This window comes from Micromonospora hortensis (genome assembly GCF_022230935.1).
GTDB lineage: Bacteria > Actinomycetota > Actinomycetes > Mycobacteriales > Micromonosporaceae > Micromonospora > Micromonospora hortensis.
Window position 1 is genome coordinate 114430 of record NZ_JAKKFE010000017.1, and the last position, 55267, is coordinate 169696.

56 protein-coding genes (2 of these 56 running past the window's edge) are annotated in these 55267 nt (G+C 71.3%); 27 read left to right on the plus strand and 29 right to left on the minus strand.

Annotation, left to right across the window (positions count from 1 at the left end):
- Positions 1 to 380, plus strand: partial view of a metallophosphoesterase gene (locus tag NIE111_RS13265; RefSeq protein ID WP_238684683.1) — the 3' portion only. The gene continues 1225 nt to the left of window position 1, outside the view; the window shows 380 of its 1605 coding nt (coding positions 1226-1605); its start codon lies beyond the left edge, outside the window; its stop codon occupies positions 378 to 380.
- 44 nt (positions 381 to 424) lie between these two features.
- Here NIE111_RS13265 and NIE111_RS13270 read toward each other — a convergent pair whose 3' ends face one another.
- The gene (locus NIE111_RS13270; protein WP_238684684.1) at positions 425 to 2782 is read right to left on the minus strand and encodes a thiamine pyrophosphate-binding protein; all 2358 of its coding nucleotides are present in this window, start codon (positions 2780 to 2782) and stop codon (positions 425 to 427) included.
- Between the two features lie 126 nt (positions 2783 to 2908).
- The gene (gatB, locus tag NIE111_RS13275) at positions 2909 to 4408 is read right to left on the minus strand and encodes an Asp-tRNA(Asn)/Glu-tRNA(Gln) amidotransferase subunit GatB (protein ID WP_238684685.1); all 1500 of its coding nucleotides are present in this window, start codon (positions 4406 to 4408) and stop codon (positions 2909 to 2911) included.
- Between the two features lie 121 nt (positions 4409 to 4529).
- On the opposite strand from gatB, the gene NIE111_RS13280 reads away from it, so the two are divergent.
- Both NIE111_RS13280 and NIE111_RS13285 read left to right on the plus strand, forming a co-directional pair.
- Positions 4530 to 4775 carry a hypothetical protein gene (locus NIE111_RS13280; RefSeq protein WP_238684686.1) on the plus strand — a complete coding sequence of 82 codons (246 nt, stop codon included), beginning with the start codon at positions 4530 to 4532 and terminating at the stop codon, positions 4773 to 4775.
- Positions 4772 to 5368, plus strand: a complete 597-nt coding sequence (locus NIE111_RS13285; protein WP_238684687.1) for a hypothetical protein — start codon at positions 4772 to 4774, stop codon at positions 5366 to 5368. The genes NIE111_RS13280 and NIE111_RS13285 overlap by 4 nt, the downstream gene beginning before the upstream one ends.
- 75 nt (positions 5369 to 5443) lie before the next feature.
- Here the strand turns inward: NIE111_RS13285 and gatA are convergent, their stop codons facing one another.
- The 4 genes from gatA to ligA all read right to left on the minus strand — a co-directional run bounded on the left by gatA (position 5444) and on the right by ligA (position 12351).
- Positions 5444 to 6937: an Asp-tRNA(Asn)/Glu-tRNA(Gln) amidotransferase subunit GatA gene (gatA, locus tag NIE111_RS13290; protein WP_238684688.1), complete on the minus strand. Its 1494-nt coding sequence runs from the start codon at positions 6935 to 6937 to the stop codon at positions 5444 to 5446.
- The gene (gatC, locus tag NIE111_RS13295; protein ID WP_091393256.1) at positions 6934 to 7239 is read right to left on the minus strand and encodes an Asp-tRNA(Asn)/Glu-tRNA(Gln) amidotransferase subunit GatC; all 306 of its coding nucleotides are present in this window, start codon (positions 7237 to 7239) and stop codon (positions 6934 to 6936) included. Before gatC ends, gatA begins: the two co-directional genes overlap by 4 nt.
- 145 nt (positions 7240 to 7384) lie before the next feature.
- Positions 7385 to 10057 (minus strand): putative bifunctional diguanylate cyclase/phosphodiesterase, encoded by a 2673-nt coding sequence (locus NIE111_RS13300; RefSeq protein WP_238684689.1) that lies wholly within the window; start codon positions 10055 to 10057, stop codon positions 7385 to 7387.
- A 158-nt stretch (positions 10058 to 10215) separates the two neighbouring features.
- The gene (ligA, locus tag NIE111_RS13305) at positions 10216 to 12351 is read right to left on the minus strand and encodes an NAD-dependent DNA ligase LigA (RefSeq protein WP_238684690.1); all 2136 of its coding nucleotides are present in this window, start codon (positions 12349 to 12351) and stop codon (positions 10216 to 10218) included.
- Between the two features lie 368 nt (positions 12352 to 12719).
- Here ligA and NIE111_RS13310 point away from each other — a divergent pair, with 368 nt between their 5' ends.
- Positions 12720 to 13253, plus strand: coding sequence for a type II toxin-antitoxin system PemK/MazF family toxin (locus NIE111_RS13310; protein WP_238684691.1), 534 nt, complete (start codon positions 12720 to 12722; stop codon positions 13251 to 13253).
- 29 nt (positions 13254 to 13282) lie between these two features.
- Here NIE111_RS13310 and NIE111_RS13315 read toward each other — a convergent pair whose 3' ends face one another.
- From NIE111_RS13315 to NIE111_RS13345, 7 genes are all read right to left on the minus strand, one after another.
- Positions 13283 to 14293 carry an ADP-ribosylglycohydrolase family protein gene (locus tag NIE111_RS13315; protein WP_238684692.1) on the minus strand — a complete coding sequence of 337 codons (1011 nt, stop codon included), beginning with the start codon at positions 14291 to 14293 and terminating at the stop codon, positions 13283 to 13285.
- A gap of 30 nt (positions 14294 to 14323) precedes the next feature.
- A complete protein-coding gene (locus tag NIE111_RS13320; protein WP_238684693.1) occupies positions 14324 to 14689 on the minus strand; it encodes a VOC family protein in 366 nt (121 codons plus the stop codon).
- A 36-nt stretch (positions 14690 to 14725) separates the two neighbouring features.
- Positions 14726 to 15730, minus strand: coding sequence for a methionine synthase (locus tag NIE111_RS13325; RefSeq protein ID WP_238684694.1), 1005 nt, complete (start codon positions 15728 to 15730; stop codon positions 14726 to 14728).
- 37 nt (positions 15731 to 15767) lie between these two features.
- On the minus strand, positions 15768 to 16841 hold the full coding sequence (mnmA, locus tag NIE111_RS13330; RefSeq protein WP_238684695.1) for a tRNA 2-thiouridine(34) synthase MnmA: 1074 nt from the start codon (positions 16839 to 16841) through the stop codon (positions 15768 to 15770).
- A gap of 176 nt (positions 16842 to 17017) precedes the next feature.
- A complete protein-coding gene (locus NIE111_RS13335) occupies positions 17018 to 18193 on the minus strand; it encodes a cysteine desulfurase family protein (protein WP_238684696.1) in 1176 nt (391 codons plus the stop codon).
- Positions 18194 to 18297: 104 nt separating this feature from the next.
- Entirely contained in the window at positions 18298 to 18951 is a 654-nt protein-coding gene (locus NIE111_RS13340; protein WP_238684697.1) for a class F sortase, read from the minus strand.
- Positions 18948 to 19778, minus strand: coding sequence for a DUF4397 domain-containing protein (locus NIE111_RS13345; RefSeq protein WP_238684698.1), 831 nt, complete (start codon positions 19776 to 19778; stop codon positions 18948 to 18950). The genes NIE111_RS13340 and NIE111_RS13345 overlap by 4 nt, the downstream gene beginning before the upstream one ends.
- Positions 19779 to 20008: 230 nt before the next feature.
- Here NIE111_RS13345 and NIE111_RS13350 point away from each other — a divergent pair, with 230 nt between their 5' ends.
- Together NIE111_RS13350 and NIE111_RS13355 are read left to right on the plus strand one after the other, a co-directional pair.
- Positions 20009 to 20611: an RNA polymerase sigma factor gene (locus NIE111_RS13350; protein WP_238684699.1), complete on the plus strand. Its 603-nt coding sequence runs from the start codon at positions 20009 to 20011 to the stop codon at positions 20609 to 20611.
- Positions 20565 to 21398, plus strand: a complete 834-nt coding sequence (locus NIE111_RS13355; protein WP_238684700.1) for an anti-sigma factor — start codon at positions 20565 to 20567, stop codon at positions 21396 to 21398. Before NIE111_RS13350 ends, NIE111_RS13355 begins: the two co-directional genes overlap by 47 nt.
- Before the next feature lie 94 nt (positions 21399 to 21492).
- Here NIE111_RS13355 and NIE111_RS13360 read toward each other — a convergent pair whose 3' ends face one another.
- The 4 genes from NIE111_RS13360 to NIE111_RS13375 all read right to left on the minus strand — a co-directional run bounded on the left by NIE111_RS13360 (position 21493) and on the right by NIE111_RS13375 (position 24642).
- Positions 21493 to 22452 (minus strand): electron transfer flavoprotein subunit alpha/FixB family protein, encoded by a 960-nt coding sequence (locus tag NIE111_RS13360; protein WP_091393283.1) that lies wholly within the window; start codon positions 22450 to 22452, stop codon positions 21493 to 21495.
- Between the two features lie 15 nt (positions 22453 to 22467).
- Entirely contained in the window at positions 22468 to 23247 is a 780-nt protein-coding gene (locus NIE111_RS13365) for an electron transfer flavoprotein subunit beta/FixA family protein (protein WP_238684701.1), read from the minus strand.
- Positions 23248 to 23434: 187 nt separating this feature from the next.
- Positions 23435 to 23848 carry a hypothetical protein gene (locus NIE111_RS13370; RefSeq protein ID WP_210781064.1) on the minus strand — a complete coding sequence of 138 codons (414 nt, stop codon included), beginning with the start codon at positions 23846 to 23848 and terminating at the stop codon, positions 23435 to 23437.
- Entirely contained in the window at positions 23845 to 24642 is a 798-nt protein-coding gene (locus NIE111_RS13375; protein ID WP_238684702.1) for a GNAT family N-acetyltransferase, read from the minus strand. The genes NIE111_RS13370 and NIE111_RS13375 overlap by 4 nt, the downstream gene beginning before the upstream one ends.
- 42 nt (positions 24643 to 24684) lie before the next feature.
- Between NIE111_RS13375 and NIE111_RS13380 the strand changes: the two genes are divergently transcribed.
- Genes NIE111_RS13380 through NIE111_RS13390 form a run of 3 tightly spaced genes read left to right on the plus strand, consistent with a single transcriptional unit; the run spans position 24685 to position 25823 of the window.
- Positions 24685 to 25077, plus strand: coding sequence for a YidH family protein (locus NIE111_RS13380; RefSeq protein ID WP_238684703.1), 393 nt, complete (start codon positions 24685 to 24687; stop codon positions 25075 to 25077).
- A complete protein-coding gene (locus tag NIE111_RS13385; RefSeq protein ID WP_238684704.1) occupies positions 25074 to 25379 on the plus strand; it encodes a DUF202 domain-containing protein in 306 nt (101 codons plus the stop codon). Before NIE111_RS13380 ends, NIE111_RS13385 begins: the two co-directional genes overlap by 4 nt.
- Before the next feature lie 27 nt (positions 25380 to 25406).
- Positions 25407 to 25823: a PLD nuclease N-terminal domain-containing protein gene (locus NIE111_RS13390; RefSeq protein WP_238684705.1), complete on the plus strand. Its 417-nt coding sequence runs from the start codon at positions 25407 to 25409 to the stop codon at positions 25821 to 25823.
- A 48-nt stretch (positions 25824 to 25871) separates the two neighbouring features.
- Here the strand turns inward: NIE111_RS13390 and NIE111_RS13395 are convergent, their stop codons facing one another.
- On the minus strand, positions 25872 to 27494 hold the full coding sequence (locus NIE111_RS13395; protein ID WP_238684706.1) for an acetolactate synthase: 1623 nt from the start codon (positions 27492 to 27494) through the stop codon (positions 25872 to 25874).
- 121 nt (positions 27495 to 27615) lie between these two features.
- Positions 27616 to 28389, minus strand: coding sequence for an enoyl-CoA hydratase/isomerase family protein (locus NIE111_RS13400; RefSeq protein ID WP_210781058.1), 774 nt, complete (start codon positions 28387 to 28389; stop codon positions 27616 to 27618).
- A 98-nt stretch (positions 28390 to 28487) separates the two neighbouring features.
- On the opposite strand from NIE111_RS13400, the gene NIE111_RS13405 reads away from it, so the two are divergent.
- The 4 genes from NIE111_RS13405 (at position 28488) to NIE111_RS13420 (ending at position 30973) form a co-directional block, all read left to right on the plus strand.
- Positions 28488 to 28967, plus strand: a complete 480-nt coding sequence (locus NIE111_RS13405) for a DUF6232 family protein (RefSeq protein ID WP_238684707.1) — start codon at positions 28488 to 28490, stop codon at positions 28965 to 28967.
- Between the two features lie 361 nt (positions 28968 to 29328).
- Positions 29329 to 29811, plus strand: coding sequence for a DUF6232 family protein (locus NIE111_RS13410; protein WP_238684708.1), 483 nt, complete (start codon positions 29329 to 29331; stop codon positions 29809 to 29811).
- Positions 29808 to 30197 carry a DoxX-related protein gene (locus NIE111_RS13415; RefSeq protein ID WP_238684709.1) on the plus strand — a complete coding sequence of 130 codons (390 nt, stop codon included), beginning with the start codon at positions 29808 to 29810 and terminating at the stop codon, positions 30195 to 30197. Before NIE111_RS13410 ends, NIE111_RS13415 begins: the two co-directional genes overlap by 4 nt.
- A 47-nt stretch (positions 30198 to 30244) precedes the next feature.
- On the plus strand, positions 30245 to 30973 hold the full coding sequence (locus NIE111_RS13420) for a hypothetical protein (protein ID WP_238684710.1): 729 nt from the start codon (positions 30245 to 30247) through the stop codon (positions 30971 to 30973).
- A gap of 108 nt (positions 30974 to 31081) precedes the next feature.
- On the opposite strand, the gene NIE111_RS13425 is transcribed toward NIE111_RS13420, so the two are convergent.
- Positions 31082 to 31978, minus strand: coding sequence for a ribokinase (locus NIE111_RS13425; protein ID WP_238684711.1), 897 nt, complete (start codon positions 31976 to 31978; stop codon positions 31082 to 31084).
- 23 nt (positions 31979 to 32001) lie between these two features.
- Entirely contained in the window at positions 32002 to 32844 is an 843-nt protein-coding gene (locus NIE111_RS13430) for an ABC transporter ATP-binding protein (protein ID WP_238684712.1), read from the minus strand.
- 131 nt (positions 32845 to 32975) lie between these two features.
- Here NIE111_RS13430 and NIE111_RS13435 point away from each other — a divergent pair, with 131 nt between their 5' ends.
- Both NIE111_RS13435 and NIE111_RS13440 read left to right on the plus strand, forming a co-directional pair.
- A complete protein-coding gene (locus NIE111_RS13435) occupies positions 32976 to 33974 on the plus strand; it encodes an ABC transporter ATP-binding protein (protein ID WP_238684713.1) in 999 nt (332 codons plus the stop codon).
- Complete coding sequence (locus tag NIE111_RS13440; protein ID WP_238684714.1) at positions 33971 to 34984, plus strand: ABC transporter permease subunit; 1014 nt, start codon at positions 33971 to 33973, stop codon at positions 34982 to 34984. Before NIE111_RS13435 ends, NIE111_RS13440 begins: the two co-directional genes overlap by 4 nt.
- Before the next feature lie 124 nt (positions 34985 to 35108).
- Here the strand turns inward: NIE111_RS13440 and NIE111_RS13445 are convergent, their stop codons facing one another.
- Positions 35109 to 36284: an ROK family transcriptional regulator gene (locus NIE111_RS13445; protein ID WP_238678372.1), complete on the minus strand. Its 1176-nt coding sequence runs from the start codon at positions 36282 to 36284 to the stop codon at positions 35109 to 35111.
- Positions 36285 to 36451: 167 nt separating this feature from the next.
- On the opposite strand from NIE111_RS13445, the gene NIE111_RS13450 reads away from it, so the two are divergent.
- From NIE111_RS13450 to NIE111_RS13465, 4 genes are all read left to right on the plus strand, one after another.
- On the plus strand, positions 36452 to 37906 hold the full coding sequence (locus NIE111_RS13450; protein ID WP_238684715.1) for a glycoside hydrolase family 3 N-terminal domain-containing protein: 1455 nt from the start codon (positions 36452 to 36454) through the stop codon (positions 37904 to 37906).
- Between the two features lie 138 nt (positions 37907 to 38044).
- Entirely contained in the window at positions 38045 to 38668 is a 624-nt protein-coding gene (locus NIE111_RS13455; RefSeq protein ID WP_238684716.1) for a hypothetical protein, read from the plus strand.
- A 2-nt stretch (positions 38669 to 38670) separates the two neighbouring features.
- Complete coding sequence (locus NIE111_RS13460) at positions 38671 to 39159, plus strand: thiol-disulfide oxidoreductase DCC family protein (protein WP_238684717.1); 489 nt, start codon at positions 38671 to 38673, stop codon at positions 39157 to 39159.
- Complete coding sequence (locus NIE111_RS13465; RefSeq protein WP_238684718.1) at positions 39122 to 39820, plus strand: TetR/AcrR family transcriptional regulator; 699 nt, start codon at positions 39122 to 39124, stop codon at positions 39818 to 39820. The genes NIE111_RS13460 and NIE111_RS13465 overlap by 38 nt, the downstream gene beginning before the upstream one ends.
- Positions 39821 to 40206: 386 nt before the next feature.
- Here the strand turns inward: NIE111_RS13465 and NIE111_RS13470 are convergent, their stop codons facing one another.
- Complete coding sequence (locus NIE111_RS13470; protein ID WP_238684753.1) at positions 40207 to 40869, minus strand: GNAT family N-acetyltransferase; 663 nt, start codon at positions 40867 to 40869, stop codon at positions 40207 to 40209.
- A gap of 169 nt (positions 40870 to 41038) precedes the next feature.
- Between NIE111_RS13470 and NIE111_RS13475 the strand changes: the two genes are divergently transcribed.
- Positions 41039 to 41233 carry a DNA repair protein gene (locus tag NIE111_RS13475; protein ID WP_238684719.1) on the plus strand — a complete coding sequence of 65 codons (195 nt, stop codon included), beginning with the start codon at positions 41039 to 41041 and terminating at the stop codon, positions 41231 to 41233.
- 132 nt (positions 41234 to 41365) lie between these two features.
- The gene (locus tag NIE111_RS13480) at positions 41366 to 41884 is read left to right on the plus strand and encodes a hypothetical protein (protein ID WP_238684720.1); all 519 of its coding nucleotides are present in this window, start codon (positions 41366 to 41368) and stop codon (positions 41882 to 41884) included.
- Between the two features lie 10 nt (positions 41885 to 41894).
- Here the strand turns inward: NIE111_RS13480 and NIE111_RS13485 are convergent, their stop codons facing one another.
- Together NIE111_RS13485 and NIE111_RS13490 are read right to left on the minus strand one after the other, a co-directional pair.
- Complete coding sequence (locus NIE111_RS13485; RefSeq protein WP_238684721.1) at positions 41895 to 42623, minus strand: Clp protease N-terminal domain-containing protein; 729 nt, start codon at positions 42621 to 42623, stop codon at positions 41895 to 41897.
- A 61-nt stretch (positions 42624 to 42684) separates the two neighbouring features.
- Positions 42685 to 43695 carry a glycosyltransferase gene (locus tag NIE111_RS13490; RefSeq protein ID WP_238684722.1) on the minus strand — a complete coding sequence of 337 codons (1011 nt, stop codon included), beginning with the start codon at positions 43693 to 43695 and terminating at the stop codon, positions 42685 to 42687.
- 99 nt (positions 43696 to 43794) lie between these two features.
- On the opposite strand from NIE111_RS13490, the gene NIE111_RS13495 reads away from it, so the two are divergent.
- A complete protein-coding gene (locus tag NIE111_RS13495; RefSeq protein ID WP_504858877.1) occupies positions 43795 to 44634 on the plus strand; it encodes a DUF72 domain-containing protein in 840 nt (279 codons plus the stop codon).
- Between the two features lie 9 nt (positions 44635 to 44643).
- Here NIE111_RS13495 and NIE111_RS13500 read toward each other — a convergent pair whose 3' ends face one another.
- Positions 44644 to 46473, minus strand: coding sequence for a glycoside hydrolase family 15 protein (locus tag NIE111_RS13500; protein WP_238684723.1), 1830 nt, complete (start codon positions 46471 to 46473; stop codon positions 44644 to 44646).
- A 164-nt stretch (positions 46474 to 46637) separates the two neighbouring features.
- Between NIE111_RS13500 and NIE111_RS13505 the strand changes: the two genes are divergently transcribed.
- Positions 46638 to 47063, plus strand: coding sequence for a VOC family protein (locus tag NIE111_RS13505; RefSeq protein WP_238684724.1), 426 nt, complete (start codon positions 46638 to 46640; stop codon positions 47061 to 47063).
- Between the two features lie 16 nt (positions 47064 to 47079).
- Here the strand turns inward: NIE111_RS13505 and NIE111_RS13510 are convergent, their stop codons facing one another.
- Both NIE111_RS13510 and NIE111_RS13515 read right to left on the minus strand, forming a co-directional pair.
- Complete coding sequence (locus NIE111_RS13510) at positions 47080 to 48297, minus strand: FUSC family protein (RefSeq protein WP_238684725.1); 1218 nt, start codon at positions 48295 to 48297, stop codon at positions 47080 to 47082.
- A gap of 64 nt (positions 48298 to 48361) precedes the next feature.
- A complete protein-coding gene (locus tag NIE111_RS13515; RefSeq protein ID WP_210781038.1) occupies positions 48362 to 48658 on the minus strand; it encodes a DUF6582 domain-containing protein in 297 nt (98 codons plus the stop codon).
- 153 nt (positions 48659 to 48811) lie between these two features.
- Between NIE111_RS13515 and NIE111_RS13520 the strand changes: the two genes are divergently transcribed.
- Positions 48812 to 49114, plus strand: coding sequence for an amphi-Trp domain-containing protein (locus NIE111_RS13520; protein ID WP_238684726.1), 303 nt, complete (start codon positions 48812 to 48814; stop codon positions 49112 to 49114).
- A gap of 190 nt (positions 49115 to 49304) precedes the next feature.
- Entirely contained in the window at positions 49305 to 50495 is a 1191-nt protein-coding gene (locus tag NIE111_RS13525) for a DUF1996 domain-containing protein (RefSeq protein WP_238684727.1), read from the plus strand.
- Between the two features lie 43 nt (positions 50496 to 50538).
- Here the strand turns inward: NIE111_RS13525 and NIE111_RS13530 are convergent, their stop codons facing one another.
- The gene (locus NIE111_RS13530) at positions 50539 to 53214 is read right to left on the minus strand and encodes an RICIN domain-containing protein (protein ID WP_238684728.1); all 2676 of its coding nucleotides are present in this window, start codon (positions 53212 to 53214) and stop codon (positions 50539 to 50541) included.
- Between the two features lie 1063 nt (positions 53215 to 54277).
- On the opposite strand from NIE111_RS13530, the gene NIE111_RS13535 reads away from it, so the two are divergent.
- Both NIE111_RS13535 and NIE111_RS13540 read left to right on the plus strand, forming a co-directional pair.
- Positions 54278 to 54880, plus strand: coding sequence for a DUF4956 domain-containing protein (locus NIE111_RS13535; protein ID WP_091393400.1), 603 nt, complete (start codon positions 54278 to 54280; stop codon positions 54878 to 54880).
- Positions 54877 to 55267 carry the 5' end (the start) of a polyphosphate polymerase domain-containing protein gene (locus NIE111_RS13540; RefSeq protein WP_238684729.1) on the plus strand. 431 nt of this gene lie beyond the right edge of the window, so the window shows 391 of its 822 coding nt (coding positions 1-391); the start codon lies at positions 54877 to 54879; the stop codon falls past the right edge of the window. The genes NIE111_RS13535 and NIE111_RS13540 overlap by 4 nt, the downstream gene beginning before the upstream one ends.

Here is a 55267-nt window from a genome sequence, read left to right on the forward strand (position 1 = left end):
ACCCGGCGTCGGCCGGGCCGCTCGCCGGCACCTGCCCGCTGGTGCTGGCCGGGCACACCCACTCCCGGCAGGTCTCGGAGTTGCCGCAGGTGCCCGGGCAGCAGCGCACCACGCTGATGGTGGAGGGCTCCACCGGCGGCGCCGGGCTGCGCGGCCTGGAGGGCGAGAAGCCCACCCCGCTGTCGATGAGCGTGCTCTACTTCGACCAGCAGAAGCTGCTCCAGGCGTACGACACCATCACCGTCGGCGGCACCGGGCAGGCCCAGGTCAACCTGGAACGGCGCCTGGTGGAGAACCCGGCCGCCGGTGTCCCTGCCACGCCCACACCCACGCCGAGCGGCGGTGTCCCCGCCACACCCACGCCCACGCCGACCGGCTGAGCCGACGTCGACGCCCGCCAACGGATCGGCGGGCGGTCGACGGGTCAGCGCAGGGCGATGGCGGCCAGTGCGGCGTTGACGATGCTGCCGGGCAGCAGGTCGTGCAGTTCGTACAGCTCGGCGACGCTGCCGGACTGGCCGAACTCGTCCACGCCGAGCGGCACCGCCGGCGCGCCGACCGCCGAACCGAGCCAGGCCATCGCGTGCGACGCGGCGTCGTGCACTGTCACCACCGGCACCCGATCGGCGAACGCGGACCGCAGCGCGCCCGGCACGCTGGGCACAGTGGCCGTCCGTACGCCCTGGCGAAGGGTGCGCTGCCAGGCCCGGTAGAGCCGGTCCAGCGAGGTCACGTCCACCACGTGCGCGGCGATGCCCTCGTCGGCCAGTTCCGCCGCGGCGGCCAGCACCTCGGGCAGGACCGCGCCGGAGGCGGCCAGTTGCACCACCGGGGCGTCGACGAGGTGCGGGTACGCCTGGTGCGCGTCGACCAGCCGGTACGCCCCGGCGACGACCTGCCGGCGCAGCACCGCGTCGCCGAGCCGCGCCCGGGCCGCCTCGAACGGCGCCTGGTCCAGCGGTCGGGTGCTCAACCGGAAGTAGTACGCGCCGTCCTCGGCGGGTGCGGCGGTCGCGGTCGGGGCCGGCCCACCGGCGATCTGACCGAGCGCGTCGCAGAGCAGCCAGTCGAGGGTGGCCGCGTACGCCGGCTCGATGAAGGTCACCCCGGGCAGCTCCAGGCCGACCGACGCGGTGATGGTGGACTGGTGGGCGCCGCCCTCCGGGGCGAGGGTGATGCCGGACGGCGTGCCGGCCACCACGAACCGGGAGCCGGAGTAGGTGCCGTAGAGGAACGCGTCGAGGCCGCGCAGCACGAACGGGTCGTAGACAGTGCCCACCGGCAGCAGCGGCTGCCCGGACAGGTCCCAGGACAGCCCGAGCTGGCCGAGCAGCAGGAACAGGTTCATCTCCGAGATGCCCAGCTCGATGTGCTGCCCAGCGGGGCTCTCCGTCCAGCGCAGCATCCGGTCCTCGGTCCAGGAACGCTGCTCGGTGGGGGCGAACACACCGGTCTTGTTGATGAACCCGGCGAGGTTGGTGGAGGTGGCCACGTCCGGGGCGGTGGTGACCAGGTAGCGGCCCACCTCGCGGTCCCGCGCCAGGTCCACCAGCACCCGACCGAAGACCTCCTGCGTGGAGATCGGCTTGTTGGCGCGTACTCCGGTGCTCTCCGGAACGGTGACCCCCAGCGCGCGCTCGCGCGGCGCGCGGGACAGCGCCTCCCGGCGGGCGCCGGCCTGGATCCCGGCGGGTGACGCCGGGTCGAGGCGGTCCCACTCGGTCTCGGCGGTCAACCCCTGCGCGGCGCGCAGCGTGTCGACCTGCTCGGAGCTGAGCAGCGCGGAATGGTTGCGCGGGTTGCCGGCGATGGGCAACCCCCAACCCTTGACGGTGTACGCGAAGACGACGCTCGGCCGGTCGGTGACCGCGTCGCACTGGGCGTACGCGTCAAGCATCGCCTGAAGGTCGTGCCCGCCCAGGTCGGTGACGAGCGGGCCGAGCTCCTCGTCGGAGACGTCGGCGATCAGCTCGGCGATGCCGGCCGGAGCGCCGTCCAGGAACTGCTTGCGCAGCGCCGGCCCGGCCAGCCCGAACAGCGACTGGTACTGCTCGTTGGGCATCGCGTCGATCCAGTCGCGCAGCGCCTCGCCGCCCGGCCGGGCGTACGCCTCGGCGAGCCGGCGGCCGTACTTGACCTCCACGACGTGCCAGCCGGCCGCCTCGAACTGGCCCCGCCACTGGTTGATCCGGATGCCGGGGACCACCCGGTCCAGCGACTGGCGGTTGAAGTCGACGAGCCACATGACGTTGCCCAGCCCGGTGGTCGCCGGGTCTGCCACGGCCTCCCAGATGTTGCCCTCGTCCAGCTCGGCGTCGCCGATCAGCGCCACGAACCGGGAGTGCGGGCGGGCCCCGAAGTGCGCGTCGACGTACCGCCGGGTGGCGGCGGCGAAGAGCGGCGCCGCCGCGCCCAGGCCGACCGAACCGGTGGAGAAGTCCACAGCGTCCGGGTCCTTGGTGCGCGACGGGTACGACTGGAGGCCGCCACGGGCCCGCAGCCGGGGCAGGTAGGAGCGGTCCAGGTTGCCGAGCAGGTACTGGATGGCGTGGAACACCGGGGACGCGTGCGGCTTCACGGCGACCCGGTCCTCGGCGTCGAGGTGCGCGAACCAGAGCGCTGTCATCGCCGTGACCAGGGAGGCGCTGGACGCCTGGTGGCCGCCGACCTTCACACCGTCGCCGGTGACCCGGTCATGGTTGGCGGCGTCCACGATCCGGGTGGCGAGCCAGAGCACCCGCCGCTGGATCTCGTCGAGGACATCGAGGTCGTGCTCGGTCACTGTGGCTCCATCCAGGCGTCGCCGTTGACGCCCTCGCGAGGGGTGTGCGGGGTGGCCGCGTAGTCGACAGGGGGTTGCGGAAGGCCGCCGCCGGGTCACGGCGGCGGCCTGCTCCGGTCGGGTCTCTCAGCCCTCGACGCCGAGGCGCTCCAGGATCAGCTCACGCAGGGTCTTCGCGTCGGCCTGACCACGGGTGGTCTTCATGACCGCGCCGACCAGCGCGCCGACCGCGGCGACCTTGCCGCTGCGGATCTTGTCGGCGATGCCGGGGTTCGCGGCGATCGCCTCGTCCACGGCGGCGGTGAGCGCGCCGGTGTCCGATACGACCTCCAGGCCCCGGTTGGTCATGATCTCGGTGGGCGAGCCCTCACCGTCGACCACCCCCTCCAGCACCGTGCGGGCCATCTTGTCGTTGAGCTTGCCGGCGTCGACGAGCCCCTGAAGCTCGGCGACCTGGGCGGGGGTGGCACCGATCTCGGCCAGCTCCACGCCGCTCTCGTTGGCCCGGCGGGACAGCTCACCCAGCCACCACTTGCGGGCCGCGGCCGGGGTCGTGCCGGCGGCCACTGTCGCCTCGATCAGCTCGACCGCGCCGGCGTTCAGCACCGACTGCATGTCCAGGTCGGAGAGGCCCCACTGCTCCTGGAGCCGACGCCGGTGCACCCGCGGCAGCTCCGGCAGGGCGGCCTTCAGCTCGGCGACCCAGGCCGGGTCCGGGGCGATCGGCACCAGATCCGGCTCGGGGAAGTACCGGTAGTCGGTGGCCGTCTCCTTCGAGCGACCCGGGGTGGTGTCACCGGTGTCCTCGTGGAAGTGCCGCGTCTCCTGGGTGATCCGGCCGCCCGCGTCGAGCACCGACGCCTGCCGCAGCATCTCCGAGCGGACCGCCCGCTCCACCGACCGCAGCGAGTTGACGTTCTTCGTCTCGGTACGGGTGCCCCACTCCGCGCCCGGCAGGTTGAGCGAGGTGTTCACGTCGCAGCGCAGCGAACCCTCCTCCATCCGCACGTCGGAGACGCCGAGCGTGCGGATCACGTCGCGCAGTTCGGCGACGTACGCCTTGGCCACGTCGGGGGCGAGCGCACCGGTGCCCGTGATCGGCTTGGTGACGATCTCGACCAGCGGAATGCCGGCCCGGTTGTAGTCGACGAGTGACTCCGTCGCGCCGTGGATGCGGCCGGTGGCACCACCGACGTGCAGCGTCTTGCCGGTGTCCTCCTCGAGGTGCACCCGCTCGATCTCGATCCGTACCGTCTCGCCGTTGACCTCGACGTCCAGGTAACCGTCGACGCAGATCGGCTCGTCGTACTGGCTGATCTGGAAGTTCTTCGGCATGTCCGGGTAGAAGTAGTTCTTCCGGGCGAACCGGCACCACTCGGCGATCGAACAGTTCAACGCCAGGCCGATCCGGATGATCGCCTCGATGGCCGCCTTGTTGGCCACCGGCAGCGAACCGGGCAGGCCCAGGCACACCGGGCAGACCCGGGTGTTCGGCTCGCCACCGAAGTCGGTCGGGCAACCGCAGAACATCTTGGTGTTCGTGCCCAGCTCGACGTGGGTCTCCAGGCCGATCACCGGCTCGAAGCGTGCAACGACCTCGTCGTACGCGGGCAGTGTCGTGGTCATGAGACGCTCCAGGCGCGATCCGGGACAGAACCTGTCCAGCCTAATGGGGTTGCCCGATCAATCCTCGGCCGGGTTTCGTCCGGCACGCGTGGCGTCACCGACAGCGGGGTACGGAACGACAATGACGAATACGGGGAGAGAGTCAGGAGCCCAGGTCCGGCCGGTGCTCGTCGGGGTGGTCGCGGTGTGGGCGGTGGCCGTCGTGGTGACGCTGATCAGTTGGTTCGCCTCCGGGGAGGACCGGAACCCGGACACGGCCGCCGAGTTGGTGATCGGCATGGTGCTGCCCGGGGTGGCGGCGGTGGCGATCGCGTACGCCGGCGTGCACCTGGTGAACCGGCGGCGTCGGAATCAGGGGCGGCCGTGACCACCGAGGAGAGTGCCGCCGCTGAGAAGCAGGTGGCGAAGGAAGACAGGGCCGCGGCGCAGGTTCCGGAGAACCGGGGCCGGCAGCGCCCCCGGAGCACGTACGTTGTCGCCGCGTTGGTAGTGGTCCTCTTCGCCGCGCTGGGCACCGCCGCATTTGTCGGCCGAGGCACCGTGAAGTCCGATGACCTGCTCGTGACGTTCGCGTGGATGCTGATCCCGCCGCTGGTCGGCGCGGCCGTCGCCCTCGCCTTCGGCCGCCGACTGCTCAGGCGGCTGCCCCGGACGGCCGGTGCCGACCCGACGACGAGGCGGCGGATCGGGCAGGCGCTACGCGACGGGTCCACTGACGACCCTCGCCTGGACGCGCTGGCGCGCAAGGAGGCTCGAACCCGGGTCAGTCAACGCTGGCTGCTGCTGCTGTTCGTGGCAGGTCTCCTCACCCAGGTGGGGCCCCTGGTGAGCCCGGTCCGCCCCTTCGGCCGCCTGCTGGCCGCACTGCTGATCCTGCTCTGGGGAGGTGCCGCCTGGTGGCGCTGGCGTGGTCTGCGGGAGGCCCGCCGCTACCTCGCCGGGCCGCCGAGCCAGCCCTGATCCACGCCCAACCCGCCAGATGCGCGATCGGCGCCGAGGGACAGGTCCCTCGGCGCCGATGCGGTGACGTCCGTTCTAGAGCGCCGGCGGGGTGAACGTGCCGACTGCGGACTCCAACGCGGCGGCGACCCGGTACATCCGGTCGTCGGCCATCGTCGGGGCCATCACCTGCAGACCGACCGGCAGCCCCTCGGAGAGCCCACAGGGCACCGAGATGCCCGGCCCGCCGTACAGGTTCGTCGGAATCGTGTACAGGTCGGCCAGGTACATCTGGTACGGGTCGGCGGTCCGCGCGCCCATCGGGAACGCCACCGACGGGGTCGTCGGCGAGATCAGCGCGTCGACCCGCTCGAACGCGGCGGTGAAGTCCCGGGTGATCAGCGTCCGAACCTTCTGCGCCTGCCCGTAGTACGCGTCGTAGTAACCCGACGACAGCGCGTACGTGCCGATCATGATGCGGCGCTTGACCTCCGGGCCGAAGCCGGCCTCCCGGGTCAGCGACATGACCTCCTCCAACGACCGGTTGCCGTCGTCGCCGACCCGCAGGCCGAACCGGACACCGTCGAACCGGGCCAGGTTGGAGGAGCACTCGCTCGGGGCGATCAGGTAGTACGCCGGCAGGGCGTACGCGAACGTCGGGCAGGACACCTCGACGACCTCGGCGCCCATCTTGGTCAGCGCGTCCACCGACTCACGGAACGCGGCCATCACGCCCGGCTCGGCGCCCTCGCCCACGAACTCGCTCACGATGCCGAGCCGCACACCGGTCAGGTCACCGGTAGCGCCGAGCTTCGCCGCCGCCACCACGTCCGGCACCGGCTGCGGGATGGAGGTGGAGTCGCGCGGGTCGTGCCCGCCGATCACCTGGTGCAGCAGGGCCGCGTCGAGCACCGTACGGGCACACGGGCCGGGGGTGTCGAGCGACGAGGAGAAGGCCACCAGCCCGTAACGGGAGGTGCCGCCGTAGGTGGGCTTGGCGCCCACGGTGCCGGTGACCGCGCCGGGCTGGCGGATCGAGCCGCCGGTGTCCGAGCCGATCGCCAGCGGCGCCTCGTACGCGGCCAGCGCGGCGGCGCTGCCACCACCCGAACCACCGGGGATCCGGCTCAGGTCCCACGGGTTGTGCGTCGGGCCGTACGCCGAGTATTCGGTGGAGGAGCCCATGGCGAACTCGTCCATGTTGGTCTTGCCGAGCATCACCGTGCCGGCCTCCCGCAGCCGCTGCACGATCGTCGCGTCGTACGGCGGGCGCCAGCCCTCCAGGATCTTCGACCCCACGGTGGTCGGTACGCCCCGGGTGGCGAGCACGTCCTTGACCGCGACCGGCACACCCGCGAGCGGGCCCAGCTCCTCGCCGGCGGCCCGGCGCTCGTCCACCGCGCGAGCCGCGGCGAGCGCGCCCTCGGTGTCGACGTGCAGGAAGGCGTGCACCCGGTCGTCGACAGCGGCGATCCGGTCCAGGTGCGCCTGGGTCACCTCGACGGCCGAGGTCTCGCCCCCGGCGACCAGGCTCGCGATCTCCGTCGCGGTCATTCTGGTCAAATCGCTATTGCCGGTCAGCTCGCTCATGAGGCCACATCCTCGGTCAGGATCCGCGGTACGCGGAACCGCTGGTCCTCGGCGTCGGGCGCGCCCGACAGCGCTTCCTCCGGGGTCAGGCACGGCGTGACGACGTCCTCGCGGAAGATGTTCGTCAGCGGCACCGAGTGCGAGGTCGGCGGGATGTCCGCGGCGGCGACCTCGCCGACCTGGGCGACCGCCTGGAGGATCACGTCGAGCTGGCCGGCGAACGTGTCCAGCTCCTCCTCGGTGACGGCGAGCCGCGACAGGCGCGCCAGGTGCGCGACCTCCTCGCGGGAGATGGCGGCCATCCGTGCCCCCTTCTGAATTCCTGCTGGTCGGGCGGTGTGCCGGCCGCGCGACAGGTGGAGCGTGACACGCGGTGACCGGAGCGAGTCTATTGTTCCGCTCCGGTGCCGCGTCCCCGACTCCCCCTCCGGCGGCCCTCGTGCCGGGTCAGCGGGTGGGGCGGCGAGCGACATCCGGCTGTGGGAGCCCGCCGGTCGGGCGGACCGGCCGGTACCGGGCCAGCCAGGTGACCAACTCCTCGGCCGGCATCGGCCGGGCGTAGAACCAGCCCTGAGCCGCGTCGCAGCCGGCGGCGTGCAGCATCCGCCAGGTCCGCTCGTCCTCGACACCCTCGGCGACCACCCGCAGCCCCAGCGCGCCGGCCAGCTCGATCATCGACCGGACGATCGCCGCGTCGTCGGCGTCGTCGGCCATGCCGAGGACGAACGACCGGTCCACCTTCACCTCCGACAGCGGCAGGCGGCGCAGGTGCTGGAGCGAGGAGTAGCCGGTGCCGAAGTCGTCCAGCGCGATGGCCACCCCGATCCGGTGCAGTCGGGAGATGGTGGCCAGCACCCGACGCGGGTCGGCCATCAACGCGCCCTCGGTGATCTCGACCTGGAGCCGCTCGGCCGGCACCCCGTAGCGGGCCAACCGGTCGGCGATCTGGTCGGCGATCTCGCCGGTGTGCAGGTCGCGCACGCTCACGTTCAGCGCCGCGCGCAGGCCGATGCCGGCCGCCGACCACTTGGCGAGCTGCTCCACCACGTCGTCGACGACACGACGGGTGAGCAGTCGCATCACGGCGCTCTGCTCGGCGACCCGGATCAGTTCCTCCGGGTCGACCATGCCCCGCCGGGGGTGCCGCCACCGCAGCAGGGCCTCGACACCGACCACCTCGCCGGTAGCGATGGCGATCTGCGGCTGGTAGTACATGGTGATTTCCCCGGCGTCGTCGGCCGGCTCGTCGTCCGCGTGCGCCCACCCGGTCGATTCGAGTGGCTGCCCAGGCGTACCCGGCCCGACATCCCGACGAGCCCCGTTGCGCCCCTTGCCCACCGCGCTCCCGTTCGGGGACCGCCGACCGATCACGCCACCGGCGCGCCGCTCCCGGGCCGGGCCGGAGCGGGCGCCGGCGACAGTGGCACGGGCATTGCGGCCCCGGATCGGGTCGGCGCCGGTGGCGATCCGGTTGATCAGCTCATCGGAGTGCACCAGCTCGGCGTCGGTGCGCCTACGGCGTGCCCACCACCGGGCGGCAACCGGTCGTGCTGTGACAACCGCCGACGCCGGGTCCGCCGCCAGCCCGGCCCGGTCCGACGCCGCTGTGGGCAGCGCACCCTCGGCCGGGGCGCCGGTGGGCAGCGCCGCCCCGTCACCGCCGCGCACCTCCGCCGACGCGACAAGGGGTACGTCGGCAGTCCGCTCGGCGTCGCTCGGCACGCCGTGCCCGCCGGTCCCGTCCGGTTCCGTACCCTCGCCCTGGCCCTCAACCGCCGACTCGGCGTCGGCGTCGAACGGTCCCTCGGCCGACGGGCTGGTCTCCAGCACGCGGCGCAGGTCGGCGAGGAGGCCGAGTCGCTCGGCGGAATTGTGATCGGACTCCGGGGCGTACACGGCCACCGTGTCGTTGCGGTGTTTGGCGTCGTACATCGCCACGTCGGCGTGGCGCATCAGGGTGGCGAAGTCCTCGCCGTGCTCTGGGAAGAGGGCGATCCCGATCGACCCGCCCACGTCCAACGGCAACCCGTCGAGCGGCACCGGCTCGGCCAGCGCCTCGACGACCCGGTCGGCCAACTCCCGCGCCTGACCGACATCGGTCAGCCCGGTCATCACGATGGCGAACTCGTCACCACCCAGCCGGGCGATCATCTGTGGTCGGGGCTGCATGTCGGTGAGCCGGGCGCTGACCTCGACCAGCAGCCGGTCGCCCACGGCGTGCCCGAGGGCGTCGTTGACGTTCTTGAAACGGTCCAGGTCGATCAACAGGAGCGCGAGCTGCCCGTCGGGTTCACCACGGGCGGTCCGCTCGGCGTGCAGGTGCACCTGCTCGGCCACCTCGGCCAGCAGGGCCTTGCGGTTGGGCAGCCCGGTCAGCGGGTCGGCGGCGGCGAGGTGCTGCTGTTCGTTCGTCAGCCGCGCCATCCGATAGACGGCGAAGAGCGGCACCAGCACCAGCGGGATCAGCGCGGCGCTGACCCGCGCCGCCGCGACCAGCACCGGGGCGAGCAGCAGCAGCGAGCCGGTGGAGAGCAACTCGAAGCCGAGGCCCTGGCGGACGGTCGGCCACCAGCGATCCCCGAAACGCAGCCGCACCGCCCAGCTCACCAACCCGTAGTTGACGACGAACCAGGCCAGCGCGGCACCGCCGACAGCGGCCACGTCAGTCCAGTGCAACCGCCCACCGGAGAAGATGGTGCCCGAGCCGAGCTGGATCACCCCGTACGCGGCGGCGAGGGCGCACGCGTACTGGCCGACGTTGAACGCCGTGCGCCACGCGGCGTGCCGCATCCGCCAACCCGAGACGACGACACCGACCGCCTGCACCACCACCGCCGGGCCGAGGCCCCAGCCGAGCAGGATCGCGAAGGTGAAGCAGGTGGACGGGAACACCGCCGACGTCTGCCGGCGCCCCGGTGGCACGAACGGGCGCGCGTCGCAGATCACGGCGAGCGCGGCCATCGTCCAGAACGCCACCGGCAACTGGGACAACTCGCCGGGAAGCCTCGCGAGTGGAACGGCGGCGGTCAGCGCGGCGAACGCCAGGATGCCGGCGACGAAGGCGGCGAACGGTGCGACCCGTCCCGCAGGAAGCGAGTTGCGTGGGTCGGCGACCTCCACCACACCTCCCGACCGACCATCGGCGTGCCGGTGCGCGCGCCGTGACCCAATGAAACGCCCTCGGCCCCCAGTTTCCCGGTATGACAGTCACGAATCGGTCGTAGTCGTAATTAAGTTGGTATACGCGGCCACTCGCCGTGCCGTGCCGCCGGCGGGGGTCAGCCGCCCGGTTGAGCGACCTCCCGGGCGGCGTCCGGGCCGGCCTCCAGCAGGAGGCGGAACCCGTCCTCGTCGAGCACCGGCACCTTAAGACTGGCGGCCTTGTCGGCCTTCGACCCGGGGTTGTCCCCCACCACCACGAAGCTCGTCTTCTTGGAGACCGACCCGCTGACCTTGCCGCCCCGGCTCTGCACGGCCTCCGCGGCCTGGTCGCGCGAATAACTGGCGAGGGTGCCGGTCACCACCACCGTCAACCCCTCCAACGGGCGCGGCCCCTCGTCGACCGCCTCCTCGGCCATCCGTACGCCGGCCTCGGCCCACTTGCGGACCACCTCGCGGTGCCAGTCCACAGCGAACCACTCGCGGATGCTGGCAGCGATGGTCGGCCCGACCCCGTCGACGGAGGACAGTTCCTCCTCGGCGGCCGCGTCGATGGCGTCCATCGAGCGGAAGTGCCGGGCGAGCGCCTGGGCCGCGGTCGGGCCGACGTGCCGGATGGAGAGCGCCACCAGCACCCGCCACAGGTCCCGTTCCCGGGCGACCGCGAGATTGTCCAGCAACTTGGTGGCGTTGCTGCCCAGGGTGCCGTCCTTGTTGACGAAGAACGGCGACCGGGACAGCTGCTCGGCGTCGAGCTGGAACAGGTCGCCCTCGTCGCTGATGATCTCCGCGTCGAGCAGGGCGGCGGCACCCTTGTAGCCGAGCACCTCGATGTCGAAGCCACCCCGGCCGGCGAGGTGGAACACCCGCTCCCGCAACTGGGCCGGGCAACTGCGGGTGTTGGGGCAACGGATGTCCACGTCGCCCTCCTTGGACGGCGCGAGCGGGGTGCCGCAGGCCGGGCAACTGGTCGGCATGACGAACGGCCGGGCGTCGACGGGCCGCAGATCGACGACCGGGCCGAGCACCTCGGGGATCACGTCTCCGGCCTTGCGCAGCACCACCGTGTCGCCGATCAGCACCCCCTTGCGCTCCACCTCGCGGGCGTTGTGCAGGGTGGCGAGCGCGACTGTGGAACCGGCCACGCGCACCGGCTCGAGCACGGCGAACGGGGTGACCCGGCCGGTGCGCCCCACGTTGACGTCGATGTCGAGCAGCTTGGTGGTGACCTCCTCCGGCGGGTACTTGAACGCGATCGCCCAGCGGGGGGCACGACTGGTCGACCCGAGCCGGCCCTGGATGGAGACCGGATCGACCTTGACCACCACGCCGTCGATCTCGTGCTCGACGTCGTGCCGGTGCTCGGCGTAGTAGGCGATGAACTCCGCCACGCCGGCCAGGTCCGGGACGACCCGCCACCGGTCGCTGGTCGGCAACCCCCAGGACTTGAGTGCCGCGTACGACTCGGACTGCGCCGTGGGCTGGAACCCGCGGCGGGCGCCGATGCCATGCACCACCAGGCGCAGCGGCCGGGTGGCGGTGACCCGTGGATCCTTCTGTCGCAGGCTGCCGGCGGCGGCGTTGCGGGGGTTGGCGAAGGGCGCCTTGCCCTGCTCCACCAGACCCGCGTTGAGATCGGCGAACGCGGCGATCGGGAAGTAGATCTCGCCTCGGACCTCCACCAACTCGGGGACATCCGGGAATTCGGCGGACGCGACGAGCTGGCCGGGCACGTCCCGAATGCTGCGCACGTTTGCCGTGACGTCCTCACCGGTACGCCCGTCGCCTCGGGTGGCGGCCCGGACCAGCCGGCCGTTCTCGTAGGTCAGGTTGATCGCCAGCCCGTCGACCTTCAGCTCGCACAGGTAGGGCACCGGCCCGCCCGCGTCCCGTTCGACCCGCTCGGCCCAGGCCGCCAACTCCTCGTCGGCGAAGGCGTTGTCGAGCGACAGCATCCGTTCGGCGTGGGTGACCGGTGTGAAGTCGGTGGAGAAGGTGCCACCCACCCGCTGGGTCGGCGAGTCGGGAGTCCGCAGCGCCGGAAACTCCTCCTCCAGTGCCTCCAGCTCGCGCAACTGCCTGTCGAAGTCGGCATCGGGGATGGTCGGCGCGTCCAGCACGTAGTAGCGGTACTGGTGCTCGGTCAACTCCTGACTGAGCGCGGCATGCCGTTCCCTGGCCTGCGGCGTCGGCTCAGCCCCGGCCGCCGCCTCCTGCGCCGGGCTGACCTGCTGACCGATCTGTTCCTCGGACACACCGCCACCTTCGGACACGCCTGCGACCTCCCTGATCACGCTACTCCGGCACCGTATCGGGCCGGTGGGACAATCCGCCGCCCACCCGCACCCAAAGCGCCACCCCCCTCCCTCCCCTCCCCCCTCCCCTCCCCTCCTTCCCCCCTCCTTTCCCCCCAGCCCTATCCGGTGATTAGTTGATCCACCCTTCCCGCGATCTTGCATTTGCTGTCGCGGCATTTGGGGTGTTCCGCGCATCTCGGCGACCGAAACTGCAAGATCGGCGCGGGCGGGGCGGCTGCGGTGTGGTTGGCGAGCGGCACGGGCGGTGGCGTGCGAGGATCGCCGGACGATGGCGGCCCGTGGGCCGCCGGGACACGGAGGTACGGATGCCCGAGGCACTGCTCTGGGCGGCGGCGATCCTGCTGGCCGTGGCCGCCGGCTGGGCGTGGAACAGTTGGCGGCACCGGGTGGCCAACCGTCCGGGCACCCGGCCGGGTCGGGGCGGCAGCGGTGGCCGTCGTTCCACCCCACCACGGCCCCGTGGCGCCGGACGGCCGTCCACCAAGCCCCGCTCGCGCGACACCGACCGACACGGCGACGCCCCGGCGCCCGGTGAGATCTGGTGGGCCGACGTGCCGTACGCCGACGGCAGCGGGTCGAAGGTGCGCCCGTGCCTGGTGCTGCGCGCCGACTCCCGTGGCGCCGACGTCCTGAAGATCACCAGCCAGGACAAGAGCGACCGGGACGACCACGTGCGGATTCCCACCCGGGACTGGGACCCGGGCGCGGAGCACGACAGTTACCTCAGCCTCACCGAGCCGATCCGACTCAACTCGGCCGCCTTCGCCGACCACGCCGGCCGCTGCGACGCCGACCTGTGGCGAAAGGTCCGCAGCCTGCGCCACCTCCCCACCTCCTGACCACCCCACCATCCGCGTGGCCGCCCGGATCAGTCCCAGGTCGCGCCGAGCGTGGCCAACTGGTCCGCGTACTCGATGCGGTTGGCCCAGTCACGCGGCCAGGCGGTCATGCCGACGGCCGCGCCCACGAACGCGCCGGCCAGGACGGCGATCGAGTCGGAGTCACCGGCGGTGGTCGCGCCCCGGGCCAGCGCAGCGACCGGGTCGTCGGCGTGCCGTACGGCGCAGAGCAGCGCGGTGGCCAGCGCCTCCTCGGCCACCCAGCCCTCCCCGGTGTCCCGGCACGGGTCGCCGCCGTCGTCGGGCTTGCGCAGGGCGTCCGTCAGTCGGCCCAGCACCGCCAGGCACTCGTCCCAGCCCCGGGCGATGAACTCCTGGGGAGAACCGGAACCGGCGTGCTGCCAGAGGTCGCCCAGCCACCGCTCGGAGTAGACCAGGCGCTGGGACAGTGCCCGCTCGGTGAGCACCGCGGGAAGGTCGGGCAGCGAAACGCCCGCGCGCAGCGCGAAGACCGCGTACGCGGTGAGTTCGCTGGCGGCCAGCCCGGTCGGATGGCCGTGGGTCAGCCCGGCCTGCAACTGGGCCAACCCGGCGAGCGTGTCGAGGTCCACGTCGAGCAACCCGACCGGGGTGACCCTCATGTTGGCCCCGCAGCCCTTCGAGCCGACCACCGTCGCCTCCTGCCAGGGCAGCCCACGGCTCAACTCCGCGCAGGCACGCAGGCAGGTCATGCCCGGGGCTCGGTTGTTGTCCGGGCTGACCGCCCAGGCCAGGAAACGTTGACGCAGCAGCGGCTCCACCGCCTCCGGCGTGAACGACGGCGCCTCGTGCAGCGCCCAACCCACCGCGAGCGCCATCTGGGTGTCGTCGGTGACCAGTGCCGGCTCGCCGGACAGCTCCCGGGGGCCGGCCGGGCCGTACCGGCGCACGATCTCGGCGACGGTCAGGAACTCCGTCGGCTTGCCCAGCGCGTCACCGTAGGCGAGACCGAAGAGCGAACCGGAGGCGCGAAGCGCAGAGGTATGGATCACGGCGGCCATGATGCCGGGCCGCCGCAACCCACGGCAGGGTCAGTCCCAGCAGAGGCAGAACGGGTGGCCGGCCGGATCGGCGTAGACCCGGAAGCCCTCGCCCTCACCTGGCAGCCGCCGAGCACCCAGCGCGAGCGCGGCCTTCTCGGCGGCTTCGATGTCGTCGACCGTCACGTCGAGGTGGAACTGCTGTGGGCGCTCAGGATCCGGCCAGGCCGGTTGGCGCAGGTTGAGCGCCTGTTGAAAGGCGAGGCGCGGCTGGTGACCGGGTGGGCCGCCCAGCACCACCCAGTCGTCATCGGAGTCACCCTCGGCGAGCGGTACGCCGAGCAGCTCGGCGTAGAACGCCGCCAACGCCCGCGGATCCGGGCAGTCGATCACCACTGAACGCAGCTGTCCAATCATGACCGTCATCCTGCCCACCGGGTACGACAGGAAACCTCAGTCCTCGCCGAGGCGTCGGCCGGCGTCCCGGCACGCCGCGAGCACCGCCCGCGCGTACTCCGGTGTGGCGCCGGCGAGGCCGCAGGCCGGGGTGACCACCACCTGCTCGGCGAGTTGGCGACGAGGGAAGCCGAGGCGGTCCCACACCTGGCGTACCCGATCGGCGATCTGCGCGGAGGTCGGCGCGCCACCGGCCGACGGCGGCCGGGTCGGCGCGGCCCCGGCCAGCAACCCGAGGCCGGCGTCGATCGCCTCGCCCAGCGGGTCGAGCTTGGTGACCAGGTCCAGGTCGAGGGCGACCGCGACGGCGCCGGTAGAGCGGATCAGCTCCAGCGGCACGTCCGGGGCGCAGCAGTGCACCAGCGTCGGCACGCCGACCGCCTCGACTACAGTGCGCAGCAGGGCGGCGGCGTCCACCGAGTCGACCGCCCGGTACGCGCCCAGACCGCTTTCCGTCGGCACCCGCCCGGCCAGCACAGTCGGCAGTGACGGCTCGTCCAGTTGCAGCAGCACCGATGCCTGGGGCAGCCGGCGGGCGACCGCCGCGACGTGCGCGCGCAGCCCTTCGGCGAGGGAGCCGGTCAGGTCGCGGACCGCGCCGGGATCGCGCAGCATTCGGCCACCGATCGGCAACTCCAGGGAGGCGGCCAGCGTGAGCGGGCCGGCGGCCTGCACCTTGATCGGCCCGGCGTACCCCTCGGCCTGCTCGGCGAGCTGGTCCAGGTCGCGTTCCATCAGGTCACGGGCCCGGCGCAGGTCCCGGCCCGGGCGTGGGGCGACCCGCCACCGCCCCGCGTACACCTCGACGGGCACCTCGACGAGCAGCCCGGCGGACCGGCCGATCATGTCCGCTCCGGGGCCACGGGCCGGCAACTCGGGCAGGTGGGGCAGCTCGGGAAGCTCCCCGAGGACCACCCGCTGAGCCTCGCCGATGTCGGTGCCGGGCAGCGAACCAATTCCGGTTGCCGCGCCGGCCGGCCAGGGCCACGCCTGATCTGTCACGGGCGAAGGCTATCCCGCGAACACCCAGGCCGTGCGGTCAGCCGGTGATGGTCGCGGAGCCGAGGACCACGTCGCCGGCAGGGTCCGGCCGGTACGCGACCACGGCCTGACCGGCGGCGACACCGCGGACCGGTCGGCGCAGCTCGGCGTGCAGCCGGTCACCGTCGAGGGCGACGGTCGCCGGCACCGCGTCGCCGTGCGCGCGCAACTGCACCTCGCACTCGACCGGGGCGTCCGGACGGGCGCCGCCGGTCCAGACCGGACGTACGGCGTGCACGTCGGACACGTCCAGGGCCTCGGCCGGGCCCACAGTCACCGTGTTGGTCTTCGGCGTGATGGAGAGCACGTAGCGTGGCCGGCCGTCCGGGGCGGGCCGGTCCAGGTGCAGCCCGCGGCGCTGCCCCACCGTGTAGGCGTACGCGCCGCTGTGACTGCCGACGACGGCGCCGGTGGAGGCGTCCACCACGTCGCCGGGGGCCTCACCGAGCCGGCCGGCCAGGAAGCCGCGGGTGTCCCCGTCGGCGATGAAGCAGATGTCGTGCGAGTCCGGCTTGTCGGCCACGGCCAGGCCACGCTCGGCGGCCTCGGCGCGGACCTGCGCCTTCGTCGCGTCACCGAGCGGGAAGATCGATCGGTCGAGCTGCTCACGGGTGAGTACGGCGAGCACGTACGACTGGTCCTTGGCCAGGTCGACACTGCGCCGCAGGAGCCCGTCCGCGCCGAGGCGGGCGTGGTGCCCGGTCACCACCGCGTCGAAGCCCAGGGCCACCGCCCGGTCCAGCACCGCCGCGAACTTGATCTTCTCGTTGCAGCGCAGGCAGGGGTTCGGCGTACGACCGGCGGCGTACTCGGCGACGAAGTCGTCGACCACGTCCTCGTGGAAGCGGTCGGCCATGTCCCACACGTAGAACGGGATGCCGATCACGTCGGCCGCCCGCCGGGCGTCCCGGGAATCCTCCAGGGTGCAGCAGCCGCGCGCGCCCGTCCGATAGGTCTGTGGGTTGCGGGCCAGCGCCAGGTGCACGCCGGTCACGTCGTGCCCGGCCGCCACCGCCCGCGCCGCCGCCACGGCCGAGTCAACCCCACCCGACATCGCCGCCAGAACCCTCACTGACCCACTCCCTTTCCCGTCCCCACCACAACCCTATCCACCAGCCCCGAAAACCCACCGGACCCGTGCCCGCCCCGCCCGTCCACCTTCGCGATCTTGCAGTTTCTGCGGCGACATATGCCGCGCAAGGCGCGAACGGCCAACCAATAGCGCACGATCGCGGGGCTTGACCCGCGCTAGCGGGGGGTGCGGAGAGCGGCGGCTCGGCGGGCCCGGTCGACTGCTGCCGGGAGGGCCGCGATGAGGGCGTCGATGTCGGCCTGGGTGCTGGTGTGGCCCAGTGTGAAGCGCAGCGAGGAGCGGGCGCGGTCGTCGTCGGCACCCATCGCCAGCAGCACGTGCGAGGGCTGGGCCACGCCGGCCGAGCAGGCGGAGCCGGTCGAGCAGGCGATCCCCTGCGCGTCGAGCAGGAGCAGCAGCGCGTCGCCCTCGCAGCCGGGGAAGGAGAAGTGCGCGTTGCCGGGCAGCCGGTCGGTCGGGTCACCGTTGTAGATCACCTCGGGCACCGCCTGGCGGACCCGCTCGATCAGGTCGTCGCGGAGCGCGGCCACCCTGGCCGCGTACTCCTGCTGACCCTTCACTGCCGACTCCACAGCGACCGCGAAGGCGACGATGCCGGCGGTGTCCAGGGTGCCGGAGCGGATGTCGCGTTCCTGACCGCCGCCGTGCAGCAGCGGCGTGGCCGGCACGTCCCGGGCGAGCAGCAGCGCGCCCACCCCGGTCGGGCCGCCCAACTTGTGCCCGGTGACGGTCAGCGCGGCGACCCCGCTGGCGCCGAAGTCGACGGGCACCTGACCGACCGCCTGGATGGCGTCGGTGTGGAAGGGCACCCCGTGTTCGGCGGCGACGGCGGCCAGCTCGGCCACCGGCTGGACGGTGCCCACCTCGTTGTTCGCCCACATCGCGGTGACCACTGCCACCTGGTCGGCGTGCGCGGCCAACTCGGCGCGCAGGGTCTGCGGGTCGAGCCGACCGACGGCGTCCACCGGCAGCCAGCCGACCTCGGCGCCCTCGTGCTGGCCCAGCCAGTCGACAGCGTCCAGCACCGCGTGGTGCTCGACGGCGCTGGAGACCACCCGGCGACGGTCGGGCCGGGCTGCTCGGCGGGCCCAGAAGATGCCCTTGACCGCGAGGTTGTCGCTCTCCGTGCCACCACCGGTGAAGATCACCTCGGAGGGCCGGGCGCCCAGCACCGCTGCCACCTGTTCGCGTGACTCTTCGACCCGGCGGCGGGCACGGCGGCCCGCCGCGTGCAGCGAGGACGCGTTGCCGACCTCGCGGGCGGTAGCGACGTACGCCTCCAGTGCCTCATCGAGCATGGGAGTCGTCGCCGCGTGATCCAGGTAAGCCATCGCCGTTCAGCGTACGGCCGACACATTGGGGACCGGATGCCGGAGGGGACTGCACGCAACGGCCGGGGTGGAACTCCACCCCGGACCGATGCGCGCGGACCCGGTCAGGCGGGCACCGCGGTGACGACGATGTTGTCGCGGTACTTTCGGGCCTTGGCGTCGAACGGCCCACCACAGGTGATCAGGGTCAGCCGCGGCTTGCCGTCGCGGGCGAAGTACCGGTCCAGCGGGATCTTGGTCTTGGCGTACTCCTCCCGGGCGACGACCCGGTACCGCCGCGCCTCACCGTCGCTGCCCGTCGCTGTCAACGTGTCGCCCTGGTCCAGCTCACGCAGCCGGAAGAACGCCCCCTTGCCCTGCTTGGCGCTGTCCACGTGACCGGCGATGACCACCGAGCCGACCTCCGCCTCCAGGCCGGGGCCGTAGCGGTACCAGCCGATCTGGTCGACGCTCGGCGGCACCTCGAACTCGTTGGTCCGCTCGTTGATGCCGACCGCGTTGACGGTGGCGGTGACGCCGATCTCCGGGATCAGCAGCCGTACCGGCGGGATGATCTTCGGACCGGCGGGCAGTTCACCAGCGGTCACCGGCACCGACGGGGCACTGGCGGCGGTCGGTGCGGGGCTGGCCAGCGTGCTCGCCTCCTCGGCCCCCACCGTCCCGGCCGGCTGGTTGGCGCACGCCACCAGGGTGGCAGCGGTGAGCGCGGCAACGCCGGCGGCGAGGGCCGCCAGCGCGCCGCGGTTGCGCACCGTCACTTGCGGCCGGTCCGCGCGGTCGCCATCCGCACCCCACCACCAAGCAGCAGGAGTACGCCGGCACCGGTGAGCACGTACCACCAGGTGTCCACGCCCGTGCCGGCCTGGCCGCCGTCACCGCTGGGCACGCCGCCCGGGGCGGAGTGCAGGCCGGTGATGGTCTGGGCCACCACGTCGAGAGTCTTGCCCTCGGCGGAACCGATCGCGTAGACGATCGTGGCGGTGCCCTCCTTGAGGTTGAGGTCCGCCGGGCCGATGGCGACGGTGTCGGTGCCGGCCAGCACCACGTCGGCCTTCACCTCGCCCGCGTCGACGTCGCCCTTGGCCTCGTTCGGGTTGGTGAGGGCCTCGAAGACAGGGGTGCCACCGGCGCGGACGTCGACCGCCGGGGCGGCGGCGGTGTGCCGGACGATCAGCCGGGCCTTGCCGGCGTCGACCTTCGAGACGTCGTTCACGAACGGGGTGATCTTCGGCTGGCCGGCGGCGTCGAGGTGGGCCGCGATGCTGATGTTCGCACCGCCCGGCACCGCGGCGTTGTCGACTTTGAGGATCGCGCTGCCGATCGGCTCGCCCGGCTTGGTGAGCGCGATGTCGTAGTCGCCCTCCTCCAGGTTCAGCGGGCCGGCGACGTCGCCGGGCTTGAAGTTGTCAAGCGTCTTCTTGCCGTTGACGTAGACGTCGACAGGGGTGTCCGGGATGCCGTGCACGACGGAGACCTTCGACGTGGCGGCGTACGCGGGGCTGGCGGTGAGGGCACCGACGCCGGCGAAGGCCAGCGCGGCGACCGCGCCGCCCGCGGCGACCCGACGGAAGTACGAGAGCTGCATGTCTGCCTCCTGATATTTGGTGCTGATTCGTCAGGCCTGGCTTGCAGAACGGGTTACGCCGGCTCTCGGTCGGGCGGATGCGCCCCGGAGGCACTTTTCTTTTCCGGCCCCAACCGCATCCGGAACGGGGTCGGGAGACGAAGAGCTGGTGAGATGACATCGACCGGGGAAGTGGGGCGGGGACTGTGGCAGCTACAGTCGGGCATGCCCCATCGAAGGCGAGCCGCCCGATGACGGCGCTACGACAGGAACCGGACCCTCCGGTGGACGACCTCGACCGCAGGTTCCGCGACGGCGACGACGTGGCGCTGCGCGAGGCGTACGACCGCTACGGTCGTGCCGTGCTCCACCTGGCCACGTCCATGCTGGCGAACCGCAGCGACGCCGAGGACGTCACCCAGGCGACGTTCGTCGCCGCCTGGCTGGGACGCGACACGTTCGACCCGGCCAAGGGGTCGCTGATCGGTTGGTTGCTCGGCATCGGCCGGCGAAAGGTGATCGACCGGATGCGCGCCTCGGCCCGGGAGACCCGGGTGGTGGAGACGGTCCGACAACTGCCCGAGCCGGCACAGACCCAACCGGACCCGGACCGCGTGGTGGACCGGTTGGTGATCGCCGACGAACTGGCTCGTCTCCCGGACGACCAGCGACGGATGCTGGAGCTGGCCTTCTACGACGACCTGACACACCAGCAGATAGCCACTGTGACCGGCGTGCCGTTGGGCACCGTGAAGAGTCACATCCGACGCGGCATGGCGAGCTTGAAACGCAGATGGGAGGTGGACGGTGCAGCACCTGGACCACGACCGGCTGGTATTTCTGGCACTCGGTGAGAGCGAGGCGGACAACGGGGAGAGCACCCACCTCGGCACCTGCGCGCTCTGCCGGGCGGAGGTCGCGAGCCTTCAACAGGTGGCGGGGCTCGGCACCGAGACGCAGGGCCTGGCCGACCTGCCCGACCCGCCGGAGCACGTCTGGCAGGGCATCGAAGCCCAGGTCAGGGCGGCGGAGGCCGGGCCTTTGCTGACCGAGACCCGTCGACACCGGGTGCCCGAGCAGGCCGACACCACCACGGCCGAGCAGGCCGACACCACGACGGCCGAGCAGACCTTCGGCGCGGCGGCCGAGCCGACGGTGACCCGACTCGACCCGACGCGGCGATCCCGCCGGGGTCGCGGCTGGTCCGGTTGGGTGGCCACAGCGGTCACCGCGGCCGCCGCCGCGGCGGTCGGCGTCGTGGGCACCGTCTCGGTGCTCCGACCGGACGATCCGACGCCCACCCCGCCGCCGGTGGTGGTGGCGAGCGCGCCGCTGGCGGCGTACGGGGCGACACCGCCTGCGGCCAAGGGCGACGCCCGGGTTTTCCAGGACGGCCAACTACATCTGCATGTGGCGAATCTCCCGAGCGTCCCGGGGTACTACGAGGTCTGGCTCATCAATCCGACGACGATGGAGATGTTCTCGGTCGGCACCCTGGGTGGCGGTCCGGACGCCCTGCTACCCCTGCCCCCGAATGTCGACCTCAAGAGCTACTCGGTGGTCGACGTCTCCGCCGAGCAGTACGACAACAACACCCGCCACTCCGGCGACAGCCTGCTGAGGGGCTCCCTGACGGGCTGATCGGCGGGCCGGCTCAGCTCCCCGGCTCGCCGATCAGCTCCCCACACGTCAGTGGCCGCCCGTTCACACGGGCGGCCACTGACGTATCGCTTGCCTACTTGCGCTTGCGGATCTCCTCGGCGGCCTGCGGGACGATCTTGAACAGGTCGCCCACCACCCCGAAGTCGGCCAGCTCGAAGATCGGCGCCTCGCCGTCCTTGTTGACAGCGACGATGGTCTTCGAGGTCTGCATGCCGGCCCGGTGCTGGATGGCACCGGAGATGCCGAGGGCGACGTAGAGCTGCGGGGAAACCGTCTTACCGGTCTGGCCCACCTGGAACTGGTGCGGGTAGAAGCCGGAGTCGACGGCCGCGCGGGACGCGCCGACGGCGCCGCCGAGCAGGTCGGCCAGCTCCTCGACCAGCTTGAAGTTGTCGGCGTTGCCGACGCCCCGGCCGCCGGAGACGACGACGCCGGCCTCGGTCAGCTCGGGGCGGGAGCCCTTCTGCTCGGCGACCCGCTCGACGACAGTGGCCAGCTTGTCGGTGTCGGTGACCGAGACGCTGAGCTGCTCGATCGCCGGGGTGGCGGCCGCCGGGGCGGGGGTGACCGAGTTGGGCCGGACGGTGACCAGCGGCAGGCCCTTGGTGACCTTGGACTTGACGATGGTGGAGCCGGCGAAGGCGACCTGGGTCGCGGTGCCGTCGGCGTCCAGGCCGACCACGTCGGTCAGGATGCCGTTGTCGAGCTTGACGGCGAGCCGGGCGGCGATCTCCTTGCCCTCCTGGGCCGACGCCAGCAGCACGGCGGCCGGCTGCACCCGCTTGACCAACTCGGCCAGCACTGTCGCCTTGGGGGCCACCAGATAGCCGTCGATCTCGTCACCCTCGGCGGCGTAGATCTTCTCCGCGCCGTACTCGCCCAGCTTGCCGCTCAGCGCCTCGGCGGCGCCGGCGCCACCGAGCACCACAGCGCTCGGGGTGCCCAGCTCACGCGCGAGGGTGAGCATTTCCAGGGTGACCTTCTTGACGCCGAATTCCTTTGTGGCTTCGACGACGACGAGAACCTCGGACATGTCAGAACCCCCCTCTCACACGAACTTCTCGGTGGCGAGGAACTCGACCAGCTTGACGCCGCCCTCGCCCTCATCAGTGATCTTGGCGCCGCCGGAGCGCGGGGGGCGCTTGGTGTGCTCGACGACGGCGCTGGTGGCGCCGTCGAAGCCCACCTCGTCGGCAGCGACCCCGAGGTCGGCCAGCGAGAGCGTCTGCACCGGCTTCTTCTTGGCGGCCATGATGCCCTTGAAGGAGGGGTAGCGCGGCTCGTTGATGGTGTCCCAGACGGAGACGACGGCCGGGGTGGCGGCGGTGACCACCTCGTAGCCCTCCTCGGTCTGCCGCTCGACGGTCAGCGTCGCGCCGTCGACGGTGAGCTTGCGGGCACCGGTGAGCGCCGCGACGCCCAGCCGCTCGGCGATCATGTGCGGCATGACCTGGACCCGGCCGTCGGTGGACTCGGCACCGCAGATGACCAGGTCGGCACTGAGCTGACCGAGCGCGGCGGCGAGCACCTTCGAGGTGGCGACGGCGCACGAGCCGTGCAGGGCGTCGTCCAGCACGTGGACGGCCTTGTCCGGGCCCATGGAGAGCGCCTTGCGGATCGACTCGGTCGCCCGGTCCGGACCCATGGTCAGGATGGTGACCTCGCCGCCGTGCGCCTCCTTGATCTTCAGCGCCTCCTCGATGGCGTACTCGTCCATCTCGTTGATCACGTTGTTCGCCGAACCGCGGTCGACGGTGTTGTCGTCATTGCGCAGGTTGCGGTCCGCGCCCGAATCAGGCACCTGCTTGACGAGTACGACGATGTTCATCGCGCTTCGACGACCCTCCTGTGTGGTGTTGCGATTCGCTCGCCCGGTCTGGGGCGCAGCGTCGCGCGTCGGTCGACGCCAGGTCAACCGAGGGCGGTTGTGCAGTTGCCCACGGCGCAATGTTACCTGCCAGTAGGTTGCGCTCCCGCAGCACTCAGAGTGACACAGCTCACCGACGCGCAGCCGGTCAGGCCGGCTCGGCCAGGGCGACCCGGATCTGGTCGATGGCCGCCGCCTCGGCGGGCGCCACCCCGTCGTGCGCGCGGGCCACCTGGTCCGCCGCGGCCAACACCAGTTCGCGGTACGCGTCCACGTCCCGCGGGGACTTCTCGCGCAGGATCCGCACCGCCTGCCCCAGCGCCGGCAGCACCACCGACTCGATCTCCAACTGCGAGTCCCGGGGAAGTCGCGGCAGCGGGCCGGTGGTCAGCGCCTCCTTGACCGTGCCACTGGCGTCGGCCAGCGCGCCGGACGCGGCGATGCTCTCCCGGATCACCCCCAGGACACCGGGGTCGGCGTTGGAGACCAGGAAGACGGCGCCGAAGGCACCCGTCTTGAGGGTCAGCCGCTCCTCGTCCGTCAACCGCTGCTCCATGATCACGGAGTGTAGACGTACGGGGTGGTGGTGGTGACCGCGACGAGGCCGAGCCGCTGCAGGATGGGCCGGCTGTCCTCGGAACAGTCGACCTGCATGAGCGTGCGACCTCGCTGCTCGGCCAGCCGCGCCCGGTAGTTGACCAACGCCCGGTAGATGCCCCTGCGCCGCCACTGCGGCAGGGTCGAGCCGCCCCACAGGGAGGCGAAGCCGGTGTTCGCCGGGAACCGCACCCAGCCGGCACTCACCACAGTCCCGTCCGCCTCGGCCACCACGACGGTGATCGAGTTCGGGTCGGCGTCGATCTCCTTGCCCAGGCCCCACACGAGGTGCGAGCGGTCCTCCTGCCAGACCTCCTCCTCCATGGCGGCGATCCGCTCCAGGTCCTCCCGGGACGTCACCTCACGCAGACGTACCCCCTCGGGGACGACCGGTAGCGCGGCGGCGAGCGGCGCGACCGGGCCGACCACGACGGTCTCCCGGTCCGCCGGCACGAAGCCGGCCGCGCGCAGGCGGTCCGCCAGGTCCACCGGTTCGTCGTGCTCGTTGAGCTTCCACTCCGCCGACTCGCCCCGCTCACCGCACAACCGCGCCTGCCGGGCGATCAGCTCGTCCAGCGCGTCGCCGGTCAACCCGCCCAGGTCGCGGTAGGTGATGAACCCACCGGAGTCGAGCCCGGAGATCCGGACCAACGGCCCGTCCCGCTCCACCGTCACCCCGGCCGGAACCGGGTCGGGGATCTCCGGACGGAGTTGGTTGTCGTAGGCGGCCCGGAGCGTCTGTACGTCGAGATCAGTCACCGGCCCAGGCTAAGCGGGATGGGAAGCGGATAATCTCCCACTGTGTGGGAGGCGATCAGGCGGTGGTTCGACCCGGCGGAGCTGGGCTCGGTCGGTGAAACGCCGGACTACCGCTTCTCCCTGGCCAACGAACGGACCTTCCTCGCCTGGCTGCGCACCGGGTTGGCGCTGGTCGGGGGCGGTTTGGCCGCCGCGCAGTTCCTGCCGCCCCTGCCGATGAGCCACCTGCGGGAGGTGATCGCCGTGGCGTTGCTGCTGCTCGGCGCGGCGGTCGCGATCCGCGCTGTGGACCACTGGGCGCGTACCGAGCGGGCCATCCGGCTCGGTCAGGAACTGCCCGCGTCCCGGTTCCCCGCCATCCTGGCGCTCGCCGTCGGCGTCGGCGCGTTGCTGCTGGTGGCCGCCGTCCTGATGCGGGCGATCGGCGGGCGGTGAGCACCGGACGCGACCCGGGGCTGCAACCGGAGCGGACCAGGCTGGCCTGGCGGCGCACCCTGCTCACTGTGACAGTGGTGACAGTGCTCGCCGTCCGGCTGGCGTCGACCGGCGACCCGACTGGTGCGCTGATCGCCGGCGGCGCCGTTCTGGTGTGGGGCGCCGTGCTGGTGCTCTGCTGGCCACGGGGCACCGGCACCGGTCCGGCCCGCACCGGCGGCCGGACTCTGCCCCTGGTCACCGTGGGCACTGTGGTGCTGGCGTTACTCGGAGTGCTGCTGGTGCTGCGCGGACTGTGGTGACGCGCGCCGGTGCGTCATCATGGGTCCATGGCCCGGCTTGGCGTACTCCTCTTCCTGGTGCAGATTGTCCTCGCCGTCTGCGCGCTGATCAGCTGCCTCTCCGCCGAGGAGGGCAAGATCCGTGCCCTTCCCCGGATCGCCTGGGTGCTGATCATCCTGTTCTTCCCGCTGGTCGGCTCGATCGCCTGGTTCATCGTCGGCCGGGAGCCCAGCCCCGGCGCCCACAAGGGCTGGCCGGGCGGCACCGGCGGCGGCGAGCGGCAGCGCCCTCGGCCGGTGGCCCCCGACGACGACCCGGAGTTCCTGCGTTCCGTCGAGGAACGCGCCCAGCAGCAGGACCAGGAGCTGTTCCAACGCTGGGAGGAAGACCTGCGGCGACGCGAGGACGACCTGCGCCGCCGCGACGGTGAGCCGCCGCGTGAAGGCGACCGACCGGAGGTGTGAGCGCGCCGCCGCCGCCGGCGCAGGAGCGACGGCGGCGGCGGGTGCGACTCAGGCCAGGTTCGACGACCGGGGGTACGCGTCGGTCGGGTCGGTGAGCACGTTCACCAGGTACGGCACTCCGGAGTCGAACGCCCGCTGGAGCGCCGGGCCCAGGTCGGCCGCCTTGGCGACCGTCTCCCCCGCTCCGCCGAGCGCGCTGACCACCGTGTCGTACCGCAGCTCCGGCTGAAGGTCGGCGGCCACGTCGTAGCCGTACATGGCCCGCATCGGGTGCTTCTCCAGCCCCCAGATGCCGTTGTTGCCGACGACGATCACCACCGGCAGCTTCTGGCGGACCAGCGACTCGACGTCCATCAGCGAGAAGCCGGCCGCCCCGTCGCCCATCAGCACACAGATCTGCCGGTCCGGGTGACTGACCCGGGCGCCCATCGCGTAGCCCATGCCGGTGCCCAGGCAGCCGTACGGGCCCGGGTCAAGCCAGGTGCCGGGCTGGGCCGGCTCCAGGTACCGCCCGGCGTACGACACGAAGTCGCCGCCGTCGCCGATGGTGATCGCGTCCGGGGCGAGCGCCCGACGCAGCTCGCCGTAGATCCGGGCCGGGCGGATCGGGTCGGTCTCGGCGGCCATCTCCGCGGCGTCCCGAGCCTTCGCCGCGTCCTCGGCGACGCGCAGGTCGGCGATCCAGTCGGCGTGGTCGGCCCGGTCGCCGGAGTGGTCGGCCAGCGCGGAGAGGATCAGGCGCAGGTCACCGGCGGGGGCGACGGCCGGTTGCACGTGCGTCGCCCGCTGGCTGGGGGCGTCGACGATGTGCACCACCTTGGCGTCACCGAAGTCACCGAAGCTGAGCCGGAAGTCCAGCGGGGTGCCCACCACCACGACCACGTCGGCGCCGGAGAGCGCGGCCCGGCGGGCCTTGGCGAACGCCAGCGGGTGCTCCGGCGGGAGTGAGCCGCGACCCATGCCGTTGGTGAAGACCGGCACCTGCAACGCCTCGGCGGCCTCGCGCAGCGCGGCGACCGCGTCGCCCGCGTACACGTCGGAGCCGGCGATGATGACCGGCCGCTGCGCCCCGGCGATGAGCAGCGCGGCGCGGCCGACCTCCTCCGGGTCCGGGGCGATCGGGTCGACACCGGTCACGGTCGGCAGCTCGGCCTCCGCGACCGAGAAGACCGTCTCCAGCGGAAAGTCGAGGAAGGCCGGGCCGCGGTGCGGGGTGAGCGCGGCGTTGAGCGCCGCACCCACCGCACGCGGGATGTCGTCGGTGCTGAACACCGTCTCGGCGTGCTTGGTGACCGGGGCGACCAGCGGCAGGTGGTCCATCTCCTGGAGGCTGCCCGAGCCCCAGCGGAACGCGGGCGCGCGCCCGCCGAGCACCAGCACCGGCGAGGCGTTGAAGAACGCGCTGGTCATGCCGGAGATGCCGTTGGTGACACCGGGCCCGGCGGTGAGCACGGCGAGGCCGGGGCGGCGCTGGAGCTTGGCCACCGCCTCGGCGGCGAAGACCGCGGACTGCTCGTGCCGGACGTCGTAGATCGGGAAGTCGGTCTTGTACGCGGCGTCGTAGAGCGGGAAGACGTGCCCGCCGGACAGAGTGAACATCTCCCGTACGCCGTGCGCGCGTAGTGCCGCGAGCGCCAACTCGCCGCCGTGACCCTCGATCCGCTCCGTCATGTCGCTCCCATCGTCCGTGGCCGGGATCACAGGTTACCGGCCAGTCACTTGGCAGTGCGACCGTGGCCCCTGCCGGGGGACGTTGCCGAGGTCAGGGGCCGTTGGCGCGGGAGGCGACGGATCAGCGGCCGGTGAAGCCCGGCTTGCGCTTCTCGACGAAGGCCGCCATGCCCTCGCGCCGGTCGTCGGTGGCGAACAGCGCCGCGAAGAGCTGACTCTCCCAGGCCAGGCCCGAGTTGAGATCCATGTCCAGGCCGCCGTCGACCGCCAGCTTCGCGGCGCGCAGCGCCTGCACCGGCCCGGTCAGGTACGGAGTGATCAGCGCGACGGCCGTGTCGTACACCTCGGCGGCCGGGGCGACCCGGTCGGCCAGGCCGATGCGCAGCGCCTCCTGCGCGTCCACCATCCGCCCCGACATGATCAGGTCCTTGGCGCGGGCCGGGCCGACCAGGCGGGCCAGCCGCTGGGTGCCGCCCGCACCCGGGATGATGCCCAGCTTGATCTCCGGCTGGCCGAGCTTCGCGTCCTCGGCGACCACCCGCCAGTCACAGGCCAACGCCAGCTCACAGCCGCCACCCAGGGCGTACCCGGTGATAGCGGCGACCACCGGCTTGGGGATCCGGGCGATCGCGCCGAGCGCGCTGGACAGGTTCGCGGCCCGGTCGGCCATGTCCACGTAGGACATGTCGGCCATCTGCTTGATGTCGGCGCCGGCGGCGAAGACCTTCTCCCCGCCGTACACGATGACGGCGCGGACCTCGGGATCGGCGGTGGCCGCCGTGGCGGCGGCGCGCAACTCCTCCTGCACCTGGGTGTTGAGCGCGTTCATCGGCGGCCGCTCCAGCCGGATCGTGCCGATGCCGTCAGTGGTCTCCAGCCGAACGAACTCGCCCACGCTGCCCTCACTTCCTCGTCGAAGTCGCGTGCCAACCTTACGACCCGGCTCGTTTGGGTAAGTAGTGTGGTGTCAGCCCCGTGGGCGGGAGTCCAGCCATGATCACGTATTACGACGACAGGTCGGTGCAGGTCACCTCCACCACCCTCCGTGTCGACGGTCGCAGCTACAAGCTGGCCGACATCACCATGATCTGGCACCGCCGGGGCACCCGTTCCTGGCGCGTGCTGGTGGGACGAGGTGCGATCGGCGCAGCGCTCGCCGGCCCGCTGGTCGCGGCGGTGCTCGGCATTGGCGTGGCCGTCTGGCTGCACCGCTCACCCACAGTGACGATCGCGATCGTCGGCGCGTCGGTGCTGGTCGGGTTGGCCGTCGGGCCGGTCGCCGACTTCCTCTTCGAACACCTGGACCGCTCGTACGCCCGGGGCAGCCGCCAACTGGAGATCTGGGCCCGTTGGCGGGGTCAGCCGGTGCGTCTGCTGCGCACCGGTGACGCGCTGCGCTTCGGGCAGATCTACCGGGCGGTGCAGCGCGCGGTCGAGCACAGCCAGCCGGCCCACCCCGTCACGCGCCGCTAGCCAGCCCGGTACCGCTTCACGTCCCGACCTGACCGGACCTGTCGTCACGGGTGGGACCTGCGCAGCGACAGCTCTCGCCGAGCCAGGTGGGACGCAACGGACGCGAGCGCAACGGACGCGTGCGCAGCCTTCCTGCAGTGCCTTTGGAGCTGATATCACAAACGAATCGACCGTTGGCCTTGCGGCGCGACGCGTGATGTCGCAGACGATTCAGCTCCAAAGGACCACTGCAACATCACCTCTACCGCGTCGGACGGCCTCCGTCGAATCCTCTGCGCGGACTGGCCGATCCTCTGCGAAAGAAGCCATCTGCCAAGGTCCGAGCGAGGCGCGGTTTGCCTGGCGGTGGTTAGGCTTAGTGATGACCCTCTATTACCGGGACGACGCGGTGCAGGTGACCTCCGAGTCGATCCGGGCGGGCGGTCACGTGATCGCCCTGTCCGACGTGACGTTCGTCTGGCACGACCGGGGGCGGAAAACCCTCGCCGTACGCGGCCGTGTGCTGGGGCGCGGTGTCCTGGTCCTGCTGCTCTCGCTGCCGCCGCTGGTGGCCGTGGTCTGCGTGCTGTCGCTGGCCTGGTCGGCTCAGGACCGGGGCAACTGGCAGCTGGCGCTGATCATTCTCGCCGCCTGCGCGGCGGGGACGCTCGCCTTGGCGCCGTTCCTGGAGATCCCCCTTGGCTGGCTGGACCGCTCCTACGAGCGCGGCAGCCACGTGCACGAATTGTGGGTGCAGCACCACGGTCGGGAGGACCTGCTGGTGCGCACTCCGGACGCGCTACGGTTCGGGCAGATCTACCGGGCCGTGCAGCGCGCCGTCGAACAGCAGGGGGACCATCGATGACCACCCGCCGCGGCGAGGCCGTCGCGCTGGCCGGCCTGCTCGCGGCGGCCGGCGTCACCCACCTGCTGCGACCCGGCGTGTACGACCCGATCGTGCCAGGCGCGCTGCCCGGGCCGGCCCGCTTCTGGACGTACGCCAGCGGGGTGGCCGAGCTGGCGGTGGCGGCGGCCGTGGCGCACCCGACCACCCGGCGGGCCGGCGGTCGGGCAGCCGCCGCGCTCTTCGTCGCCGTCCTGCCGGCGAACGTGAAGATGGCAGTGGACTGGCGACACCGACGCCCGACGAAGCGGGCCATCGCGTACGGCCGGGTGCCGCTGCAGGTGCCGCTGATCTGGTGGGCGCTGCGGGTGGCCCGCGCCGACACCGCCTGTCGACAGGCCCGCTGACCGGCTCCGTCGGGCGGTTGTGGCACGGCCGACGCACACTTGATCCCATGGCGATTCCCCTCCCCACCCCGGCCGCCGTGGTCGGCCTGACCCGCTCCGCTCTCGACCAGGCGCTCGGCTCGGCCACCTCGATGGCCGCCGTGCCCGCCCGCGCGTTCGCGGTGCTGGACGGGGTGGAGGCGCTGCTGGCCCGGATCAACGGCGTGGTCGACCGGATCGAGACGACACTGGACCGGACCGACCAGGTGCTCACCGACGCCGAGGCGGCGGTCCGCGAGGTGGCCGTCATCAGCGCCGGCGCGACCACCGCCATCGACACGGCCACCGAGGTGGCCACCGCCGCCGCCGTGGTGGTGGCCGAGGCCGAACGGGTCTCCCGGGCGGCGGGCACCGTGGTCGCCGAAGCCGACCGGGTCGCGAGCCGCGCCGCCACCACAGTGGGCACCGCGACGGAGGCCGCCGCCACGGCGGCTGAGCTGCTGGCGGCGTACGAGCCGGCGCTGCGCCGGGCCGCGCCGATGGCCGGGCGGTTCGTCGAGGAGCTGAGCCACGAGGAGATCAGCGCGGCGATCCACCTGATCGACGAGTTGCCCAAGCTCAAGGAACACCTGACGGCGGACATCCTGCCGATCCTGGCCACGCTGGACCGGGTCGGGCCGGACCTGCACGACCTGCTGGACGTGACCCGCGACCTCAAGCTCGCGGTGGCCGGTATCCCCGGGCTGGGCATGCTGCGCCGACGCGGCGAGAAGCTCACCGACGAGCCGGTCAGCTGACGGCCGGCCGCGCGGGCGGGCGAGTCGGCCGGTGTGCGGCGGGTGCGGCCGGTGTGCGGCGGGTGCGGCCGGTGTGCGGCGGGTGCGGCCGGTGTGCGGCGGGTGCGGTCAGGCCGGTACGTACAGCTCGTCGATCTCGGCGCGTTGCGGTAGCGCCACCGAGGCGCCGAGCTTGCGGACGCAGGCAGCGCCGGCCGCCGACGCCCAGCGCACCGCGTCGACCAGGTCGCGTCCTTCGCCCCAGCCGACGGCCAGCGCGGCGGTGAACGCGTCACCGGCGGCGGTCGAGTCGACCACGTCGACAGGTACCGCCGGCACGTGCACCTCGGTGCCGTCCCGGTCGACGTACCAGGCGCCCTCACCGCCGAGAGTGAGCACGGCCCGGGGGGTCAGGTCGAGCAGCGCACGCGGCTCCTCCCGACCCCGGCCGGCGAGCGCCTGCGCCTCGCCCTCGTTGACGACCAGCAGGTCCACCGCGGCGAGCAACTCGGGTGGGAGGTCCCGCGCCGGGGCGGCGTTCAGGATGACCCTGGTGCCGGCCTCGCGGGCGGCCACCGCGGCGGCGGCCACGGTCTGCACCGGGATCTCCAGTTGGGCGACCAGGACGTCCGCCGCGCGCACCGTGGCCAGTTCCTCCTCGGTGAGGCCGACCAGGGCGTCGTTCGCGCCGGGGGTGACCACTATGGCGTTCTCCCCCTGGGCGTTGACCATCACCAGCGCCACCCCCGAGGCGCCGTAGACCACGCGAAGCTGACTGGTGTCCACGCCGGCAGCGGTGATGCGGGCCTTGAGGGTGACGCCGAAGGCGTCCGAGCCGATCGCGCCGAGGAAGGCGCAGGAGGCACCGGCCCGGACCGCGGCCACGGCCTGGTTGGCGCCCTTGCCGCCGGGCACCATCACGAAGTCGGTGCCGAGCATGGTCTCGCCCTGTCGGGGCAGCGCGGGTGCCATCGCGACGAGGTCCATGTTGGCGCTGCCCACCACGGCAACCCGGGTCTGCGGCACGGCCGTCTCCGCCTGTCCGACGCTCAGGCGGCGCGAGCCGTGAAGCGGTCGCCCGACCGCTCGACCACAAGTGGCAGCCCGAAGGTCTTGGAGAGGTTGTCACCGGTCAGCGTCTCGGCGAGCAGGCCCTGGGCGACCACCCCACCCTCGCGCAGGAGCATGGCGTGGGTGAACCCGGGCGGGATCTCTTCGACGTGGTGGGTGACCAGCACCATCGCCGGGGCGTCCGGGTCGTACGCCAGCTCGGCCAGCCGGGCGACCAGGTCTTCCCGACCACCCAGGTCGAGCCCGGCGGCGGGCTCGTCGAGCAGCAGCAGCTCCGGGTCGGTCATCAGGGCACGGGCGATCTGCACCCGCTTGCGCTCACCCTCGGAGAGGGTGCCGTAGCGGCGTTCGGCGAGGCCACCGACGCCGAGTTGACTCAGCAGCGCTCGCGCCCGCGCCTCGTCGCCACGGTCGTAGTTCTCCCGCCAGCGGCCGACCACCGACCAGGCGGCGGTCACCACCACGTCGCTGACCCGCTCGTCGGCGGGCAGCCGCTCGGCGATCGCCGCTGTGGTGAGCCCGATCCGGGTACGCAGCTCGTTGACGTCGGTGCGGCCGATCCGCTCGCCCAGCACGTGCGCGACGCCCGTGGTCGGGTGCAGCCGACCGGCGGCGAGGTTGAGCAGCGTGGTTTTGCCGGCACCGTTGGAGCCGAGCACCACCCACCGCTCGTCCAGTTCGACGCGCCAGGTCAGGTCCTGGAGGAGGGCGGTGCCAGAGCGGCGTACACCGACGCCGTCGAGGCTGACCACCAGATCCGGGTCCACGAAAGCGGCGGCAGGCGTGGCGCCGGCAGCGCCGGGGATCAGGTCACCAGTCACCACACCATCCAACCACGCAGCGCCGGGGTACCCCCCATGGGCGGCACCTCAGCCATAGGGTGAAGCGCCGTGTCATTGATCACCAAGCCCGAAGGACGACCCATGCCACGCCGACGTACGGAGCCGCGCAGATGAGCGCGGTCATCGAGATCGAGGGTCTGCGCAAGACCTTCCGCAGCCTGCACAGCGGTCGACGGGTGGCGGTGGACGGGTTCGACCTGTTGGTCGAGGCGGGCCAGGTCCACGGTTTTCTGGGCCCCAACGGCTCGGGCAAGACCACCACCCTGCGGGCCCTGCTCGGGCTGGTGAGCGCCGACAGCGGCCGGATGACGGTGCTCGGCGAGCCGTCACCGGAGCTACTGCCCCGGGTGGCGGGCCAGGTCGGCGCCATCGTGGAGAGCCCGCAGTTCTTCGGCAACTTCACCGGCTACCGAACGCTGCGGTTGTTGGCCCGCGCCGGGGGTGTGCCGGTCTCTCGGGTGGACGAGGTGCTGGATCTGGTGGGCCTGCACGACCGGGGCGATGAGCGGGTGAAGGGCTACTCGCTAGGCATGAAGCAGCGTCTGGCGGTGGCGTCCGCGCTGTTGAAGGACCCGCGCCTGCTCATCCTGGACGAGCCGGCGAACGGGCTGGACCCGGCGGGCATCCGGGAGATGCGGGACCTGATGCGGTCGCTGGCGGCCAACGGGGTGACAGTGCTGGTGTCCAGTCACATCCTGGGCGAGATCCAGCTGATCTGCGATCACGTCACGATCATCTCTCGGGGCCGGCGGGTCGCGACCGGTCGGGTGGACGAGGTGCTGGCGGGCCACGACCGGCACGAGTTCCTGGTCCGGGTGGCCGAACCGGAGCGGGCCGTCGAGCTGCTGCACGCGGCCGAGCTGACGGCGGTCGTGGACGGCGGAGCGTTGGTGGTGAGCGGGGTGGACGACCCGACGGCGATCAGCCGGGTGCTCGGTGAGCAGGGTCTGTGGGTGGGCGAGCTGACGCCGCTGCGGCCGGATCTGGAGAGCGTCTTCCTGGAGCTGACCGGCGCGTACGAGCATCCGTCGGTGCCCCGGCAGGGCGGCGACTCGTCGCTGCCGCAGGGCGAAGCTGTGATCGACCTCGATCGGGGAGTGGACGCGTGAACCTGGTGCGTGCCGAGTTGGAGCGACTGTCGGCGCGTCGCTTCGTGCAGCTCATGCTCGTCCTGTTGGTGTTGGCGTTCGCCGTCACGGCGGCGACCACGCTGGCCGGTTCTCACAAGCCGAGCGTCAGTGAGCTGAACTCGGCGCGGGCGCAGGCCGCCGAGGCCAGGCAGAGCATGGAGGCGAGGCACCAGGAGTGCCTGGCCCGCCAGGACGGCACCATCCAACCCGACCCGGACGACTACTTTTCCACAGACTGTTCGGAGATCGACCCGATCCGGCAGGACCGGTTACCGATCGCCGCCGACTTCCTGCCGGGTGTGTTCAGCTTCGCCGAGCAGGCCGAGTCGCTGCTGTACTTCCTCATCGCGTTCCTGGTGTTGTTCGGGTTCCTGGTCGGCGCCTCCTACATCGGCGCCGACCTGAACTCCGGCGGGGTGGTGAACCTGCTGCTCTGGCGACCGCGCCGGATGACGGTGCTCGCGACCAAGTTGGGCACCCTGCTCGGCACTGTGCTGGTGCTTGCCCTGCTGGCGTCGCTGGCCTACCTCGCCACGTTCTGGGTGATCGGTCAGACCGCCGGCCTACCGGGTCGGTTGAACAGCGACTTCTGGAGTTCGCTCGGCGCGGTGCACGGCCGTGGCCTGGTGCTGGTGCTGCTGGCTTCCACGCTGGGCTTCGCGATCGCCACGCTCGGTCGGCACACGTCGGCGGCGTTGGGCGCGTTCGCCGCGTACGCGGTGCTGTGGGAGTTGGGTGGCCGGCTGGTGCTGGAGATCATCGACGCGCGGAAGTCGGACCTGTTCATGCTCTCCAGCCACATCGGGGCGTGGCTCAACGGCGGGGCGCGTTTCTATGACGAGCAGTTGTGCCGGGGCAACAACTACGGCTCCTACTGCGAGGGGTTCTACACGCTGCCCTGGCTGCCGGCGCTGTTGGTGCTGCTCGGCCTCACCGGCGGGTTGACCGCGGCGGCGTTCGCCGTGTTCCGTCGCCGTGACCTGATCTGAATCGAGACCGTCGGGTCGCCCGGCTGCGGGCGGCCCGACGGAACGGCCAGGCCGGCGCCCGGCAAGAGCTTGCAAGCTGTGGGCACGCGGTGAAATATTCCTTCGCATGACCGCCGCAGCGGGCTCAGCCGACGGTGGAGCCGAACACCTCGTCGCGCACCGCGTCCAGGGCGGTGCGCAACGCGCCCTGCAGGATCGGCTCCTCGGTCAACCCGGTCGGCACCACTCGCGGCTGGACCAGGGTGATCGCCGCGACCTCCTGCTGCACCCGGTCGGCGAGCGCCGCGCCACCGGCCTGGCCGACCTCGCCGGCGAGCACTACCAGTGGTGGGTCCAGCACCACGCAGGTGCTGGCCACGCCGAGCGCGAGCCGACGGGCCAGTTCGTCGAGCATCGGGCCGCCGTCGGCGCCGGCCGCGACGGCCGCGCGGACCGCCTCGGCGGCATCGGCGTCCGGGTAGCCGTGCTCGCGGGCCACAGCGCGCACCGAGTCCGCACCGATCAGCTGCTGGAAGGCCGGCTTGGCACGACGGGAGACATCGCGCGGGATGGGCGCGCCAGGCACCGGCAGGTAGCCGATCTCGCCGGCGGCGCCGCTGCTGCCGTGGTGCAACCGCCCGCCCAGCATGATCGCCAGGCCGACGCCGGCGCCCACCCAGACCAGCACGAAGTCCGACAGCCCCTGCGCCGCGCCGGACTGCGCCTCGGCCACCGCGGCCAGGTTGACGTCGTTCTCGAAGACCACAGGCGTGTGCAGGTCGTCCCGCAACGCGGCGAGCAGACCGCTGTGCCAGCGCGGCAGGTTAAAGGCGAAGGTGATGTCGCCGGTGCCAGGGTCGACCAGGCCCGGCGTGCCGAGCACGATCCGTCGTACGCTGCTCAGCTGCGCCTGGGCGCTGCTCGCCGCCTGCACGACGGCGTTGTGCACCACGCCCACCGGGTCGTCGGTGTCCCGGGTCGACTGCTCCACGCGGCCGATGACCGCACCGGTGATGTCGGCGCACGCCGCCACCACCCGGTCCGGCCCGACGTCCACACCGACCACGTGGGCGCTGCTCGGGCGGACGGCGTAGAGCTGGGCGTTCGGCCCTCGCCCGCCGGCCTGCTCGCCGACCCGCGCGACGAGGCCGCGCTCCTCCAGCCGCTCGACAAGTTGCGATGCGGTGACCTTCGACAGCCCGGTCAGCTCGCCGAGTCGAGCTCGGGTCAGCGGGCCGCGTTCGAGGAGCAGCTCCAGCGCGGCACGGTCGTTGAGCGCCCGCAACAGACGGGGGGTGCCGGGCAGCCGGGTCGCACTCATGACACGTCCTCTAGTTTTAGTAAACTTTGCTAACTGTAAACCGACCTGCGAACGGGTAGCCGTAGCGTAACGGCCACTCGACGGTGGGACGCTCCGCCGAGTCGGCAGGGCCAAGACCACCACCGGTACGACGTTTCGTACCCGCGGGGCACCGAAGGGGGAAGCACGTGGGGTTGGATCCAGGACTGCGCCGGCTCGCGCTGGGCACGCTGCTGGGCGCGTACCCGGGACCGGTCCCGCCGGACTGGGCGGTCGACCTGCTGGCCGACGGGCTGGCCGGGCACACCCTGTTCGGCACCAACGTGCACGACCCCGCGCAGGTGGCGGCGAGCACCGCCGCGCTGCGCGCCGGTCGGCCGGACGCGCTGATCGCGATCGACGAGGAGGGTGGCGACGTGACCCGGCTGGCGCACGCCACCGGCAGCCCGTACCCCGGCAACGCCGCCCTGGGTGCGATCGGCGACGTGGCCCTCACCCGACGGGTCTACCAGTCGATCGGCGCCGAGCTGGCAGCGCTCGGCATCACCGTCAACCTCGCGCCCACTGTCGACGTCAACACCGCCGACGACAACCCGGTGATCGGCACCCGGTCCTTCGGCGCGGATCCGGTGCGGGTGGCCGCCCACTCGGCCGCCGCCGTGGCGGGTTTGCAGGCCGCCGGCGTGGCCGCCTGCGCCAAGCACTTCCCCGGGCACGGCGCCACAGTCACCGACTCCCACCACGAACTGCCCACTGTGGACGCTCCGCTGAGCCTGCTCCGCCAGCGGGACCTACCGCCGTTCGCGGCCATCGTCGCCGCCGGGGCGCGCGCGGTGATGACCGCGCACATCCGGGTGCCGGCGCTCACCGGCGCCGACCCGGCCACCTTCAGCCGAGCCGTCCTGGTCGACCTGCTGCGTACCGAGTACGGCTTCACCGGCACCGTCATCACCGACGCGCTGGAGATGAAGGGTGCCGCGGTGGCAGCCGGTGGGGTCGGGCCGGCTGCGGTCCGGGCCCTGAGCGCGGGTGCCGACCTGCTCTGCATCGGCGCGAAGGTCGACGCCGGACTGGTCGAGCGGGTGGCCGCCGAGATCGTCGACGCGCTCGCCGACGGCCGGCTGGCGAGAGCGCGGGTCGAGGAGGCGGCCGGCCGCGCCGCCGATCTCGCCGCCTGGACCCGGGCCGCCAGCGGGTCGCCGGCCATCGGCGACCCCGAGCTGGGGTACGCGGCAGCACGTCGAGCGGTACGGGTGGACGGTGTGCTCAGCGGTCTGGACCAGCCACTGGTGGTGCAACTGCACACCGAGTCGACGATCGCCGAGGGTCGGGTGCCGTGGGGCCTCGGACCGCACCTGCACGCGGTGCCGGAGATCCGGGTGATCGCCACCGAGACCGACCCGGCCATGCTGCGCGGACTGGCGGGCGACCGTCCCATCGTGCTGGTCGGGCGACACCTGCACCGGCTGCCCGGCGGTCCGGAGCTGATCGCCGACCTGGCGGCCCAGCACCCGGTGACAGTGGTGGAGATGGGCTGGCCGGCACAGTGGCGGCCCGCGGGTGTCCGCGCCTTCGTCACCACCTACGGCGCGAGCCACGCCAACGGTCGCGCGGCGGCCGAGGTGCTCGGCCTGGCGGGCTGAACCACCGCGTTCTCCGGCCGAGCTGAAACGCTCGGCCGGACGCCGCGCCTTTGAGCACCGCGCCAGAAGTGTCCACAGTCACTCGTCGCCACTTCTTGAACATGTTCAATATCGGCCCTAGTCTGATGACGTCGGTAGTTGAACACGTTCAAGAAGGGCGTCCACATGGACATCAAGGTCTGGATGTACGTGGTCTACCTCGCGGTCAGCGTCGGGCTGACCATCTGGGTGGCTCGAGCGCTGTCCCGCAACGGGCTGGTCTTCCTGGAGGAGGTGTTCGCCGAGAAGCGACTCGCCCAGGCGGTCAACAGCCTCCTCGTGGTCGGCTTCTACCTGCTCAACCTCGGCTACGTCACCGTGGCGATGAAGCACTCCGACCCGGTGGGTTCGACAAGCCAGGCCATGGAGGAACTGTCACTCAAGATCGGCTTGGTGCTGCTGGTGCTTGGCGCGCTGCACTTCTTCAACGTCTTCGCACTCGGCCGCTACCGCCGAAACCGACTCCGCCAGCTCGCCACCCACCCCCCGCTCGCCCCGATCGGCCGTCTCCCCATGCAGTCCGCCCCACCCGGATCGCCGTTGGTCGGCGCGTACCCGGCCGGACCCCAGCCGACCGGCCCACACCCGGCCGGACCCCACCCGACCGGCCCACACCCGGCCGGACCCCACCCGACCGGCCCACACCCGGCCAACCCGCACCCGGCCGGACCCCACCCGGCCGGTCCGCAGCCGGGCGTCGGCCCGAACCCGCCGAGCCGATGACAATGCCCCCGACCGACGGCGTCGGTCGACTCCCGGATCCCACCGCCCACTCCGGCGGTGGGATCCGGGGGTTCACCGTCCTCTTCGACGCGGCCTGCCCAATCTGCCGCGCCGCCCGCCGCTGGTTGTCGTCCCGCGCCCAGCTCGTACCCCTGGAGTTCGTGCCAGCCGGGTCCGCCGAGGCCAGGCGGCGCTTCCCCGGCCTGAACCACGACGCGACGCTGCGCGACCTCACCGTGATCGCCGACACCGGCGAGGTGTACGCGGGCGACGGCGCCTGGTTCGCCTGCCTCTGGGCGCTGACCGACCATCGGTCCACCGCCGAGCGGCTGGCCCGACCGCACCTGCTGCCCCTCGCCCGGCAGACGGTGGCCGCCGCCTCGGCGATTCGGGAGCGGATCCGCGACCCGTGGGCCGAGCCGACCGACGAACCGGCGGGATACGGTGACCCCGATGACCGAACAGCCTGCGCAGACGACCACTGCGGGTGACCCAGCCACCGCCCGAGGCGAGCAGACCCGGCAGCTGATCCGGGACACCGCGATGCGGCTGTTCCGCGAACGCGGATACGCCCAGACCACCATGCGGGCGATCGCGCAGGAGGCCGGCGTGTCGGTCGGCAACGCCTACTACTACTTCGGTTCCAAGGACCATCTGATTCAGGAGTTCTACGCCCAGTCCCAGGTCGAGCACCGGGCCGCCGCGCAGCCAGTGCTCGATCGGGAGGAGGCGCTCGGTCCACGGCTCGCCGGAGTGCTGCACGCGGGGATCGACGTGTTGACGCCCTCACACGGGTTCGCGGCAACCTTCTTCAAGACGGCGGCGGAGCCCACCTCCCCGTTGAGCCCCTTCTCCGCGGAGTCCTCCGGCCCCCGACAGGCGGCCATCGACCTCTTCGGCGAGGTGGTGAGCGGCTCGACGGCCAAGGTCGACGCCGAGCTGCGCCCACAGCTGCCCGAGCTGCTCTGGCTCGCGTACATGGGCGTGATCCTCTACTGGGTGCACGACCGATCGCCGGGCCAGACCAAGACCCGCCAGCTGATCGACGGGGCCGTACCACTGATCGACCGGCTCGTGGCGCTGTCCCGGCTCCGGGTCCTGCGGCCGGTGACCCGACAGGTGCTCGACCTGATTCGCACGCTCCGTCACTGATCCGGCCGACCCCTACGGCCGGCTAAGCAGCAGGTCAAGTCCGCTTTTCGACACTCCGAACCGACAGCTTCAACCTTGCCCCGAGCCTGTTCGATACGTAGCGTGATCGACACGTAGCGGCTCGTCCCCGGCGAGGCCGTTACACCCGGTACCGGGGCCTGGGGGGAGGTTGCGGACCGTGGATCCGGCCCGGGATCCACGGTCCGCGCCGATTGCCCCGCCACCCCACCCCACCCCGCCCAACCCCGCCCCGCCCCGCCCCGCCCCGCCCCACCCCGCCCCGCCCGCGCCGATCTTGCAGTTTCAGTCGTCGAGATGCGTGGAATGCCCGCCATGTCGCGACAGAAAGTGCAAGATCGCGGGCCCGCTGCGGCTTCGGGCCCCGCTCAGCGCGGATAGACGCCGTACGCGCGCCAGCCCAGGTTCGGGAAGCCGGCCGCCTCGGCGACCCGGGCCGAGGCGTGATTGTCCCGCTCGTGCAGGTAGGTGGGGACGGCTCCCTCGTCGAGCACCCGCCGTGCGGCCTGGGCCACCAGTCGACGGGCGAGGCCGCGTCCCTGGGCTGCCGGTACGGTGCCGACGGCCAACTCGTGCCCGTACGCGTCGTGCCGTTTGATCCCGGCACCGGCCAGGTAGACGCCGTCCGGGTCCCGGACCACGAGCACCGGCCGGTCGAAGAGTCGCAGCCACGGCGGCAGCCCGGGAGCGGTCGGCTCGGTCCACTCCCCCACGTCGGGCAGTGGCGCGGGGGCCAGGCTCCACCGGAACGGACCGTCATGCACGGAGAATTCGGGCCGGCCGACGGCCTCCGGCAGCGCGGCGAGCAGCCGAGTCGGCGTACGGCCAACCAACGCGCGGATCGCCGCCACGCGGTCCGGCGCCACGGAGAGCACGGCGCTCTGCCCGGTGTCCACGGCGAGCGCGGGGCGTAGCCGGCCGTCCCAGGCCGGTTCGGCCCGCCGCTGCGAGGCGACCACGTGCAACCCCGGCCCGGCCGGCCACTGGCCGAGCCAGGTGGCCAGGTGCAGGTGAAGTCGCCGGTCGAGCATGCGCACCTCCCCGTCACCCGACCCGTCGTCGATCACCGTACGCCGGACGGCGGGGCCGGGCGCGGGATACGTCAGGGCCGAGTGGGCCAGGGGTCCGGGAACCAGGCACATGAATCGACCGTCATATGTATTTCCATATCTGGACACCTTTGTTTGGGACGGTGAACCCATGCCGATTCAGCCGAGCGACCACTACCAGCAGGACCCCGAGCGACTCTGGCAGGCGGGGGAAGCCGTCGGAGGCAATCCGCCCCAGCCGCGCTACCGGAACCCGCGGACGATCGGCGGCGGCGCCCTGTCGTGGGCCGGGCTGAACAAGCTGCCCATCGGAAGCTCCAGTCGGCACCGCCTGAACAACCACTGACCCACCAAAGGGCAAACCTCTGACGTTCGCCCGGGCGACACACCGGAGGAGGTCCAGCGGCGGCTTTCGCACACCTGTCGGGTAATTTCTTGTGGTCCGCCTTCCCGGCCTACGACAGGAGAAGCTCCGCGCATGGGCAAGAAGACGATCCACGTCTCCGACTTCACCGGCACGGTTCTGCAGCAGGACGACGAGGTGGTCCGCGTCGTCGTGCTGGAGCACCCGGACCTGGTCGCCGGGCCCGTGCAGCTGGACGCCACCCCGGGCGAGGTGGAGAACATCGACGACGCCGCGCTGGACGTGGCGGTGGTGGAGATCCACGATCGGCACGGTGGCGGCGAGCCCCGCCGGGTGGTGTTGACCGCCAGCGAGTTCGACGCGATGGCCACCGACGTGCCGATGGCGCAGCTGTTGAAGACGGCCGAGCGGGTCCGTCCACCCAAGGCCCGGAAGACCACCGAAAAGGTCGACTACGGCACGCTGGAGCACGCCGGCAAGCCACACCGGGGCCGGGTCACCGAGGAGGAGGCCCGCCTGGTACGCGAGCAACTCGACGAGGTCAACAAGCGCCTCGCCGACGCGGGCGTACGCCAGATCGACCCTGCCGATCCGGAGCACGCCCTGCGTTACGGCTTTCCTGAGGCGTCCTGACCCCGGGTTCTCACTTCTTTCCGACGGCGGCGGCGAGGGCGGCGGCCAGGTCGGCCTCGACCGTCGTCTTGTCCAGGCCGAGGTTGGTGAGCACGCCGGCGCCGTCCTCCTGCTCCAGCAGTGCGAGCAGCATGTGCTCGGTGCCGATGTAGTTGTGCCCGAGGCGCAGCGCCTCGCGGAAGGTCAGCTCCAGCGCCTTCTTGCCGCGCGCGTCGTACGGGATGAGGTCCGGAACCTGCTCGGCCCGTGGTGGGAGGACGGCGTCGACCGCCTCCCGTACCGCCTCGGGGGTGGCGCCGCGACCGGCCATCACCCTGGCGGCCAGCCCTTCCGGCTCGGCCAGCAGGCCCAGCACCAGGTGCTCGGGGCCGATTTCGGCGTTTCCGCTGGCCCGGGCCTCCTCCTGTGAGGCCATCACCACGTTGCGGGCACGCGGGGTGAACCGGCTGAAGCCGGCGTTGGGGTCGAGCGCTGCCGCCTCGGTCGCCTTCGGCACGAAGCGCTTCTGGGCGGCCTGCTTGGTGACCCCCATGCTGCGGCCGATGTCGGTCCAGGAGGCGCCGGAGCGTCGTGCCTGGTCGACGAAGTGCCCGATCAGGTGGTCGGCGACCTCGCCGAGGTGATCGGCGGCGATGACCGCGTCGGTGAGTTGGTCGAGCGCGTCGGTGTGCGCCGTCTTGATCGCCTGGATCAGGTCGTCGAGCTTGACGGTGTTACCCATCTGGAGAGGATCTGTCATGCGTCAACCATAGGTTGACGCACCCCTCGCGTCAACCCTGAGTTGACGATGTTGCGTCAGATCAGGTGGCGTACTCCGGCAGCAGTCGAGCGACGGCCCCCGGCGAGGGCATGGCCGCGATCTCCTCGGCGACCGCCCGGACCGCGTCGCACTGCTCGGCGTTGCCGTGCTGCGGCAGCAGGCGGTGCGCCTGCTCGGCGACGGCGCTCGGGTCCACCTCGCCGGGAAGGAGCCGCACTGCGACACCGGCGGCGGCGAGCGTGTCGGCGTTGGCGAACTGGTCGGCGCCCTGCGGCAGCAGCAACTGCGGTACGCCGGCCGCGAGCGCGCCGAGGGTGGTGCCGCTGCCTCCGTGGTGCACCACCAGGTCGACGAGCGGCAGCAGCTCCGCCTGCGACACCCACTGGTGCACGCTGACGTGGTCAGGGATCTCGCCCAGTTGTTCCGGGGGCACCCGGCCCGCCGCGACCACCACCTCGGCGTCCAGCGCCGCCAGGCCGGCGATGGCGGTCCGCAGCAGCTCCGGCGTACCGAACGCGGTCCCGAGGGTCAGATAGATCAACGGCCGGGACGTTCGACGGCTCACCCGTTCGGGCAGCGGGGCCGGTGTGGAGAAGGCGACCGGTCGCAGCTCGATCCGACGTTCGGTGGCGAGGAAGTTCTTGTCCTGGAGCGAGGGCGGCCAGATGTCCAGGTGCGGCCGGCCGACGACCTCGGGGTTCCTGGTGGGCAGTTCCAGGCCGATGCCCTCGGGAAACATCCGGCCGAAGCCGTGCCACACGCCTGGGATCCCGGCCCGGTGAGCCGCCACGGCCGCACCCGGCAGCCCCCACTCGTGCACCACCAGGTCGGGCCGCAGCCGCGCCAGCTCCGGAGCGAGATCCTCGGCGTACACCTCGTAGAAGGCGTCGCCGGGCCGGAACGGCCGCAGGCCGTGCGCGGCGAGCGGTGGGTGCACCTCTGGACCGGCAGCGAAGTGGACCTCGTGCCCGGCCTCTCGGGTGGCGATCGCCAGCGGGATCAGCGGGTACGTGTGACCGACGGACGCAAGACTGGCGAACAGCACACGCATGGCGTCGGACCCTACCTGCAACACCGGGGCCAGGCCGGGTCCGCCGGCCCGTATACGGTGGGCTCCGGTCGAGCGCGGTCACCGGCGGGAAGGGCGGTCATGCGTCTGCACGTGGGGTGCGCGATGTGGAGTCACCGGTCGTGGCCGGGCCAGCGGCTGCCGCCCGCCGAGCGCCTGCGGCACTACGCCAGCTGGTGCGACGCCGTGGAGGGCAACACCACGTTCTACGCGACCCCGGCCCGGGACACCGTGGCCTCGTGGGCAGCCCAGACGGGTCCCAACTTCCGGTTCGTCCTCAAATTTCCCAAAGTCATCACGCACGAACGCCGGCTCACCACCGTCGACGAACCGCTGCGCGTCTTTCTGGACGCCATCGAACCGCTCGGCCCGCGCGCCCACGCCCTCTGGATCCAACTGCCCGGCTCGTTCGCGCCCGCCGACGTCCCAACCCTGAGCCGTTTCCTGGAACAGCTCCCGCGGTCCCACCGGTACGCGGTGGAGGTCCGCCATCCCGCGTTCTTCACCGACGCCCGCGCGGCCCGACTGCTCGGGGCGACCCTCGCGGCCGCCCGCGCCGAGTGGATCCCCTTCGACACGACAGCCTTCTTCGCGAGCCCGCCGACCAGTGACGCGGAGCGGGACGCCTGGACCAAGAAGCCCCGCGTGCCGCTCCGGTCCCTCGCGCTGACCGACCGGCCGATCGTCCGCTACCTCGGTCGTGACGACTCGACGCGCACTGCCGAGGGGTGGCAGCGCTGGGTCGACGTGACAGTCACCTGGCTCCGCGAGGGGCGCTCGCCGACCATGTTCATCCACACCCCGGACAACGCCGACGCGCCGGCGCTCGCCCGCCGGTTCCACAACGAGGTACGAGCACGCGTACCCGGGCTCGACGCGTTGCCCGAGCCGATCCCCGTCGAGCCGCTGACGCTGTTCTGACCGGACCGGTCAACCCTGCTGGTCGAGCAGGTCGTCGAGGTGGGCCGCCGTGCTGATCAGCGAGAGGTGGCTGAACGCCTGCGGGAAGTTGCCGATCTGCTCACCGGTCGGCGCGATCTCCTCGGAGTAGAGGCCGAGCGGGTTGCTGTAGGTGAGCATCTTCTCGAAGGTCAACCGGGCGTCGTCGATCCGGCCGGCCAGGGCGAGCGCCTGCACGTACCAGAAGGTGCACATGTTGAAGGTGCCCTCGGTGCCGGCGAGACCGTCCGGCGAGGCCTTCGGGTCGTAGCGGTAGACCAGGCTGTCGGAGACCAGGCCGGTGTCCATCGCCCGCAGCGTCGACTCCCACATCGGGTCGGTCGGCGAGATGAAGTTCAGCCCCGGCATCGCCAGCAGCGACGCGTCCAGGATGTCGGACCCGTAGTGCTGCACGAACGCGCGACGTTCCTGGTTGAACCCACGAGTCATCACCTGCTCGTAGATGGCGTCACGTTCGGCGGACCAGCGGGCGATGTCACCGGGTCGGCCCCGGCGTCGCGCGATGCGGATGGCCCGGTCCAGCGCGACCCAGGACAACACCCGACCGTAGGTGAAGTCCTGCCGACCGGAACGGGTCTCCCAGATGCCGTCCTCGGGCTGGTCCCAGTGCGCACAGAGCCAGTCCATCAGCCCGGCCGTCTTGCGCCAACCCTCGTACGGCGCGATCAGCCCGTTGCGGTCCGCGAGTTCCAACGAGACGAGCGCCTCGCCGTAGATGTCGAGTTGGAGTTGGCCCGCGGCGCCGTTGCCGATCCGCACCGGCGCGGAGCCGCGGTATCCCTCCAGGTGACCCAGCACCTCTTCGGGGAGGTCCGGTGAGCCGTCGATGCGGTACATGATCTGCAGGGGAAGGTTGCCGTCCCGTGCCTCACGGATGCGGGCGTCGAGCCAGAGGAGGTACTTTTCGGCCTCTTCGGTGAAGCCCAGGCGCAGCAGCGCGTGCACGGAGAAGGACGCGTCCCGGATCCAGGTGTAGCGGTAGTCCCAGTTCCGCTGCCCGCCGATCTGCTCGGGCAGCCCCGCGGTGGGCGCGGCGACCAGGGCGCCGGTGGGTGCGTACGTCATCAGCTTGAGGGTCATCGCCGACCGCTCGACCACCTCCCTCCAACGGCCCTTGTAGCGGGAACCGCTCACCCACCGCCGCCAGTAGTCGCGGGTCTCGGCAAGCAGATCGCACGCCTCGTCGGTGCTGAGTGCTCGGGGCGCGTGCGGACAGGCAGTCTCCAGGACCACCCCGCCGATGTCGCCGGCGTGCAGGGTGAACGACGCGGACACGCCGTCGGTGTCCCGTTTGATGTCCCTCGCGTCGAACTCGTGGAGCGAGTTCTTGAAGGCGGCCAGGGTGAGGTCCATCGTCGGGCTCCGGAAGACGTCGCCCTCGGGGTGCACCTCCAGCTCGTACGAGTCTCGCCCGTAGTTGAACCGTGGGTGGCAGTGGAAGCGGAAACGCATGCTCCCCCGAACCATCCGCACCAGCCGGATCAACCGATGCCGATCGGTGGCCTCCGCACCGGTGACCGGCATGAAGTCCAACAGCTCGCCGACACCGTCGGCGCTGTGGAAGCGGGTGATCAGGATCGGCGTACCGGGCAGGTAGAGCTGCTTGCTCGTGTAGTCGACATTCTCGGGCGAGAGTTGGAAGTGGCCGCCGTTGCGGCGGTCCAGCAGCGCGCCGAAGACGCTCGGCGAGTCGAAGCGGGGCGCGCAGAACCAGTCGACCGTACCGTCCGTGCTGATCAGTGCCGCGGTCTGTAGATCACCGATCAGACCGTGGTCCTCGACTGCCGGGTAGCTGTCCACGCCATCCCCCGCCATGAGTACTGGCAATGGCGGCGACTACCCGGGCACCGGCGAAAGATGCGGCCCGCGGCTCGACACGGTCAAGACCACCGGCTATTGCGGAAGCAAACCTTCCGCAATCGTCGATAGCGTCGACATCAACGACATCGACGAGAGGACACCTGATGAGCCTGCGAGGATTCGCCACCCTGAACATCTGGGCGGACGACGTGGAAGCGGCCACCGCCTGGTACGCGGACTTCCTCGGCATCGAGGCGTACTTCATGCGCCCCGGCCCCGACGGACGCCCGGCCTACACCGAGTTCCGCATCGGGGACTACCAGGCCGAGCTGGGCATCATCGACAGCAGGTACGCACCGGCCGGCCCGGCGACCGGGCCCGGCGGGGTGGTCATGCACTGGTGCGTCGACGACCTCGACGCGACAGTCGAGCGGCTGCTGGCGTTGGGTGCCACGGAGTACCAGCCGATCACCCCGCACGGGGACGAGGGGTTCATCACCGCGGCGGTGGTCGACCCGTTCGGCAACGTGCTGGGGGTCATGAAGAACCCGCACTACCTCGACGTCCTCGCCTCGCTGAAGGCGACCTGACGGGTGCCCGGGCCGTTCAGTCCCACTCGTCCCGACCCGACGTCCGCCGCACCAACGCTGCCGCCTCGTCGGTGTCCAACCCACTGGCGATGAGCAGGTCCTGGGCGGCCATGCGGAATTCACCCGCGGCGATCATTCCCGAGTAGCCCAACCGGTGGGAGTGGGGACGGGTGGGATCCGGGGCGGCTGGCCCCTGCGCCTCTCCGACCAGCTCGAGAGCGGTCAGGATCTGCTGGCGCGCCTTTTGCGGATCCGCCCGCTCGGGAGTGGTGGTGCGTCTCAGCGTATGCATGCTGGTGGCCAGCAGCTCGATGGCTGCCGCGAACTCCTCCGGTATCGGCTCATCCTCCCGGAGAGCCTTGGTGAGTCTTCGCGCGACGGCCCGACAGCCGTAGAGGCTGCGCTCGAGATGTCGGATGGCCTGGGTGGAGCGGGCCAGCAACCTACGTTGGTGCCACCGTAGTGGCGCCAGTCGCACCACCTCCTGGGCAGCCCCGAGCCCCTCGTCCAGCGCGGTCACCCGCGACCCGAGGATCCGCAGGCCGGTCAGACTCTGCTCGGTGCCGTCAAGGTCCCGACGGCGCAGCGCCGCGCCGAGGTTGTGCAGGGCGTCGATAGCCGGGTCGAGGACCGGTTCGGCCAGCCGCTGCACCGTCCGTTGCGGGTGGATGGGCACCACCAACAGACCGACCGCCAAGCCGACCAGGCCGCCGACCGCGGCATCGACGAAGCGAGGAACGGACAGGTCACGCACTGGCGGTTCCAGTGTGGCGATGAGCACCGCTGTGCCACCGGCCTGGGTGAGCAGGGAGCCACCGCCCTTGAGCAGGATGGCGACGATGATCGCCAGTACGACGACCAGGCCGGTCTGCCAGGGCCCGATGCCGAACAGCGGCATGACCGCGTCACCGACGGCGAGCCCGAGAACGACCCCGACCAGCAGCTCGATGGTGCGCCGCAGGCGTGTGCCCATCGAGGCGGCCACGATGCCGACCGCTGTGGTGGGCGCGAGCACCGGGGCGGGATTGTCCAGGAACTGGGCCCCCACGAACCAGGCTATCGTCGCCGCGACGCCGGCCTGCACGGCGAGCAGCCCGTAGAGGCGGAACCGCCAGGCGCGGGAGCCCAGCCCGTGCCGCACCCGCTCGCGCAGACCGGCCCAGGTTCGGCCGACCCGGGACACCCCGTGCGGGGGCGGGTCGTTGTCGGCTGCCGGATCCTGCTTGGCGGGCATCCGCGCCGCTTACCCAGCGGATACGGACCTATCCGGCCAGCGAGCCGAATCGTGCGGATCCCCGTCAGTGGGCGGGGTTCGGCGTGTGCGGGAGTTTGCCGAGCTGGCGCCAGTTCGTCTCGGCGACGTCGACACCGTAGTGCTTGGCGGCGGCGAGGATGTTCTGAAAGGCCAGGTCCCGGTCCTTGTCGGTGACGCCCTGCACCTGATCGAACCGGGCGACGGCATTGCGGACGTGGCTGGCATCGGTCATCGGTTCCTTGCGTTTGCCGGGGAACGCGAAGACGGTCTCCGGCAGCTCGCGCTTGTCCTTGTCCGACAGGCCACCGTGCTTCTCGTGGGGCTTCCAGGTTGATGTCATCGTCCAGCATTACCCGCACGCCGTCCGGCAGCACCTCCGAAGCCGACATTTCCCCGACCACCGCCACCGGCAAGATCCATATCATGCCGACACCTCGAGTCGAGGCCGAAGCCCTGCACACGTCGTCCTTTGTGGAGTGCGAGCATGGCCGGCATGGATATCTATGAGGACTCCCGTACGGTGTCACGCTCCGACCTGGCCGCCTGGCTGCGCCAACTGGCGAACCAGCTGGAGTCTGACGGGCGGCTCTTCTACGGCGCGGCGGGTGCGGTGACGGTCGCGGACACGGTGCGGTGCGAGCTGGAGATCGAGCGAGAGAGCGAGACGGAGGTGTCCGTCGAGATCGAGTTCTCCTGGACCGAGCCCGCGCGCGTCAAGGTGGCGGACGAGGAGGAGCCCTCGAAGGACGACGAGGCCGCCGAGCCGGCCGACACCACGCCGCACGCCGCCCCCTAGCGACGTCGCCGACCCGAGATCGGGCGTGGGCACCGTCCGTCGGATCCGGCGGACAGTGCCCACGTACGCGGCCAGGCCGCGTACTTTAAGGAAGGTTTAAAGACCTTCCGAGCGCGAGCCGCAAGCGCCTACCATTCGGCGGCCGTGGCCGTTCGGGTCATCCTGGCGTCCACTCGTTGGGAGAGACCCCGTGTCCTACGAAAGCCCGCAGCCGCCCCGTCATCGCGTTCCTGGCTGGCTCGGCCGCAACAGGCTCGGCGTGGCCGTCGGCGCGGCGGCCGTACTCGTCATCGCGGCCGGGGGCGTGTACCTGGGCAACGGCGCGGCGCAGCCCAAGCCGTCGAACGCGGCCAACGCCCTCGAATACCCGTCACCACCGGCCGGGCAGCCGGCGTCGCCCGGCGTGGCGGTGTCGACCTCCGCGACGCCGTCGGCCTCCACGACCCCGTCGACCGGCGCGGCACCGTCGACCGCTGCCGCGCCGAAGGTCCCGGCAACCGGCTGGATTCCGGTCGACCGGGCGACCTGGAAGGCGCAGGCCGACGCGTACCGGGCGTTGAAGGTCGACCCCGTCCCGTCCGGAGTGGGCAACCTCCCGGAGTTCCGGGCGGACTGCCAGTACAGCCACCGGCTACCGGACGACCCGATCGTCGCGCCCGGCCTACCGGGCGCGTCACACATGCACTCGTTCGTCGGCAACAAGGCCGTCGACGCGAACACCGTCGCCGGCGACCTGACGAAGTTCACTGCCACCTCCTGCAAGCCCGTCCAGGACCACTCCGCCTACTGGGTGCCCACGCTCTACGACAACGCGACGGGAAAGCCGGTCGAGACCACCGGGTTCCGGGTCTACTACCGCTCGCTCGCCAAGAACTCGACAGGCCAGATGCCGATGCCCAACGGCCTGCGCATGATCTCCGGCGACGCCAAGAAGAAGAAGCCGACCCCGCGCGGCGCGACCGGCCAGTTCTACTGCGCCTTCTACGGCCCCGGTGACCTCGACGGCATCGCCCGCAGCACCAACGGCAACTGGCCCATCTGCGGGGGCGACGCGACGCTGCACTTCATGATGCAGTTCCCCGACTGCTGGGACGGCAAGCACCTGGACAGCCCCAACCACAAGGACCATGTGGCGTACGGCAGCGGCAACTCCTGCCCGACCAGTCACCCGGTCCGGATCCCGGCGATCACCTTCGACATCCAGTACCCGGCCAAGGGCACCCCGGCCGGCTACTACCTGTCCTCGGACAAGGAGGGCAAGAGCGCCTCGTCGATGCACGGCGACGCGTTCGTGATGTGGGACGTCGACACCATGAACAAGCGCACGAAGAACTGTGTCCAGGGACGCCGGACCTGCGACAACTACGGCTACCAGAAATAGCCGGGGCCAGGCCCGTGTCGGCCTGGCCCCGGGGTCGGGTCGGTCAGCTACGCAGCGTCCACCGCTGGTTCGTGCCGCCGTTGCAGGACCAGAGGATGAGCTTCGTGCCGTTGGCGGTGGCGGCACCGTTGGCGTCGAGGCAGAGCCCCGACTGGGCGTTCGTCACGGTGCCGTTGCTGTTGACGTTCCACTGCTGGTTGAGCCCACCGTGGCAGTCCCAGATGATGACCGCGGTGCCGTTGGCAGTGCCCGCCCCGGAGGCGTCCAGGCACTTGTTGCCGTACACGGTCAGTTGCTTGCTGGCGGTCTGGGCCCACCGCTGGTTGGCGCCCGTGGAGCAGTCCCAGAGTTGGGTCTGGGTGCCGTTGGTGGTCGAGGAGTTCGGCACCTCGACACAGCGGCCGGACTGGCCACCCACGAGTTGCCCGCTCCCCGTACCGCTGCCACCGCCCTGCTGCTGCCGGACGATGAAGGTCGACTCCGCCGACCGGTTGCCCTGAGCGTCGACGACGTACAGCCGGTACTCGCCCTGGGTGGCCGGCACGGCGATGGACGTGGCGTTGCCGGCGGCCCTGGTCATCGTCGCCCCGGCGGTGAAGGTTGTCGTGCCGGACGGCGCCAGCCAGACCGACTTGGTGGCGTCGCCGGTGCTGCGGATCGGGATCGACGCCGTGGCACTGGTGACGAAGGTGCTGGCGGGCAGCACGTAGTTCGGCGCGGAGAAGGTGCTCGCCGGGACGATGTCCCGGTACGCGTCCTCAAGGCCGGAATTCGCGGCGATGCCGTACGCCGCAGCGGGCCAGACATAGTCGGAGGAGACGAGGATGTCGGCGACCGTGCTGTTCGGCAGATTCTTGTTCGAGACCTTGTTGATCGGGCCGTAGATCTGCGTGATGCTCAGATCGTGCTTCCGCCCGAAATCGTCCGAGTTGATCATCCAGGTGACGTTCTTGTCGATACTCAGGACGTTGTCGCGGAACGTGATGAAGGCTGATCCCTCATCCGGGTGCAGTCCGTACTTGTGGCCCGACGGCACACCCTGCAGATAGTTGTTGGTGATGGTGGTCCCGGGCTGGCTTCCGAGCGTGTAGATGGGGCCCGTGTCGCTGAGACGCTGCACGGTGTCGATGATGTGGTTGTAGCTGATGGTGTTGTTTCTCGCCGTGGTCGTCGGCCGGTTCGGCACGATCGAGCCCGACGATCCGTCGAAGTTCCACCAGCCCCAGCCGAGCGTGATGCCCGACCATGGGGTCTTCTCGATCCGGTTGCGCTGGATGGTGAGGGTGTCGACGAAGTACGCGGAGATGGGGCTGTGCCCGTTGAACAGGACCGCGCTGTCGTAGAGGTAGTTGTTCTTGATGTCGATGTTCTTCGGTAGTCCCTCGACCGACGCGGAGTACTTCTCGCGGTTGGTCGACGTGCCGTCCCCGATGTAGACGTGCTGCGGATGGCCCACGAGGATCGCGGACCCGGCAATGTCGTTGGTGTGGTTGCCGATCAACTGTGTGCCCTGCACGTCGTTGACCATGCTGATCCCGTCGGCACCGGTGTGTTGGACCCGGTTGCGTTGCAGGAGGATCCCGTCGGCGTTCTGCACCTGGACGATGCCGGGAACCACGTCGACGTTGCGGTAGTGGTAGACGTGGAAGTTGCCCTTGGCGTACACGTTCGCGCTCAGATTGCCCTGCTGCGCCTGCTTGAGGACCGAGCCTGCGACGTTGACCAGGTTCCAGTCGGAGTGCTGCACCGTCAGGCCGGAGAACGTGATGTTGCGCGCGTGGCTGCTCGTCGAGGTGCCGGCGACCCGCAGCACTGTGGAGACGTTGTTCGGCGCGTAGACCGTCGCTGTCGACATGTTCTCGGCGCTGGCCTTGTAGTAGTAGAGCGTCCGGCTGCCCTTGTCGAAGAAGAACTCGCCGGGGGCGTCCAGGAACTCGTAGGCGTTCATGAGCTTGTGCGTGCCACCGACCTGGGCGTTGCCGTTGAACGAACCCTGGGCGATGGCCGCACCGGGTTGCTGGAAGAGGGCCACCCGGTTGGCGCCGTCGGAACTCGTGGTCACCTGGCGGACGCCCACGATGGCCGTGGTCCAGGTCGTTCCGGTCTCGATCTCGATGTCGTCCTGGTTGCGGGCGACGGCAGGGAAATCGTTCAGGCTGTATTTCGCGCCGTCGCACTGCGAACCTGACTCCCAGGCCCACGCGGCCTGGTTGGCAGTGATGTTGTACGTCCCGTAGCAGCCCGCCGAGCTGATCGTCTTCGACGCCATGAACGCGCGCTTGTCATTGACGTAGAGCGCCCGCAGCTTGTTGGCGCGATCGAGCGGCGCCTTCCAGATGTTGCCGCTGTGCTGGCTCCACCCGGTCACCGGGACGCCGCCGTCGAGGACCGGCGTCTCGCCGGGATAGGCGGCGTAGGCGACCCGGAACCCGTTGTTTCCGGAGTCGCTGGCGCCGAACTCGACGGTGCTGGTGACCGGATATCTCCCGCCGCGGAGATACACGTTGATGTCGCCGCTCATCGTTGAATTGATGGTGCGAACCACGTCCCGCGCGCGTTCAACCGTCTTGAACGGCGATTGAATGGTCCCCGGATTGGCGTCGTTACCGTCCGGGGCGACATAGTAGGTCGCCTGGACTGCGGCCGAGGCCGGTAGTTGGTTTGTCAGCACTGCCGGCAGTGTGGCGGCGACAAGCGCCGCCACCGCCAACACTGACATTCGAGCGGTGGATATGGCTGACTTCACGTCTGTTCCTCTCACTGGTCGTCGATGTGGTGCCCAAAGTGCGTATCGAGCGACGAGTACGGAACAGCGACGCCACTAAGGGCCGGCGGGGACTTCCGTCGCCCCGACCGCACTCTTTGTTAACCGCCCCGAAATTCTTACTGGGAGCGTAGGTCACACGTCTGACCAATGCAACCGGCAATTGGAGGGCGTCTATGCAGAAATGCCGTCGGATCGGGCAGATCAACCACGCCGGCCATACACCCCTGCCTACGTCGTCCGACGAATCCGCAGGGACGACGCGAGGCTCGTCGTGGAGGCCCGCGACCACTCGCGCGCACCTCGGCGATCGACAACTGGACGGCGGCCTCGGCCTGCGCCCCGCAGCGCAGGGCGCTGAACGTCGCGAGCAACCACAGCCCCCCAGGGGACGCCGTTGGTCCGGTCCTCCTTTGGAGCTGAATCGCCTACGACATCACCGACAGCCGACCCCTCGAACCGCTCCAGCGACACGGCCCCCACGCGATCCCCACGACATTGCCGCCAGGCGGTTCGCCCGCACGGTTCGTCTTGACCGGGCCCGGGGAAGGCCAACCGGACCCGACGCCGGGCACACCACCGACCCCTTGCCTGATTCGTTTACGGCATCAGCTCCATAGGCGCCCGCAGGTACTAGGCCCCCGCCCACCCGAGCGGTCGCGAGAGGGCTCAGCGACCCCCGGCCGGACCGACGATCAACCCACTCCCAGGACTCGATCAATAAAGAGGCCGCGCGACCCGAAAGGCTCCGAAAGTTTCGGCGACCGCGCGATCCGGGGTGGCGTCCCGGGCGTGCCCACGTCAGACGCACCACACCCTCGCCAGCCGGCCCGGGGACCTGCAAGCGCACGCGGATCACACATTGACTTGCATTGATGTTCTGCTTACAGTCACCAACGAAATACCGAAAGTTTACCGAAAAGTAGCCCGGAGGTCCGGCCACCTTCCGCAGGTCGCCACGCAGCGACGGCGGTCTGGCGTCGGTCCGCTCCGGCGTGAACCAGGAGGAACCCCAGCGATGTCGCAGCTCGTCCTGTTCGCGATCGACATCTGCGCGGTGGCGCTGCTCGTCTTCGGGCTCTACTTCCCCCGGCACCGCCGACGCGACCTGGTCGTCGCCTATCTGGGGGTCAACGTCGGCGTCCTCGCGGTGGCGAGCGCGCTGAGCGCCAGCGACGTCGGTGCCGGGCTCGGGCTGGGGCTGGCGCTGTTCGGAGTGCTCTCCATCATCCGACTCCGGTCGACGGAGCTCGACCAGCACGAGGTCGCGTACTACTTCTCCGCTCTCGCACTGGGCATTCTCGGCGCACTCAGCACCACCTCGGTCTGGCTCAGCGGAGGCCTGATGGCACTCATCGTCGCGGTGATGTTCGTCGGCGATCACCGACGGCTGCTTCGGCACTACCGGCACCAGATCATGGTGCTCGACTCCGCCGTCACCGATCACGTCGCACTCGTCGCCCAGCTGGAGCAGCTGCTCAACGCCCGGGTGCACAACGCCATCGTCCAGCGGCTCGACATGGTCAACGAGACCACTGTGGTCGACGTCCGGTACTCGGTCGCCCGGCGCAGCGCGGCGGCCGGCACCAGCAAGTCGGTACGGGCCGGGGCGCTCCGATGAGCGCGCCACCGCTGGCGACGCTGACGCCGATCGCACTGGCCGAGGTGATCGACAGGGCAGCGCTGCAGTGCAGGGTGGACCGCAAGTACGTCCTGACGGTAGGCGAATTGCCGCACCTGCTGGACCAGCTCAGCCCGTACGCCAGGGTGCTGGACATCGATGGTGAGCGCAGCTTCCGGTACGAGTCGGTGTACTTCGACACGCCCTGCCTGGCCAGCTACCACTGCGCCGCGTACCGGCGGCGCAGGCGCTTCAAGGTACGGACCCGGACCTACCTCGACTCCGCCCAGTGCTGGCTCGAAGTGAAGATCAGCGGAGCACGCGGACGGGTCACCAAGCACCGACTGCCGTATCTGGCCGAGGACCGCCGCACCGTCCGGTCCGGGC

Coding starts and splice junctions, on each gene's coding strand:
- NIE111_RS13420 (WP_238684710.1), top strand. CDS start 30,245: ATGGCGATTCCCCTCCCCACCCCGGCCGCCGTGGTCGGCCTGACCCGC.
- NIE111_RS13460 (WP_238684717.1), top strand. CDS start 38,671: ATGCCCCCGACCGACGGCGTCGGTCGACTCCCGGATCCCACCGCCCAC.
- NIE111_RS13530 (WP_238684728.1), bottom strand. CDS start 53,214: ATGTCAGTGTTGGCGGTGGCGGCGCTTGTCGCCGCCACACTGCCGGCA.
- NIE111_RS13390 (WP_238684705.1), top strand. CDS start 25,407: ATGGCCCGGCTTGGCGTACTCCTCTTCCTGGTGCAGATTGTCCTCGCC.
- NIE111_RS13445 (WP_238678372.1), bottom strand. CDS start 36,284: ATGAGTGCGACCCGGCTGCCCGGCACCCCCCGTCTGTTGCGGGCGCTC.
- NIE111_RS13395 (WP_238684706.1), bottom strand. CDS start 27,494: ATGACGGAGCGGATCGAGGGTCACGGCGGCGAGTTGGCGCTCGCGGCA.
- NIE111_RS13475 (WP_238684719.1), top strand. CDS start 41,039: ATGCCGATTCAGCCGAGCGACCACTACCAGCAGGACCCCGAGCGACTC.
- NIE111_RS13360 (WP_091393283.1), bottom strand. CDS start 22,452: ATGTCCGAGGTTCTCGTCGTCGTCGAAGCCACAAAGGAATTCGGCGTC.
- NIE111_RS13310 (WP_238684691.1), top strand. CDS start 12,720: ATGCCCGAGGCACTGCTCTGGGCGGCGGCGATCCTGCTGGCCGTGGCC.
- NIE111_RS13490 (WP_238684722.1), bottom strand. CDS start 43,695: ATGCGTGTGCTGTTCGCCAGTCTTGCGTCCGTCGGTCACACGTACCCG.
- gatC (WP_091393256.1), bottom strand. CDS start 7,239: ATGGCCGCCATCTCCCGCGAGGAGGTCGCGCACCTGGCGCGCCTGTCG.
- NIE111_RS13335 (WP_238684696.1), bottom strand. CDS start 18,193: ATGGCTTACCTGGATCACGCGGCGACGACTCCCATGCTCGATGAGGCA.
- NIE111_RS13350 (WP_238684699.1), top strand. CDS start 20,009: ATGACGGCGCTACGACAGGAACCGGACCCTCCGGTGGACGACCTCGAC.
- gatA (WP_238684688.1), bottom strand. CDS start 6,937: ATGAGCGAGCTGACCGGCAATAGCGATTTGACCAGAATGACCGCGACG.
- NIE111_RS13495 (WP_504858877.1), top strand. CDS start 43,795: ATGCGTCTGCACGTGGGGTGCGCGATGTGGAGTCACCGGTCGTGGCCG.
- NIE111_RS13405 (WP_238684707.1), top strand. CDS start 28,488: ATGATCACGTATTACGACGACAGGTCGGTGCAGGTCACCTCCACCACC.
- NIE111_RS13535 (WP_091393400.1), top strand. CDS start 54,278: ATGTCGCAGCTCGTCCTGTTCGCGATCGACATCTGCGCGGTGGCGCTG.
- NIE111_RS13480 (WP_238684720.1), top strand. CDS start 41,366: ATGGGCAAGAAGACGATCCACGTCTCCGACTTCACCGGCACGGTTCTG.
- NIE111_RS13485 (WP_238684721.1), bottom strand. CDS start 42,623: ATGACAGATCCTCTCCAGATGGGTAACACCGTCAAGCTCGACGACCTG.
- NIE111_RS13435 (WP_238684713.1), top strand. CDS start 32,976: ATGAGCGCGGTCATCGAGATCGAGGGTCTGCGCAAGACCTTCCGCAGC.
- NIE111_RS13315 (WP_238684692.1), bottom strand. CDS start 14,293: ATGGCCGCCGTGATCCATACCTCTGCGCTTCGCGCCTCCGGTTCGCTC.
- NIE111_RS13415 (WP_238684709.1), top strand. CDS start 29,808: ATGACCACCCGCCGCGGCGAGGCCGTCGCGCTGGCCGGCCTGCTCGCG.
- NIE111_RS13515 (WP_210781038.1), bottom strand. CDS start 48,658: ATGACATCAACCTGGAAGCCCCACGAGAAGCACGGTGGCCTGTCGGAC.
- NIE111_RS13345 (WP_238684698.1), bottom strand. CDS start 19,778: ATGCAGCTCTCGTACTTCCGTCGGGTCGCCGCGGGCGGCGCGGTCGCC.
- NIE111_RS13280 (WP_238684686.1), top strand. CDS start 4,530: ATGACGAATACGGGGAGAGAGTCAGGAGCCCAGGTCCGGCCGGTGCTC.
- NIE111_RS13465 (WP_238684718.1), top strand. CDS start 39,122: ATGACCGAACAGCCTGCGCAGACGACCACTGCGGGTGACCCAGCCACC.
- NIE111_RS13410 (WP_238684708.1), top strand. CDS start 29,329: ATGACCCTCTATTACCGGGACGACGCGGTGCAGGTGACCTCCGAGTCG.
- NIE111_RS13510 (WP_238684725.1), bottom strand. CDS start 48,297: ATGCCCGCCAAGCAGGATCCGGCAGCCGACAACGACCCGCCCCCGCAC.
- NIE111_RS13470 (WP_238684753.1), bottom strand. CDS start 40,869: ATGCTCGACCGGCGACTTCACCTGCACCTGGCCACCTGGCTCGGCCAG.
- NIE111_RS13505 (WP_238684724.1), top strand. CDS start 46,638: ATGAGCCTGCGAGGATTCGCCACCCTGAACATCTGGGCGGACGACGTG.
- NIE111_RS13320 (WP_238684693.1), bottom strand. CDS start 14,689: ATGATTGGACAGCTGCGTTCAGTGGTGATCGACTGCCCGGATCCGCGG.
- gatB (WP_238684685.1), bottom strand. CDS start 4,408: ATGACCACGACACTGCCCGCGTACGACGAGGTCGTTGCACGCTTCGAG.
- NIE111_RS13520 (WP_238684726.1), top strand. CDS start 48,812: ATGGATATCTATGAGGACTCCCGTACGGTGTCACGCTCCGACCTGGCC.
- NIE111_RS13365 (WP_238684701.1), bottom strand. CDS start 23,247: ATGAACATCGTCGTACTCGTCAAGCAGGTGCCTGATTCGGGCGCGGAC.